We start from the raw sequence: 57,671 nt of genomic DNA on the forward strand, positions 1-57,671 counted from the left end.
ATGCACAAAAAGCTGAAAATGAAATGAAGACACATATTGAAAAAAGCTTTAAAACCATTCAAAGTGCATTAGGCGCCATTTCCAAAAGCTGACAATTGACAATGGGATAAAAAGGGTAACTGCAACGACTGCAGTTACCTTTTTTTGAAGAATTATTGTATGCTAAATGAACCAATATTATAGAAAAGAGGCGGTTTTTTTGAGTTTAGCAGGTTACAACTCCTTTGACCGGTATGTCCTCCCTCATCTTCCCTTGTTCGCCATCTGTGCTGCGGCTGTATTGATCTATGCCGGCATTCTTTATTACCGGGCGAAAGCGACCGGTATGGGCTTTGGTTTTATTATTGTTGCTGTGATTCTTGTGATCGTGGCCAATATTTACCGGTAGTTCTAACATGAAGTTGGAACTCCCGCATACGTTTTAGTATGATGGACAAAAAGGAGGGTATCCATGAGGAGCGCCAATCCTAGTTTAAAAGATTCAACGTTTACGCATCTGAAAAATCAGGGACTTAACCGCCCGATGACACTGCAGGGAACGGTGAACAAAACATTCATCCTTCTTGTGCTCATTTGTGCGACAGCCTTTTATACATGGAATCTGTATTACGACGGAAAGGAGATTCACGGGTTGCTTCTTGTTGGAGTGATCGGTTCTCTGATCGTATCCCTTTTTACGATATTCGTTCCCAGGGCGGCTCCCTTTTCGGCCCCGCTTTATGCTTTATTGGAAGGACTGGCCCTCGGCGGCATCAGTGCTATGTATGAAGACAAGTATTCAGGGATTGCCACGCAGGCGGTAGTGCTTACGTTCAGTGTGCTTTTTGCCCTTTTAATTGTCTACAAGCTGGGCTGGATCAAGGCCACCAGAAATTTCAGGGTCGGTGTCCTTTCCGCCACACTCGGTATCTTCATTGTCTATCTGGTGGATCTGGTGCTCCGCTTCTTTGGTCTTCAGGTTCCCTATCTTCATGAAACGGGCTGGCTTGGTATTCTGATCAGCCTCGTGATCGTCGGTGTAGCAGCTCTTAATCTTGTCCTGGATTTTGATTTTATCGAACGCGGTGTGAACCGGAGAGCCCCCAAATATATGGAATGGTACGCAGGCTTTGGTTTAATGATTACCCTCGTCTGGCTCTATGTTGAAATTCTCCGGCTGCTGTCCAAAATACGAAGATAAAAAGCCAGTGCCCCAAAGGGTACTGGCTTTTCTGTTATGCATTTTTGGTTAACGGAACGGTATCCTGTGCAGCTTCAACACGCTGGCGCTTGGATTTTCTGAAGTGAAGCAGTTCATAGAAAACAGGAACGATAACAAGGGTGAGGACCGTTGCACCCGTCAGTCCGCCGATTACAACTACAGCGAGCGATTTGGATACGAGGCTGCCGTCTTCCGTGTGGGAGAAGAGGAGCGGAAGCATCGCAAAAATCGTGGCAACAGCTGTCATAACAACCGGGCGGAGACGCGTGCCGCACGCTTCGATGATGGCATCTCGGATGATCATCTTTTCCTCGTTCTGCTTCACGCGGTCGATCAGCACGATCGCATTCGTAATCACAATTCCAATCAGCATAAGTCCGCCAATCAGTGCGGTTGGATCTGCCGGAACACCCGAGACCAAGAGACCAAGAACCGCACCAATGGAGGCAAGTGGAAGAGTCATCAGGATCGCAAGCGGTGCCCGGAACGTTTTAAACGTGATAACCATGATCAGATAAACGATCAGGATAGACGCAAGCATTGTCGTTCCAAGGTCCGCAAAATCACTGGATTGCTGTTCTGCCGCACCACCTTTTTCAAGGTTCATGCCTTTTGGAAGATCTAGCTTTTTGACTTTCTTGTCGATGGCAGCAGCCACAGCAGAAAGGTTATCAGGCTTTACTTCCGCGGAAATGCGGATGTATGGCTTTCCATCCTTATGCAGCTCTGTGCTTGGCTTGTTTTCTATCGTAATGTCCGCCACTTTGGACAGCGGCTGAATGCCTTGTGCTGTCTGAACAGAAAGGTCATCAAGATCCGAAGCCTTCGACGGGTTGATTCCTGCATCCAGCAGAACCGGTGTGGTTTTATCATCGAGCGTGATGGTTCCAATTGGCATTGGCTGAATGAGGGAAGCAATCTGATGCGCGGCCTGCTCGGTGTTCATTTTTTCTGTATCAACTTTAACCGTATAAACAGGGGCGGTTTTATCCTGGTTGCTTGAAACCTTCTTGACCCCTTTCACATCCTTGATTCCATTCATCAGCTCTTTGGATGTGCTTTCCAGTTCATTTTTGTCATTCCCCTGGATGTCGTACGTAATTTCAGAGGTCCCCGTGCCGGAGCCAAACATGGTTCCCGGTGAGGCGGTAATTGTTACTCCGCTTTCCTCTTTTTTCGCTTTGTTCACTTCTTTGATGAAATCGTCCGCATTCGCGTCTTCCTTCATGATGGCCGTATATTTCACGACATCCGATGAACTCACGCTGCCATATTTCGCTTCGTCTTCACTGACTCCATATTGCGTCAGCAAATACTTGTAGCCTTTCAGGTCGGCAAGCTTGCTTTCAAAGGTTTTCATTCGATCCTTGATTTCATCTGTCGGGGTATTGGATGGAAACTCCATATTCACAGCTACCATACTGGCATCTTCAGCATTTACCTCACCCTTTGGCAGGGAGACATACATGCCGACTGCGCCGACCAGCACACCAACAGCTACAATAATCGGTACATACTTATGGTTCAATGACCATTTTAACAGGTTCAAATATCGCTTCGGCTCCCCGTGTGCCGGAAGCTTCATATTTTTCAGCATGCCCTGGCTCATCAGCGGAACGACTGTTAACGCTACTAAAAGGGACGCCAGCAAGGAATAGGTGACGGTCAATCCGAACGGTAATAAAAACGCCTTCAGTGAGCCGTTGACCAGACCCATCGGCAGGAACACGGCAACGGTGATCAATGTGGAAGACGTAATCGCACGCGTAACTTCTCCTGTCGCCGCCAGTACATTTTCTTTTGTAAAGGCTTTGCCCTGGCTTCGTCTGAAAATATTTTCTACCACAACGATACTGTCATCCACCAGGCGGCCAACGGCTACCGCCACACCGCCAAGCGTCAGGATGTTTAATGTAACGCCGGACAGCCAGAGAAGAAGCAGTGTAATCGCAAGCGATAGCGGAATGGATACAATCGTTACCAGAGTAGGCTTTACTCGTCTCAGGAACACAAGGATAACGATCGTGGCAAACAATGCCCCAAGCAGCACTTCCTTCATCATGCTGTTTACTGAGTTTTCCACCATTTCACCTGTTGTAAAAATGGTTTTCGCTTTTACCCCAGGGTACTCCTTATTGATTTTGCTGACCGTATCATTGACATCATTGCCCGCTGTTACGGCACTGGCGCTGTTTTCCTTAAATACCGTGATCGCCAGGCTTTCTTTCCCGTTAATGCGCAGTACGGTATCTTCCATTTTACTTTGCTTAACGGTTGCTACGTCCTTCAAACGGACCGGCGGTGCCTTCGGATCGGCAGCCTGAACCGGTATAATTAATTTTCCCAACGCACGTACGGAAGTCAGGTTATCCGTTACATTAATCGTGCTTTTTTTGCCGTCAATGGTGGCACCGCCTGCCGTTACAGAGGCATTCTGTCCTTGCAGGACGCTCATTACACTATTGACCGGGATGTTTTTTTCTTTCAGTTTCTTTGTGTCCAGCTTTACTTCCACACGGGAAGTATTTTCTCCAAAAATGCTGGCCTGTGAAATGCTTTTCTTGCTGTCGAAAAGCGGAAGCAGCTGATTTTTCGCTTTTTCCATATTTTCTTTGTTCAGGCCGTCAGCAAACGTAAAGGAGACTTGCCCTACAGGAATCATGGACGTATTCAGCTGTGATACCTGCGGTTTCCCGACGGTTTCAGGGAATTTTAACGAGCTGACCGCATCCTGCACTTCCCGCTTTGCTTCCTTCATATCGGTTTTTGAATCAAAATTAATGGTAATTTGCGAATATCCATCACCCGTTGTTGACAGAACGGATGACTTTCCTTTTACACCGGATACTGCCTGCTCTACCGGCTCGGTCACTTTTTCTGTCATCGATCCAGCATCATATCCCTGCCCGATCGTAACCACGCTCACTTGCGGATTATCTGCTTCAGGAAGAAATTCCATCGGCAAACGAAAATAACTTACCGCTCCAATGATAAGCGCAATGATCACAAACAACGTGACCGGAGCTTTATTGCGAAAAGCCCAATTTGTAATAGACTGCATACATTTCCCACTCCCCATCTTCATTTCACCGTGTGTATCTCTTGTTGAAAAGAAACGTCTTGTTTTTCAACTCCCCCTCCTATGTATGTGAGGCAAAGGTCAGCTGTTGAGTCCTTTATACCTAGCACCCAAAGCCTCACAACCCAGTATACTTACAATCTCAGAAATTATAAACCAGAATTTGTAAATATCTTTAAAATTTTCATATTCCTATCATACGGCCCGGAAGATTCTCCAGAAATGTACTGCGGCTGTATTTCAGCTACGCCTTGAGGCTTATTTTTGTCGGGGAGTGGTTGGTTAGGGAATTTGCGGGCCGGTTTACGGGGTTTTCGGGCAAGTTTCAGCATTTCCCGGGCAACTTTGCGAAATTTCCGGGCAGGTTTGTCGAATCGCTACCCCGTCCTCCCCTATCAAACGCAAAAAAAACCATCCGGATTCATTCCGGATGGTCCCTCTTTCTTTCTACCTTATAACGCCCATTTTCGGATCGCTTGCGCTACGCCGTCTTCCACGTTGGTTCCTGTGATCCAGTCGGCTGCTTCTTTTACTGTATCCTGCGCATTGCCCATGGCTACACCAATGCCCGCCTCTGTGATCATGAGGATATCATTCAGACTATCGCCCATCGCCATCACATTATCCATCGTGATACCGAGTTCATTGCAAACACGGTTGAGCGCTTTTGCCTTTGTAACGCCGACCGCGTTGATCTCGATGTTGGTCAGGCTGGAGTTGCTGATCTCAAGCTCCTTATTAAGGGCCAGCTCCTCCAGTACCAGTTTGCGGACTTCATCATCGGCAATATTAAAACCAAATTTCAGCCATTCCATTTCGGCCGCATTTTCCGGAAAGTTCTCGCGCCAAACCTTATCGGTGGAAACGGCCCAAAACTTGGCCGAATGCTTCTTCGTCATCTCGATCAGTTTTGCAATTTCATCGTTATGAAGCGAATTCCGCTCAACCAGGTTTCCCTCTCCATCATAGATTTCACTGCCGTTTACCGTAATCAGATACGATTTTAGCTCAAGCGATTTTGCATAATCACGGCATGTAAGGAGTGATCGTCCCGTACTGAGCACCACATGTACACCTTTTTCCTGTGCCTCCCTGATCGCCAGCCGGTTTTTTGGTGAAATTTCCAGTTCATCATTCAATAACGTTCCATCCATATCCAGGGCAATCAGCTTAATCTCTTTTTGTTCCAGTTCCACTCCCATCAAAACATTCCTTTCTTCAATTTACTCTACCATCAGATTAGCATAGTTTGTCCTCTTTTTCTTTTGCTAGACGCTTTATACTCTATGATGGGTTCTTGAAAAAAATGATTTTTGTGAAGTACTGGAAACCGAAATCCTCTACTCCTTTTCAAGAGAAGCTGTGTTATCCTAATTAATAATCAGAATAATGTTTCAATAAATCAGGGAGTTGTAGCCATGGATGAACAACTAATACTGCTGGAGATGGAAATCGAGGGAATTATCAACGAATCCGGCGAAAACATCATCGTAACCGACAGCGAAGGCATCATTTTGCGGGCAGTCAAAAACAGCAAGGAGATGTACGGGATTTCTTCCGAGGAGCTTGTTGGCGCGTCCGTTAAAGAGCTAGAGCAGAAGAAAATTTTCAGTCCTTCGGTTACGCTCAGTGTGCTTCAGCAGAAAGCACCAATTACATTTATGCAAAAAACGGGGACTGGGAAAGTCATCATGACACGCGGTATTCCTCTTTTTAATGAAGATAACGAAATCATCCGGGTCATCAGCTTTTCGCATGATATGACGGAAATGGAAGACCTGAAGGAACAATATGAACAGCTGCAGCAGAAAATGATGCGCTACAAATCGGAAATTGAGCAGCTTCGTGTCAGGGGATCCGTACCGACGGATGTCATCATCAACAGCCGCCCGATGCAGACAGTTTGGGAGCTCGTCAATAAGGTAGCCCGAAGTGAAGCAACGGTGGTATTACAGGGTGAGTCGGGGGTTGGTAAAACCGTGTTTGCCAAAGCGCTTCACAGCGGAAGTGACCGCCGGGAGAAACCGATGATTGAAGTGAACTGTGGAGCCATTCCGCAAAGTCTTTTTGAGTCGGAAATGTTTGGCTACGAGCCGGGTGCTTTTACCGGTGCTAGTGCAAAAGGGAAAGTGGGATTGATTGAACTTGCGGATCAGGGAACGCTGTTTTTGGATGAAGTGGGTGAGCTTCCTCTTTCCATCCAGGTGAAGCTTCTTAAAGTTCTTCAGGAGAAGAAAATTACACGAATGGGCAGCACGAAAACCCGTACCGTTAATTTCCGCCTCGTGGCTGCGACCAACCGAAACCTTGAGGAAATGGTAAAAGCCGGCACCTTTCGTGATGATCTCTACTACCGGCTGAATGTCGTCCCAATCAGCATCCCCCCTCTCAGGGAAAGAAAAGAAGACATTCATCAGCTGACCGAAACCTTTTTAAGGGTATTTAACGAAAAGTATGGCAGTGAAAAGACCATCCATCCTTCAACACTGAAGGCGTTTTGGCAGCATGACTGGCCCGGTAATGTACGAGAGCTCGAGAACCTGATGGAACGACTTGTCGTTACCCTTGAACAAAAAATGATTCTGCCGGAATATCTTCCTTTTGTGCAAAAAAAGGAAATAGACCATGTTCCGGAATTTGATACTCCAGCATCCTCCCTCCAGGAAGCACTGGAAGCTGTGGAAAAAAGCTGGCTCCTTCGGGCAAGCCGAAACTGCAAGTCTACGTATGAAATGGCAGAATATTTGGGGTTAAGCCAGCCGACTGTGTTCAGGCGGCTAAAAAAATATGGCATTAATTCAATATTGAATCGATAATTCATAAGCGAATCGAATTTCATCGCGTTTAATTCATTTATGAATCAAACCATAGGAGGATGCCCGTCAAACCGTTTGGCACAGAACTTGCATTAGTAATCATGAAAGCGTTATTAAGTCAGAAAACTATAATTATTCAGCAAAGGGTGGTTATGATGGAAAATCAAAAATCCTATGAACAATTGGCAGAACTCGATAAAAAGCATTTCTTGCATCCGACGACCGCAATCAAACAGCAGCAAGCGAACGGTCCGGAATTTATTTTAACCAAGGGAGAAGGGGTCCGCCTTTACGACCTCAAGGGCAGAAGCTCAATTGACGGCCTCTCCTCTCTCTGGAACGTGAATATCGGCCACGGGCGGGAAGAGATTGCTCAGGTTGCATACGAACAAATGAAAACACTGGGCTACAGCTCCTGTTTCGCCACCTTCTCAAACGAACCGGCGATCAAGCTCGCGGCCAAGCTTGCAGAAATTGCACCAGGGAACCTCACCGCCACATTTTTCACCTCAGGCGGTTCGGAATCCAATGATACTGCCTATAAGCTTGCCCGCCATTACTGGATTTTAAAAGGGCAGCCGGAGCGCAAAAAAATCATTTCCCGTTCACAGTCCTACCACGGGGTGGCGATGGGAGCCACAAGTGCAACTGGCCTGAAACCGTTTCGTGATTTCACTAACTCACTGGCACCTGATTTTTGCTATGTGGACCATTTCTCGCCGCAGGCATTACGAGACAAAATTAAAGAGGAAGGCCCTGAAACCGTCGCTGCTTATATCGCAGAGCCCGTTCAGGGAGCAGGCGGCGTGCACATCGCACCCGAAGGCTATTTTAAAGAAATCCGAAGCATATGCGACGAATTTGGCATTCTTTTTATTACGGATGAAGTCATCACAGCATTCGGCCGTACCGGCAAGTATTTCGGAATCGATCATTATGATGTCGCTCCTGACATGATGTGTTTTGCTAAAGGGATTACAAGCGGCTATGCTCAGCTCGGCGGCGTCATGATCTCCGAAACGATGCACAACGACTTCATCGAACTGTCCGAAGGAACGCTGCTTCACGGCTACACGTACAGCGGACATCCGATGGCCTGTGCGGTTGCACTTAAAAATCTTGAAATCCTCGAGCGCGAAAACCTGATCGACAATGCCCTTGTGATGGGTGAAGAGTTGCTGAAAGGCTTTAAGAAAATTCAATCCGAACGTTCCGTCGTCGGAGATGTAAGGACTCTCGGCCTGATTGGTGCGGTTGAGTTCGTTAAAAATAAAGAAACAAACGAACGCTTCCCTGAACCATTGGCGCCTAAGGTGCTGGCAGAAGCCGCAAAACGCGGACTGATCGTGCGTTCCGTCGTGTTCGACAATCAGGATACCCTTGTCTTCGCACCACCATTGATTATCAATCAGCAGGAAATCAACGAGCTAATCCAAATTTTAAATGAATCCATTGAGGCGGTCGAGCGTACAGCCGTTTCTGCATCCAACTAACAGCATTGAGGAGTGATACACATGCAATCTTTCATTGAAGTAACGAACCCGGCAAACAACACAGTCGTCGCTACCGTACCAAACGGAGGATTTGATGAAGCACGAGCCGCTGCAGATGCTGCTCATGATGCCTTCAAAAGCTGGTCCAGGCGTACGGCTGAAGACCGAGGCGCCCTGCTCATGAAGTGGCACCAGCTGATCGAAGAAAACAAACAAGAACTCGGGGAATTGATGACCCGGGAACAAGGCAAACCATTGAAGGAAGCGATTGGTGAGGTAACATACGCAAACAGTTTTATCTCCTGGTACGCAGAAGAAGGGAAACGGATTTACGGTCAAACCATTCCCGCTTCCCATACCAATAAGCGGCTGCTTGTCCAAAAGCAGCCGGTCGGTGTAATTGCAGCCATCACGCCATGGAATTTCCCGGCCGCAATGATCACAAGAAAGGTGGCGCCTGCCCTTGCAGCTGGCTGCACAGCGGTCGTCAAGCCGGCTGAACAAACGCCGCTTACTGCCATCCGGCTGGCAGAGCTGGCTATTGAAGCGGGCATTCCAAAAGGCGTGCTGCAAGTGGTTACCGGTGACGCAGCCGCCATTTCCGATGCCTGGATGGAGGACACCCGCGTCCGGAAAATATCATTTACCGGCTCTACTGAAGTTGGCAAGCTACTCATGCGAAAAGCAGCAGATACTGTAAAAAAGATCTCTCTTGAGCTCGGCGGCCATGCTCCTTTTATCGTGATGGAGGACGCCAATATTGAAAAAGCCGTACAGGGACTGCTGGCTTCGAAGTACCGCAATGCCGGCCAGACGTGCGTCTGCACCAACCGTGCCTATGTACAGGAATCCATCGCAGAAGAGTTTACCGAAGCGTTTATCCAAGCGGTTTCCGCCTTGAAAGTGGGAGACGGTCTGGAAGAAGGAACCGACATAGGCCCTCTGATCGATGAAAATGCAGTCAAAAAAGTCCAAAACCATGTGCAGGATGCCATCGAAAAAGGCGGAAGCCTGGCTTGCGGAGGATCCGCCAAGGGGGATTCTCTGTTCATGGAGCCAACGGTTATTGCCAATGCCACGGATGACATGCTGTGCATGAACGAGGAAACCTTCGGACCGCTTGCTCCGATCACCACGTTTAAAACAGCAGAAGAAGCCATTGAACGGGCAAACAATACGCCATACGGCCTTGCAGCTTATCTTTATACGGAAAATTTGACTCAGGCGCTTACCCTTTCCGAAGAACTGGATTACGGCATTGTCGGTCTGAACGATGCGCTGCCGTCCGTTGCGCAGGCACCATTTGGCGGCACGAAACAGAGCGGATTGGGACGTGAAGGCGGCCACTTTGGAATTGAAGAATATTTGGAAGTGAAATATGTTTCCATTGGCTTGTAATCGCTGAGCTTCCATTCCACACAAAAAAGTCAAGGAGGCGAAAATCAATGAAAAATAAAGAAGGACTTCAGAAACAACTGAAAACAAGGCACATTACGATGATTTCCTTAGGTGGGATTATCGGAGCAGGGCTGTTCGTGGGCGCCGGTTCTGTCATCCGTTCAACAGGGCCAAGTGCTGTTCTCTCCTATGCCTTTGCCGGCTTGCTCGTCGTATTTCTGATGAGAATGCTTGGTGAAATGGCGGCACGAAATCCTGACAGCGGTTCGTTTGCCACTTATGCCCGTGAAGCCATCGGGCCTTGGGCGGGATATACCATCGGATGGCTCTACTGGTTCTTCTGGGTCATTGTTATCGCCATCGAGGCTGTGGCCGGCGGAGCGATCGTCCACGGATGGATTCCCTCCATTCCCATCTGGACGTGGAGTCTGGTCCTAACCGTTTTATTGACCTTAACAAACATCTTCTCTGTAAAATCATTTGGAGAATTTGAATATTGGTTTGCATTGATTAAAATTGTGGCCATCACCCTCTTTATGGGTCTTGGCCTGGCGATTATTTTTCACCTGTTCCCAGGCATCAAAACACCAGGTATGGAAAACCTCTTCGGCCGCGGCGGATTCTCACCAAATGGCGTAAGTTCCGTTTTCCTTGGTGTGGCTACAGTTATCTTTGCCTATTTTGGAGCCGAAATTGCCGCTATCGCTGCAGGTGAATCAGAAGATCCAAAGCAAACAATCCGCGTTGCCATCAAAAGCGTCGTGTGGCGGATTCTCATTTTCTACATTGGTTCCGTTGCCATTCTCGTTACCTTGCTGCCATGGAACTCTACGACAGCCCTTGAGAGCCCGTATGTTACCATGCTGAAGATGATCAATATCCCGGGTGCAGGATTGATCATGAACATCGTCGTATTAATTTCGGTTCTCTCTTGTTTAAACTCGGCGCTTTATACCAATTCACGGATGATCTACTCGCTTGCCCGCCGTGGAGATGCGCCAAAAGCATTTCTTAAATTAAGTAAACAGGGCGTTCCCGTCCGGGCCGTATGGGTAGGAACAGTGGTCGCCTTTATCGCAGCCATCTTTAACTTCGTTTCACCGGACAAGCTATTTCAGTTTTTGATTAACGCCTCTGGTGCCATCGCGTTAATTGTCTATCTGGCCATTGCCATTTCACACATCGTTATCCGGCGCCGGGCCGAGGCGGCTGGCGAAGATCTTGAGTTGAAAATGTGGCTCTTCCCTGCTTTATCGTATTTTGTGATTGTCAGCATCACCGTGATTCTAATATCGATGGCCTTCATTGGGTCGATGCGTTCGCAGCTTTTCCTCACCTTACTCGTTACAGCTGTAGTAATTGGCTCCTTCTTCCTTTTGAAAAAGAGAAACGCAGCAAGAACATCATATGAAGATCAGTCAGCGAATACCCTTGCGGATTAGAAGAAATCCCGCCCATAAAGTTGGGCGGGGTTTTTCTTTTTTTTTATAATATTTGAAAAGTCAGTTTATAAAAGTTTAAATCTGGTAATCTATCCTCTATAATTAATAAAAGTCTCCCGCTTGTTCAGTATGATAGAACACGGTTTATATAAAACTAATAGAGAAGAAAGGCGATAACATTGACTGAAATAACAAAAAGAAAACGAATGCAGCTTGCACTTCTTTTAGGTTCTCTTGCCCTTTTAGGCCCGTTCACCATTGATACCTACCTGCCCTCCTTTCCTACGATTGCAAAGGAATTTAACACGACCGCGTCTTTGGTGCAAATCAGTTTAACCACCTGTTTGCTTGGCCTTGGCGTGGGGCAGCTGATCATCGGCCCCATGAGTGATGTTCAGGGCCGGCGCAAACCCTTGCTTATTTTTCTGATTTTATATTTGGCGGCTTCCCTTACCTGTGCCTTTGCCCCGAATATTTATTTCTTTATCGCCAGCCGGTTTATCCAGGGCTTCTCGGCAGCAGGCGGGCTGGTCGTCTCCCGGGCCGTCGTTCGCGACCTGTACAGCGGCAAGGAACTTACCAAGTTTTTTGCTTTGTTGATGCTGGTCAACAACCTAGGGCCCATCCTTGCCCCGGTAACCGGCGGCACCATTTTAGCGTTCACCGACTGGACTGGTGTGTTTATTGTTTTGGCCTGTATCGGCTTGATCTTGTTTTTGATTGTTTCTGCCAAATTGGAAGAAACGCTGCCGAGTGAGAAGCGCACACCAAGCGATCCGCTTCAGGTTATCCGAAATTTCGGCTCGTTATTGAAAAACCGGCAGTTTCTTGGCTACGCGTTTACACAAGGCTTTATTATCGCGGGAATCTTCGCCTATGTATCCGGCACCCCGTTTGTTTATCAAAATATATACGGTGTATCTCCCCAGGTTTTCAGTATTTTATTTGGCATCAACGGATTTGCCTTAATGCTCGGGAGCCAGCTCGTCGGCCGGTTAACAGATATCATCCCGGAGACGACGTTTTTAAAAATCGGCTTACTCGTTTCCAACCTGGCAGGAGCTGTACTGCTCATTTCGGTACTGTTAAAAGCACCATTGGCCGCCGTCGTTATCCCGATTTTCTTTTTTGTCAGTTCACTTGGGATCATCGCCACGACTTCTTTTTCACTCGCGATGGATGCCCAGGGGCATATTGCCGGGAGCGCGTCCGCCTTGCTCGGTTTATTGCCGTTTATCCTCGGTTCGCTCGCCGCACCGCTTGTCGGGGTGGCCGGCGAAAATTCAGCGGTTCCGATGGGAATGGTCATTTTTTCTGCAAGTTTTCTTGCCTTCCTTTCCTATTTCGGACTGGTCAGAAAACCTTCACAGCGGATTCAGGTTCCTAAGAGTAGAGGAATTTGATTCACCCTCATTGAATTTCTTTTTGAGAAAGGAAGGGTGTTGAAATGAACTTTACACTGAACGAAGCGATCGAAGTGCTGGAGCGTACACCCCGGACAATGCAGCATTTTTTATCGGGATTATCGCCAGGCTGGCTTCACTGCCATGAAGGGGAAGGGACATGGAATGCCGTTGAAGTGGTCGACCACCTCATTGAAGGTGAGAACACCAACTGGATTCCCCGGCTGGAATGGATTCTTCAAGAGGGAGAAGGCCGGCCGTTTCCTCCGTTTGACCGGTACGCCCATATGAATGAACAAAAGGATAGCACAATCGAAAAAAAGCTGACGGACTTTACCCAGATTCGTGAAAAAAATGTTGCGAGGCTGAGAGTTTTAATGAATGATGAGGGTGATGCGCTCGAACGCACGGGTACCCATCCCGCTTTTGGCACCGTTAAAGCGAGAGAACTGATCTCCACATGGACGTTGCACGATTTGACTCATATTGCCCAGATCGTCCGGGTCATGGCTGAACGTTATCGTGCCGATGTAGGCCCGTGGGTTGAATATTTGGGGATTTTGAAGAAGTAACTAGATTTGTATGTGGTTTTGGGCCGGAAGCGCAGTCGGCAGCAAAAAAGCCTCTTTTTCGGAGGCCTTTTTCCTTATAATCTCTCATTTTCACCCCAAAATCAGGTGGCGATCATCACCCAAATGGATAATGATGCATCACTCCCAGGATTTACATACCGGTGCGGCGTCGTACTGGAAAAGTGGATGCTGTCACCTTCCTGAAGGTGAATTTCCTGATCACCCAGTATGACGATCAGCTCACCCTGAAGCACAATGCCGCACTCCTCACCAGAATGTGCAACCAGTTCGGCCTCCTTCATCTCGCCGGCCTGAATTTCCACCATAAGAAAATCCAGCTTTCCGCTGCGGTTGGGGGTCAGCTGATGGTACCTTACCTTTTCGTCCGACAGCTGAATCTTCCGGCGCTGGTTCTTCCTTACAACCAACCGATCCTCATCCACCCCTTCAAAAAGATAGGTTAGAGGAACGTTGAGGCAAGTGCATATTTTCCAAAACGTGCTCACTGTCGGGTCCACCAGTCCCCGCTCGATTTGAGACAGCAGGCTTGAGCTTAAGCCAGTTTGTGCCGCTAACGCCTGAAGTGTAAAATTACGCTGCTTTCGCAGTTCCCTAAGCCGCTCCCCTTGAATCAATGTGATTCCTCCTCCCTATCCTTCACGATAGCACGCTACACCATGCTCTTCGGTGATGGCTTCGAATGCAGGGGCTTTTAAGCAAGCTTCCATCCGGAAGGGACAGCGGTCAAAAAATCCGCACGCCTCCTCCCCCGTTTCCATTTCAGAAGGAGGAGCAAAGCTTAACACCGGCCCTTTCTCCCTAAAAATACTCGGCAGTGAGGATAAGAGAATCTTTGTGTACGGATGGCGTGGAGATTCAAACAGCTCACGGGCCGGGCCGGATTCCACAATTCGTCCCTTATACATGACTGCGATCACATCACACATGTACCGGATGACCGACATGTTGTGGGAAATGAACAGGTATGTTAAATTTCGCTCATTTTTCAGTTCCTTCAGCAGGTTAAGCACCTGTGCCTGAACCGAAACATCAAGGGCGGAAGTCGGTTCATCGAGAACGATAAAAGATGGGTCGGTAATGAGTGCCCTGGCAATGGCAATCCGCTGCCGTTGTCCGCCGCTAAACTCATGGGGATAGCGGTCAAGATGTTCAGCCTTCAGACCCACCCGCTTCATTAGCGAAGTGAGCCGTTCCCGTCCGCCTTTTTCCTTTCGCTCTCTGCTGCCAAGCGCCAAAAGCGGTTCAAGAATGATTTCTTTGACACGCATCCGCGGGTCAAGAGAAGATTGCGGATCCTGAAAAACGGTCTGAATATCACCGGGACGGGGACGCATGAATTTCTTCTTTTTCCAAAGCGGTGTGCCCTCAAAGTGAATGCTGCCCTCAGACGGCATCTCCAAACCAATCAGCATCTTACCAAGCGTACTTTTACCGGATCCCGATTCGCCCACAAGACCGACAACGCTGCCTTTTTTTACGGTAAGATTGGCATCAACGACCGCCCTCACCGATTGTTTTCCTTTATGAAACGATTTATCTACAGAATGAAAATCGATGAGTGTGTTCAATGGGTATCCCTCCTTAACCAACAGGCAGCTGAGCGGTTAGTTGATACAAGTTCCAGGGCCGGAGCGGAAACGCCGCAAATGTCCATCGCTTTCGGACATCTCGACGCAAAGGCACAGCCGGCAGGACGGTTTTGTAAATCAGGAACTTCACCCGGAATGGCCTTAAGCGGCTCTCCGGGATCCGCGAGATCAGGCAGAGCATGGAGCAATGCCTCGGTATAAGGATGCGAAGGAGCATTCAGCACCGCTTCCGTTATCCCTTCTTCCACTACTTCTCCCGCGTACATCACCATCACCCGGTCACACACATTTGACACCACGCCCAGATCATGGGTGATTAGCAGCACGGATGTGCCCCGCCTGTCATTCAGCTCTTTTATCAACTGTAAAATTTCCTTTTGAATCGTCACATCAAGTGCGGTTGTCGGCTCATCCGCGATCAAAAGGTCAGGCGGTGCGGACATCGCCAGGGCGATCACAATCCGCTGCCGCATACCGCCGCTCAGTTCAAATGGATACTTTTTGGCCACAAGTTCGGGGTCATGGATGTGAACTTCTTTTAACGCTTCGATTGCAAGCTTGCAGGCTTGCCTTTTCGATACACTCCGGTGCCGTTTGATCACTTCAGCCAGCTGATTGCCGACCTTCATTGTCGGATGCAGGGCCGTCATTGGCTCCTGAAACACCATGCCGATTTTCTTGCCCCGCAGGCTCTGCATTTCTTTTGGACCAAGCGTTAAAAGATTTTGCCCCGAATATGAGATTTCACCATTTGAAATGTTGGCATTCGAGCCAAGCAGTCCAAGGATGGATAGTGCGGTGACCGATTTTCCCGATCCTGATTCACCAACAACGCCAAGCACCTCCCCTTTTTCAATCGAAAGGCTGACATTGTTCAGTGCTCTGACTTTTCCTCTCATGCCTGTAAAATCCACGCACAGATCTTTCAGTACGAGTACCATGATGTCCCTCCTAGCGTCCGGCTTTCGGATCCAAAATATCACGGATTCCGTCACCAATTAGATTGAGCGATCCTGCAGATAAGAAAAGGAACAGGCCTGGAAAGGTCGGGTACCACCAAAAGTCCAGCAGGTACTTCCAGCCAATGCTGATCATGGCTCCCCATTCCGGTGTTGGCGGCTGGGCCCCGAGACCAAGGAAGCCAAGCGTCGCAATCATGAGAATCGCATCACCGACATCAAGCGTAGCCTGAATAACGACAGGAGAAACCGAGTTAGGCACAATGTGCTTGCCGATAATGCGCCATGGATTGATTCCAAACGACTGGGCGGACTTCACGAACAATTTTTCACGGAGCACAAGCGACTCCCCACGGGCCAGGCGGACATAGACCGGGATTTTTACAATGGCAATGGCGAGCATGGCGTTTTGCAGGCTCGGCCCTAATGCTGCCGCCAATGCCATGGCCAGAATCAGCGTTGGAAAGGCCATCACCATGTCCATGATCCGCATGATGATCACGTCAATCACACCGCCAAAGTAGCCGGAAACGGTGCCAATCAGGATTCCTATTACACTTGCCATGATAATGACCGTAATGCCGACTCCCAGAGAAATTCGTGCACCATACAAAATTCTTGTTAAAATGTCCCGGCCGACTTCATCGGTTCCAAACCAATGATGAAGAGAAGGACCCAGAAACTTTTGCGAGATATCGACCTGAGTGGGGTTATAAGGTGTGAGAATGGGAGCGATCAGCGAGCACAGAACGATCACACCCAAAATCCCCAATCCTGCCCAGGTCATCTGATTTTGTTTCAGCTTGTACCAAAACGGCCGGACCGAGGTAATCGGCTTCGGCTGGCTCGTTTCCGTTTGCAGTGGTGTTTCCATAACCGACCTCCTATCCTTTGATTTGCGGATCAAGAACATAATAGGTGAGATCCACAATCAGGTTAATGATTACATAGCCGACCGCAATCAACAGTGTAAAGCCCATCATCGCAGGAAAATCAAGATAGGCGATTGAGTCGACCACATATTTTCCCATGCCTGGCCAGCCGAAAATGGTTTCTGTCACGACCGCTCCTCCCAAAAGGGATCCAAAGGAAATGCCGACAACCGTTATAGTGGGGATGAGCGCATTCCTGAGCGCGTACCGGAAAAAGAGAAACGGTCCGTGGATTCCGTTGGCAATCGCCGTACGAATGTATTCCTGTTCCATGATTTCCAGCATGCTCGCACGCACCTGGCGGGTAATCACGGCCAGTTGTGCGTAAGAAAGCACGATGGCCGGCAGCAAAATATGATGGAGACTGCTTTTTAACGCCACCATGTCCCCACTGAGCAAGCTGTCAACGATATACAGACCGGTTATGTGTGTCGGAGGATGAATGTTCATATCCAATCGCCCGTTTGCAGGAAACCAATTTAAATAGCCATAAAAAATAAGGATGATCACAAGCCCGCTCCAAAACACGGGAGTAGAAACCCCGCCGATGGAGAAAATCCGGCTGGCATGGTCCCAGAAGCTGTTCTTTTTAACCGCCGCTAGAACACCAAGGGGGATGCCGATCGCCAAAGCAAAGATAAAGGCAATGATGGCCAGTTCCATGGTCGCCGGGAAAAAGGCTTCCAGGTCATCGATCACCGGCTTTTGCGTACGGATCGAAGTGCCAAGATCTCCGCTTAAAATGCCTTTCATGTACGTTTCATACTGAATGAAAAGAGGCTGGTCCAGCCCGAGCTGCTGCCGTACCTGCTGCAGTGTTTCCTCATTCGCACGCTGCCCCACCATCATCCGGGCAGGATCGCCCGGAATGACATGCGACAGCAAAAAGGAGATAAGGGTGACACCAAACACCACAAAAATCAGGAGTCCCAGCCGGTTAATAATCATTTTCTTCATGGTTAACACTCCGCTTTTTGGTTATTTGGACATATCTGCAAGGTTGTACATGCTCTCAAGCATCGGATTATACACAAACCCTTTCACATCTTTGCTCATAGGCATCAAGAAGTCCTTTTGGTACAGAAGAATATAAGGAGCATCATCAATCACGGTGTCCTGTGCTTCCTGATACAGCTTCTCGCGCTGTTTGGCATCATTTAAGGTAGCCGCTTTTCTCAGCTTCTGATCGACGGCATCATTTTTATAAAACGCGCGGTTTCCGGCCAGTCCGAAGTTTTTGGAATCGTACCAGTAGTTCATGAATGCATACGGATCACCAAAGTCAGGGCTCCACATGCCAAGCGCCAGATCAAACTCGCCTTTGTCCATCATTTCCCGCGAGGTCGCATACGCTACTTTTTTCAGGTTGACTTTAACGCCGATGTCCTTTAGATTGGACTGAATGGTCAGTGCTTCTGTTTCCCACCATGTTTTGTTGTCCGAATACAAAAGGTCGAGGCTGAGATTGGAAACTCCCGCTTCTTTCAGCAATGCTTTAGCTTTATCCTTGTCATACGTATACTGCTTGGCCTGGTCGTCATGGCCCCAGAGTCCTTTTGGAATCGGTCCGCGCATCTGAGTTCCGTAACCCTGCTGCACCGCATCAATCAGTTTGTCGTAATCAACGGCATAACTGAGCGCCTGGCGGACTTTTTTATTTTTCAGCGCCTCATTGCCCTTGGTCGAATTCACGTAAACATATTCAACAAGCAAGCTCGGTTCCTGAAGCAGCTTCGCGTTTTCAATCTTTTTCACCGCGTTGATCTGATCGACCGGAATACCCTCGGCGATATCAATTTCTCCTTTTTCCAGCTGAAGACGCTGTGCGGAAGGATCAGCTACGATTTTAAAATAGACTTTTTTGAAGGAAGGCTTCTTGGAGGCATATTTGTTTTGATCCAGCCTTACATACTCACCCTTTTTCCATTTGGCCAGCTTGTACGGACCGCTTCCCATCGTGGCGGTGGCCAGATAGTTTTGGCCCATGTCGCCGTTTTCTTCATGGTCCATCACTTTCGGATTGACGATGCTTCCATAGTTGGCTGCCAGTGTCGAGATAAAAGGCGGGAAATTTTCTTTGAGTGTGAAGACCACCGTCGTTGGATTCTCTGCTTTAATGTTTGAAATCACACTAAATACTTCAGATGGACCTTTGCCGATTTTTTTGAGGCGTTCAAAGCTCTTTTTGACAGCATCCGCATCAACCGCTGTCCCGTCGGCAAACTTATGTCCCTCGTTTAAATTGAACGTCCAGGTTTTCCCGTCCTTGCTCACTTTCCATTCTTTGGCCAGTCCGGGTTTGACCTTCGTGCTTCCTCCGTCATATTCCACAAGACGTTCGTAGGCCGGATATGTAAGTTTCCATGCGGAATTATCCATCGTTACAGCCGGATCGATCGTCCCCTGTTCTGCTGTTGTCGCAATGGTTAAAACATCCTTGCCGCTTGCCGCTTCTGAATGGGAGTCGGAACCTTCGCCGCCCGACGGCTTGGCGTTTGAATTCTTTACACAGGCCGATAACAACGCAACAATCAGCACGGCAATCAGCAATATACTCATTTTCTTTTTCATTGTTTTCCTCCATAACCCTTATTTTTATAAACTAAAAACAGTTATGCCGATTCTCGCTGTCTACCTTTCAATTCCGTAATACAAAATGGAGCCGCCTGTCGCGTTCGCCCACCTCTTGTTGCCATAATCGTAATGCCACCACTCTTCTGAATTGGACACAAAGCCCGCGTTTTCCATCACCTGCCGCAGCAAGCGGCGGTAGTCACGGATGGTTTTTTCCTGCGGGCTGAGACTCGCCTTTCGTTCATACCATTCCAATTGCGCTTTTTCGGTAAAATCGTCAAAGCCGGTTCCCATGTCGATCCAGCCCTGATCGTTGGCGAGCGTAAGGTCAACGGCTCCGCCGGTTAGATGGGGCGACGGCTTCATCAAGTCCCGGGTGGGAATGGCTACATATTTGGAAATTTCAATCTGCATTTCTTCTGGGGTGAGTTGTTGATCTTCGAGGTCTTTTTTAATGGTTTCATAGATGGCAAGCTGCGTTTCATAGGACCGCCAGCCGTCAAGGACGACCAGCTTCAGGCCAGGCGGCAGCTGTTCCGCCGCGTTGATGAGTTTTTCCACTGTTCCGTTTCGCAGAAAACAATCATTCTCCGAGCCGGGCAGATGGTTGTGGTAATAGAATGGATACACTTCAACCCTGAGGGACACACCCGTTAAGGAGATCAGGGGCTCTTGCTGTGGTGCAGAGGGCGTGTTTGAATCTAAGTTGTGCATTTCCGACAAATACTTCCACCCCTTTTTAATAAATTGAATATTCTTACAATATATTAAATATAATGATACTGTTTATGACAAAATATTGCAATGTGTTAAATAGAAAAAGAAGGGGAGATTATCTGACAAGCAGGGGAGGGGGCGAAGTGTGCCGGTAGTTTACATAATATGGTTTTGGCGAGTAATCATTGATTTCGGCTTGTAACCTCCACCGCTCCAAAAAGCAAAAAGGCCTCCCAAAAAGGAGGCTATTTCACTTAAAATCTATTAAATTACAGCCCAAATTCTTCTTTTATCCTTCTGGCCGTCTCTTCTGCACTCAACTTCGTATTATTCATCCGCAATGATTATGAAACAAATTTCAGATCCGTCATCTTTGCCAGCTCATACCCCACCGTCATCTTCCCGACAGCCTGCGGGCCAAACAACAACACATATTTCATAGCGGCTTTCCTCCTGATGTTTTTCTTACCTCGCATTCTTTTTTCAACTGATAAGATTTATTTTAAGGACAAGTTTACAGCTTCCAATGCATGTATGTTCGTCGTATCAAACAGAGGAACGGACGAATCCTCGGGCTTGATCAATAGGCCAATTTCTGTACAGCCTAAAATAATTCCTTGAGCACCTGATTCGATTAATCCTTGGATCACTTTTTTATATTCATCCTTTGCATATTGACGAATGTTCCCCAAACATAATTCTTCGTAAATCACCCTGTTTACCATTTCTCTTTCCGTTTCTTTTGGCACAATTACCTGTATACCTTTACTCTCCAAACGTGATTTATAAAAATCCTGCTCCATTGTGTACCTGGTGCCAAGTAAGCCAACTGAATGTAAGCCGTTCTCTATGATTCGGTCCGCTGTTGCATCTGCGATATGTAAAAGAGGAATGTTAACTGATGCTTGAATGGCATCTATCACTTTGTGCATGGTATTCGTGCAAATGACAATAAAGTCAGCTCCGCCTTTTTCTAAAGAACGTGCAGCATTACTCAACACTTCACCCGCCTTTTGCCATGCTCCTTCTGACTGATAACGTTCAATTTCTTGAAAGTCAACGCTATATAAAATGCACTTGGCCGAATGTAAGCCTCCTAATCTTCGCTTGATTTCCTCATTCATCATCCGATAATATTCAGCGGAAGATTCCCAGCTCATTCCACCAATAAGACCAATCACTTTCATTTTATCCTCTCCATAACCCGCTTCATTTTTTCCAAATATCTTCAGTACACAAAAAATCCACTCAACTACTTTCTTTTCTACTCAGATAAATCCTTTTTTACACACAAATAAAAAAACCGGACTCCATTCCAACGAGTCCGGTTTTAGAATTTCATTAAATTAATAAGTCACTGTATCCTTTATGTCCACCTCAGATTTCTTCACAATAATCGGTCGGACGAAGCGAATAACCGCAAGAGATGCAAATATGGCAAGGCCGCCGGCGAGCAGGAATGCCCCTGAGAAGGTTCCTGTCTTATCCACGATAAAACCGGTTAATGCAGGCCCGATAATACCCGCTGTATTGGCCAAAAAGTGCATGAAACCGCCAACGGAACCGACATTCTGCTGATCAACCACATCCTGAACGATTGCCCAGTAGATGGCTCCCGTCAAGTACAGGAAGAATACGGAAAGTGCTACTAAAGTTACTGCACTTACTGTTGTGGTAACCAATCCTGCAAATCCGATACATACCGCTGAAGCAAACAAGCAAGAAACAAGAACGACTTTACGTGAGAACAGAACGCCTTTTCTAGCGACTTTCTTGAACACATAATCGGATACAAATCCGCCGGCTGCAAGGCCGATAAATCCTAAGATCCATGGAATAACTGTGATCACACTCATCGATTTTACACTTAAGCCACGCTCTTCCACCAGATAGCTTGGGAACCAGGTAAGGAAGAAGAAAAGAATGTAATTGTAAGCAAAGAAAGCAAATGCAGTAAAGAGTACTGTTTTTTGTTTGAGGTAAAACGTCAACGGAATTTTCTCTTTAGGAGCAACTTCTGTTTTCATTGCAGGAGCATCGCCCATACGCTTTGCCGGCTTGTCTTTTACAAACTTGAACCAGCAGATCGCCCAAATTAATCCGATGATCATAATCAGCACAAAGGAAACTTTCCAGCTGAAGGAAATTGCGATCATACCGACGATCGGTCCCGAAATTGCCCCGCCAAGCGGGGTACCGCTGTTCGTCAATCCGATAGCAGAAGCCCGCTGGGTCGGAGGGAACCAGTTATTGACCATCTTGTTGATGGTGGCCGAAAGAGGTCCTTCCCCCATTCCGAACAGGATGCGGATAATCATCAGGCTGACGAATCCGAAAGCAAGCGCAACCGCGCCACTAAACAGGGACCAAACCACCATGGCCACAAACAGGGTCAACTTCGCGCCATAGCGGTCAGACGCCATTCCGCCCAAAAAGTTAAAAATCGCATAACCTACCGAGAAACTACTGAAGATCAAACCCATTTGTGTGGCAGAAAGTGTCAGATCATCCTGAATAAAAGGTGCTGCTATGGATAATGCTGAACGGTCCAAATAATTTATGACTCCGGCTAAAAATAATAAGATAATAACTGGAAGCCTTTCTTTTGTAAACATCTAAAAAACCCTCCCCTATACTGTGTGAATCTTCTGACTGTTGAACGCGAACCGGGGTAAACCGGTTTATTTTTACAGGGAAAAGTTATCCCTTTTTATCCTGAATGTCTTGAAATAAGAGTCGGCTCATAACGGTACATCCATTGCTCTGCCTGCTCACTGTTTTTAATCTGCTTAAAAAGAATAGTTCCGGCCTGTTTTGCCATTTCCACAGCCGGCTGAGCAATTGTCGTTACCGGCGGGGTAAAGAAGCTGGCAAAGGAAACGTCGTCTATACCGATAACGGATGTATCCCCAGGTATCGCAATATCTTTTTCCTTCATGAACTTCAATACCTCAACGAGAACGATATCGTTGCCTGCCAAAATCGCTTGCGGCGGCTCGGGCAAAGAATACAGTTCCGAAAGCACTTCTGAGATTTGGCCAACATCCGCTGTTTTAATGTACTCCTCCCGAATAGGAAGACCGCGATTTTCCATCGCTCTTTTGTATCCTTCAATCCGTTCCACCCTCGGGCTGATGTTGCGGATAATGGACGTTGTTACGATGGCAATCCTGTCCAGCCCATGTTCAACAAAACGGTCTACAGCCAGTTTGGCCGCGGCATGGTTATCGAGCATCACTGTTGATATTTCAAGGTCCTCAATCGTCCGGTCCATAAACACGATCGGAAAACGATCCTGCTTCATCTTTTCATATAAAGCCTGGTTTTCACCTGTCGGAAAAATGATGATTCCGTCTACCTGTTTGGCACGAAGCATTTCAATGTACTTCTTTTCCTTTGCCGGCTCATCATCTGCATTGCAGACAATAATGTGAAAGCCCTGTTCATGAAAATAGTCTTCGATGGCCCGGATCACCTGCGTGGAAAAGGTATGCAGGATGTTGGCGACCACCACACCCACTGTAAAGGTTGACTTCTGCTTCAGGCTGCGGGCGACGAAGTTCGGCTGGTAATTCAACTCCTGAATGGTTGCTTCGATTTTTCGTTTTGTTTTTTCACTCATATAATCGAAGCGCTGGTTTAAAAATTGTGAAACCGTGCTTTTGGAAACATTGGCATGCCTGGCTACGTCTGCAATCGTAATGGTTTTCATTGTGTCATCCCCGTCTAATTCGTCATATTTCACTAGTATAAGCGACCTGTAAGCGCTTTACAATCAGCCGGAGAAAACAGCATATCCGGTCAGACGCCGGAATATGCCATAAATCCTCCATCAACAGGGACGGTAATGCCTGTGACAAATCCAGAATACGACTCATCTGCAAGCCAAAGCAGCGTGCCGAGCAGATCTTCCGGCTTTCCAAACCTCTTCATCGGTGTGCCTGTGATGATTTTGTTCGAGCGGTCCGTATAACTGCCATCTTCCTTAAGAAGCAGGTTTCGGTTCTGTTTAGTTAAAAAAAATCCTGGTGCAATCGCATTGACCCGGAGGCCCGTTTCCGCAAAATGAACCGCCATCCACATCGTAAAGTTGTTAATGGACGCTTTTGCTGCGCTATAGGCCGGAACCTTGGTCATCGGAGAATAGGCGCTCATGGACGAAATGTTGATGATGGCAGGTGATTCTGATTTCAGCAGGTCTTTTCCGAAGACCTGGGAGGCAAGGAATGAGCCTGTAAAATTTGTTGCAAACACTCTTGAAAACCCGTTCTCATCCATATCGAAAAAGGACTTTCCTTGCCCTTCCTCTTCATAGGTTTCCACGTCCGTAATCGCGTCAGGATGATTTCCTCCTGCCCCATTGATCAGCAGATCGACAGAGCCGAACCGGCTCAGGACTTCCTCTTTTGCTTTCTCCAGAGACTCACGGTTCAGTACATCAGCAGAAACCGAAAGAGCCGTTCCGCCTGCCTTAGCAATTTCATCCACCACATCTTTACCTTTTTCCGCAGTGCGGTTCAGTACAGCCACCTTAACACCATGACGGGCAAGCTCTCGGGCCATTTCGGAGCACAGCACTCCGCTTCCGCCGGTAATTACGGCTGTTTTGCCATTGAGATTTTCATGGACCGGGATCATACTTCCACCTCTTTTTTGGCTAGAGCGACATAGGCGTCCCACAGGCCGTTCAAGTACATGATCCCGAGAGCCCGGTCGTACAGGCCATAGCCAGGACGGCATTGCTCACCCCAGATATGGCGTCCATGATCGGGACGCACATATCCGTTGTAGCCTTGCTTGTGCAATTCTTCGACCACACCCTGAACATTGATGGAACCATCCGTTGTCAGGTGGGACGTTTCCACGAAATCTCCGTTATCAAAAATCTTCACATTTCGGATATGTGAAAACGGAGCGATATTTGCATACTTACTGGCAATATCGACCATGTCATTGGCAGGATTGGCACCCATGGAACCTGTACACATTGTGATGCCGTTGGCCGGAGAATCGGAGATCGCCCGCAAGCGTTCATAGCTTTCAGCTCCTGTAATGATGCGCGGCAATCCGAAGATGGACCATGGCGGATCATCCGGATGGATGGCCATTTGAATGCCGTGTGCTTCGGCTACCGGCAAAATTTCGTCCAGGAAGATCTTCAGGTTATCCCAAAGCTTTTCTTCATCAATTTCTTTATAAGCTTCAAAAAGCTCTTTAATCTTTGCCATCTTTTCAGGCTCCCAGCCCGGAAGCGTTAGGTCTGAGGCTTCTGCCACCGTACGGATCAGCTCTTCCGGATCGAGATTTTCAACTTTTGCTTTTTCAAAAAACAAAGCCGTGGAACCATCCTCAAGTGGGCGGTACATGTCAGTCCGTGTCCAGTCGAAGACCGGCATAAAGTTGTAGCAGATGACCTTTACGCCAAATTCGGAGAGATTGCGGATCGTCTGTTTGTAATTTTCAATGTACCGATCGCGTTCACTGTTTCCGAGTTTAATGGATTCATGGACGTTCACACTTTCCACGACATCGGTATGAAAGCCATGGCTCTGAATGTACTCTACTTCTTCTTTAATCTCTTCCTTTTCCCATACTTCACCTACAGGCTTTTGGTGCAGGGCCCAAACAATTCCCTTCACGTTAGGAATCTGCTTGATATGCTCCATTGTTACGGTATCATTGTCCCGCCCGTACCATCGAAACGTAATATTCATATTACACCTCCGAATGTTGATTCATTTTCGCGATATACTCTCTGCTTAACGATACCGCTTCATCGTACCCGCCCTTCTGGAAGGCTTTTGTTAAATCACTGCCTACCCCGACAGCCACTGCACCGGCACTCAGCCAGTCGTTCATATTCTTCAATGAAATTCCGCCTGTTGGCATGATACGGACATTAGGCAGCGGACCGTTTACGGATTTAATAAATGACGGATCAAACGTATTGGCAGGGAAAAGCTTCAGCACATCGCATCCTGCTTCAAGGGCAAGCGCCATGTCGGAAATGTTCATGCACCCTGGCAGATACGGAACACTGTAGCGGTTACAAAGTGTAGCGATCTCTTTTACAAAATGGGAGCTTACGATAAATTTCGCTCCGGATAAAATGGCATGTCTTGCCGTTTCAGGATCCATTACAGAACCTGCACCCAAAAGCACATTCATGTGGCGCAGTTCTTTAAACACTTCCTCCACTTCCGGAGTGGTATAGGTCAGTTCAATCGCGGTAATTCCGCCTTCAATGGCTGCTTTTGATACCTGAATGGCTTCGTGGCTGTTTTGTCCGCGGACAACCGCAACCACTTTTGCTTCCATCAACACCTGATAAACGGAATACTTTGGCAGCATGCTTTCTCCTCCTTTAATCAAACGTAATAATCGCCTTGCGCACCTGTTCCGGATGCTCTTCAACAAACCGGAAGGCGTCTTGAACCTCATTTACCGAAAATGTATGGGTCACAAGCCCGTCATGCGTAAGCTTTCCATTATTCAATAATTCTACGACTCTCGGAAACTGGTTGGTCTGGAGTCTGGAACCGGTAATCGTTACTTCCTTTTTCGTAATCGGAAGCTGTGAGATTCCCGCTTCCTTTTCATCAAAGCCTAGAACGACCACATTTCCTGCCGGGCAAACTGCATCAACGGATAATTTAAACGTCGATGGAAGGCAAACCGCATCGATCACGACATTAACTCCCTCATTGTCAGTCCATTCCTGAACCCGCGCCAGCACATCCTCCTGCTGAACATTGACCGTTACATCTGCACCGTTTTCTTTTGCAAACGCCAGCCGCTCTCCATTCAGGTCGGTCACCATGACAGATGCGCCCTGCAGCTTTGCCATTTTCAAAATACAAATTCCAATCGGCCCTGCTCCCTGAATAAGAACTGTGTCGCCGTCTTCCACCTGGCCTCTCCAAACGGCCTGCGCGCCAATGGTATAAGGCTCAGCCATCACCGTTTCTTCCCAAGGCAGTTCCGCTGAAACGGCATGCAGCTGTTTTTCCGGCAGCACCAGATATTCCCTCATGCCTCCATCCTCATGAACACCGAAAACAGAAAGGGACAAGCAAACATTCGGCCGTCCTTTGCGGCATGCATAGCATGTTCCGCAATACGAAATTGGCTCAACCACCACGTGGTCTCCAGGCTGAAGGTGCTTAACTGACGCGCCCACTTCTTCCACCTGGCCGGTCACTTCGTGGCCAATCACACGCGGAAGCGTAGCGAGAGGGTTTGTGCCATGATAAATATGCATGTCCGATCCGCAGATACCCACCCGCTTTACTTTGACTAGAACGTCATTATCGTTTACGATGACTGGCTTTTCGATTTCCTCTGTGACAAGGTCATGCGCTTTTCGTACTTGAACCGCTTTCATTTTCTTCACCTGCTTTTCAAGAATTCATACACTGGCTCTGCAATCGTAATCCCGTTCTTTAAGTTTCTCTCCTCGTGAAGCTGTTCTATCTCTCCTGGTACATATACTCGGTCAAAGCCTGGTGCAGGTGGAACCTGCTGCAGTTCCTCCATCATTGCATCCATTTGTTCTAGAAATGCGTCTCTGTCTGTAAAAAATGATGGATTGATGGCACAGAAATAATGTCCAAGTTTTCTTTTTTGATCTAAATTTTCATACATCCGGCTGATATGCGGGCCGAACGCGGCACCTGCCAAAAGCCCTGAGAATACATCGACAATTACAGAAAGTCCGTAGCCTTTCGGGCCGCCGAAGGTTGAAAGAGAAGCGACTTGATGCGGATCAGTAGCAGGCACACCATGTTCGTCCACTCCCCATCCCTCAGGAATTTCTTTTCCTTCTTCACGCGCCTGAAGGATTTTTCCGAATGCCACGTTCGAGGTAGCCATATCCAAAATAAATGGTTTCTTCTCCTTAGCCGGTACACCATAGGCGATTGGGTTCGTTCCAAGAAAAGAGGATTTTCCTCCAAACGGAACCACAATGCTGTCAGTGTGTGTCATGGCAATGCCGATCAGTTTCTCTTCGGCTGCTTTTTGCACGAAATAACTGAGTGCTCCGCAATGGCTGCTGTTCATGGCGGTTACCATGCCCACACCATTTCTTTTCGCCATATCCATCGCATGATCCATGGCGATATCAGCAATCACATGACCGAATCCGTCGTCACCGTCCAGTACCCCGGTCACCGGTCCTGTTTCGTTAAACACAGGCTTCGCTTCCGGATTGATGCTTCCCATCTTCAGACGGTTCACATAATGCTCTGTCCGTAGCACCCCGTGTGAATTCACATTTCTGAGATCTGCATGAACAAGAACGTCCGCCACTGTTTCGGCATCCTTTTCATTCAGCCTGGCATCCACCAGCTTTTGTTTTACCAGTTCCTTCGCTTCCTGCGCTGACAATGTTGTTGTTGCCATAATTCTTCCTCCCTATCGTTTATGTTCTATCGTTCTATCGTTCTATCGTTCTACAACGGCTTCTTGGTTTACAAAAGACAACACTTCTTCAAGGAGCGGCAGTCCCTCATTATCGCCGGAAACGGTCGTAACCAGTGCACCAACCGCATTGGCGAACTCGAGCCGCTTTTCCGGCTCAAACCCATGAAGGAAGCTGTACAGGTACCCTGCATCAAAGCCGTCTCCTGCGCCTACTGTATCTACTGGTATAATGGAAAAGGCTTCTTTCCGTACCCATTGTCCATCGATGTATAGCGCCGAACCTTCTCCTCCGTCTTTGATGACCAGTTGGCTGATGGAATAGCGCTGGGCGAAATCTGCCAGTTCTTTGTCATCGTCTGTACCGATGATGCTTTTGATTTCATCGCGGCCGGTTAAAAGAATATCTACATAAGGGAACACATCATGATAGGCCGCCCTGGCGTCCTCAATGCTCCACAGCTTCAGGCGAATATTCGGATCGAAGGAAACAAGGATACCTTTTTCTTTGGCAATGGACAGTACGCGGTGTACGATATCCAGGTTCTTGCGGTCAATCGCCATGAACACACCGGTGAGATGAACAATGTGAATATCCTTGAACATCTCTCCTGTGATGTCTTCCGGTTCCATCGTCAGCACCGGTGAGTTGTAACGATAGTAAAACGTTTTGCCGGATCCGTCTTCACGGATTTCTTTTATGTTAAGTGAAGTGGGATGGCCTTCAACATAAGCCACATCGCTCATGTCCACGCCTTCTCCCTTGGCAAAATTGTAAATAACACGTCCGAATTCATCTTTTCCGAGGCGGCTGATCCATTTGGAGCGAAGGTCAAGCCTTGCACAGCCGATCGCGAAATTGAGTTCCGCTCCTCCTACTTTTCGTTCAAAATTGGCAACAAAGCGCAACGGCCCTGTTGTTGCAGGGTTCAGCGTGATCATCGCATCACCCATGGTTAAAATCCCGAACTGTTCTGGCACAATTCCTACCCCTTTCTTTTCTTTGGGCTTTTTCTCTATTCTTAGTCTTCCATGGAAGCGGTTGATTTTCGTTACAAGATGCTTGCTTTCCTAGGGCGGGCGCTGAGCCTTACCGGCGTAAACGCCTACTTTACCGGCGTAAACGCCTACTTTCTCGTCGCAAGCTCCTGCGGTAACGGCTCGAGCGCCTCCATGGTCTCATCTGTCCCGCTTTTCCCTAAGGAGTCTCGCACCTTGCACTACGATCAACTTGTCATTGAAGATTTCCCATTGCAACCAACTGTTAGAAAAGAGCCTTTTAAATACTGCAAAATGTAAGGGCTGTTTCATAGACAACTGAACTAAATCGGTTTGGTAAATCGGTTTGGTAAACCGGTTTAGTAACATCGTAAATGAAAACCCTTACAAAAGCAAGACAAAAAATTATAAAATTTTAAAAAATCTGTTTAAAATTCGACAATGGCTTTAATGACTTTGGATTCCGGCTTGAGCCAGCCATCAAAATCTGAGATCATTTCATCCAGGCTTGAGCGGTGGGTAATGTATGGCTTTAGATCAACTTCCCCGCTTTTTACTGTATTCAGCACCTTATCAAAATCTTCCCGTGTGGCATTCCGGCTGCCCATCAGGGTCAGTTCCTTTTTATGAAAATCAGGATCTGAGAACGTTAGGTCACTCTTAACTAACCCTACATATACAAGGGTTCCGCCATGCGCCGCATAATCAAACGCACCCATCATGGAACGTGCGTTGCCTGTTGCATCGAGAACAACGGTCGGAAGTTCGCCGTTTGTCAACTCCATCAGTTTTTCGATCGGCTGATCTGCTGCATTTACAATCCCATCAACATCGGCCCACTTTTGGCAAAAGTTTAACCGCTCGGCATCTAGATCCATGGCAAAAACCCGGGCACCTTCCGCTTTGGCAAACGCCATAACGCCAAGACCGATTGGCCCTGCCCCGATTACGAGTACATTCTCACCTTCTCTCAACCGGGAGCGTCTTACCGCATGCGCGCCAATGCTTAAAGGCTCGATCATGGCTGCCTCATCCAGGCTTAGGCCCTCCGTTTTGATCAGATGATCGACTGGAACAGCCATCCATTCTCTCATTCCGCCATCCGCATGGACACCAAGCACCTTCATATCTGTGCAGCAGTTGGTTTTTCCGTTTCTGCAGGCCACACATGTTCCGCATTCCAGATAAGGAATAATGCTTACCTGATCGCCCTCCTTATAGCCAAATGGATTGGCGCCTATGGATTCAATGACACCGGATAGCTCATGTCCAAGAATGCGGGGATAGGTAAAATACGGCTGGTTCCCGCTGAATGCGTGCAGATCCGTGCCGCAGATGCCAACCCGGCGAATCCTTATCAATGCCTCTCCTTCCATGGGCACAGGTTTTTCCACCTCAATTTGTTTAAATGCATTTGGTTCTTCGCAAATGATTCCCTTCATATCTAACCCACTCCTTTCTTTTGCTTACAGTGTTACACCTGACTTAAAGATGGAAATTTCTCTGAAGTCATTCTTTTCGTTATTTACTTGTTCACCGCTTGCCACTTTGATGACATAGTGAAGAAAATCCTTTGTCACTTCTTCGCTCGAAACATCGTCGTCAAGCAGCGTTCCGGCGTTGTAATCAATCCAGTGAGGCTTTGTTTCAAACAATTGAGTATTGGTTGAAATCTTCATGGTTGGGACAAATGTCCCAAACGGCGTTCCACGACCTGTTGTGAAAAGAACCATATGACATCCCGCGGCAGCCAAAGCGGTCGAAGCAATCAGGTCATTGCCCGGTGCACTCAGCAAGTTTAATCCATTGCTCTTTAATACTTCTGCATATTTCAGCACATCTACAACGGTAGAAGTACCCGCTTTTTGGGTGCATCCAAGCGACTTGTCCTCCAATGTCGTGATGCCGCCTGCCTTATTGCCTGGAGATGGATTCTCGTAGACCGGCTGATCATGTTGAAGAAAATAGTTTTTAAAATCATTTACCAGATGCTCGATTTTGTGGAAGACTTCTTCGTTCTGCGCCCGTTCCATCAAAAGTTTTTCTGCACCGAACATTTCCGGCACCTCGGTTAAAACGGTCGTACCTCCCTGAGAAACCAGATAGTCTGAAAACCTTCCAAGAAGCGGATTGGCTGTAATGCCGGAAAAGCCGTCCGATCCACCGCACTTCAAGCCGATCTTCAATTCTGAAACCGGAACCTCTTCGCGCCGGTCTCCCTCTGCTGCCGCATGGATTTCTTTGACTAGGTCCACCCCAGCTTCAATTTCATCGGAAACTTCCTGTGACACCAAAAATTTGATGCGGTTTTCGTTGATTGGTCCAAGTGCTTCTTTAAAGGCGGGCAGTTCATTGTTTTCGCAGCCAAGGCCAAGCACAAGGATTCCGCCGGCATTTGGATGGTTCACCGCGTCAATTAGAATCTGCCTTGTATTTTCATGGTCGTCCCCAAGCTGGGAGCAGCCGTAGCTGTGCTTCAATACAAGCACGTTATCAAAAGGCGCGATGTCCCCGACTTCCTTTTCAAACCGTTTGATGATTTTTTCCGCAATGCCGTTGACGCATCCTACGGTCGGAACAATCCAAAGCTCATTCCGGATACCCACTTTGCCATTTTCCCGGCGGTATCCTTCAAACGTCAGATTTTCTTCTGTATAAGCGAGCTGCGCTTTTTTCGGATGGTACTCATACTCCTCAGTACCAGACAGGTTGGTTTTCGTGTTGTGGGTATGCACCCACTCTCCCGCTTTCACAGACTCGGTCACATGGCCGATAGGATAACCATATTTGACCACATCGCTGTTAGCAGGAAGATCGGTAATCGCCACCTTATGGCCCCTGCCCACATCGCTCTTTAACACCACTTCTTGTCCTCCTGTAGAGAGCACCTCTCCCTCTTTCAAATCGCGGAGAGCCAAAATGACATTATCGTTTTCATGGATTTGCAAATAGTCCTTCATGATACCGCTCCTTTATTTGGTGAAGGCAGCATTGACTTCGAGAACTGCAGCCTTAATCCCTTTATCTTCAAAGACTTTCAAATGCTCGGCGACCGCTGTGGTCAGCCCGGAAATGGACGAAAGATCTCTTCCCCACCACTGCTCTTTGGAAAGGATGTCCTGAACGAAAGCAGTCAGCTGCAATTCTTTGCTGTCGACTTTCTGCCAAAGCTCCTTAAACTCTTCTATAATTTCAGAACTGTCATCCAGCGGAATGTCTTCCTCTCCTCTTTTTCCTTTATAGAAGTACAGGAGAGCGCTGAGCGAGAAAGTGAGGCGTTGGGGAAGCTTCTGTTTCTTTTCCACGTAATCCACCAGGGTAGGCACATTCCGCGCATTGAATTTCGAAATGGCATTAAGTGCAAGTGAGCTTAAAAAGTGGTGAATGTACGGATTTCTAAAGCGCTCCAGAACATCCTGGGCATAAGCTTTCATCTCTTCCTCGCTGTACTTCATCGCCGGGATCATTTCTTCTGCAATCATCTCTTTAATGAATGCTCCGGTCACTTCATCATTCACCGACTGTGACACCGTATCCAATCCGTACAAATAGCACACAGGAAGCATGGCTGTATGGGCACCGTTTAAAATTCGCACCTTGCGTTCACGATAGGCGGTAAGGTCATCCACGATAAAGCTGTTCAAGCCTGCTTTTTCAAATGGAAGCTCATTCTTCAGCCACTCTGGCCCCTCAATCACAAAAAGATAATATTGCTCTGATACCACCATCAGTTCATCACGGTATCCCAGTTCTGCTTCTTTTTCATCGCCTGAGTCCTTTGGATAACCCGGTACAATCCGGTCTACAAGGCTCGAACAAAAGGTGTTGGCCTCGTGGAGCCATTCCACAAACCCTTGTTCCAGGTTCCAATGCTCGGCATACTGCAGTACGACTTTTTTCAGCTCCGGTCCATTGTTCTCGATCAATTCGCACGGAATCATTACACAGCCCTTGGAAGAATCCCCGCTGAACGCCTGAAACCGGTGATAAAGAAAAGCGGTCAATTTCGCCGGAAAACCCTCCTGAGGACGATCTTCTAATCTAGCATTCTCGTTAAACCGGATGCCGGCTTCCGTTGTGTTGGAGATAACAAACCGCAGCTCTTCGCTTTCAGCCAGCTGCAGATATTGATCATAATCTTGATCCAGGTTGATGCCGCGGCTGATGGAATCTACTACGAGGTGTTCATTGACTTCCTGTCCCTCTTTGGTTCCTTGAAGATAAAGGGTAAAAAGGCCGTCCTGATGATTCAGGCGCTCAATTTTCCCTGAACCTCTCGGCTGGACAACGACAACGCTGCCATTAAAGCCTGCTTTTTCGTTCATCTCCTGAATCTGCCAATCTGCAAACGCTCTCAAAAAGTTGCCTTCTCCAAATTGCAGCACCTTTTCGGGATAACGGTTTGTAACCCCGGCCATGGTTCGATTTAATGTTTCCAATCCAACCCCTCCTATTGTCTTTTTGCACACGTGAACAATGCATTTGAAAAAAAGGCCCGTTTTGGTTTAAACGGGTTCTAATACTTGAGAAAAACTTCTGTAAAGAATCTTCATTGATACATTGATTGTAGTGCAAGGTGCGAGACTCCTCGAAAATAAATATGACATTTTCTTCGTGCGATGTATCGCTTTCGAAGCGTTCCTTGTCCTGCAGGAAATACGGGACAGGTGAGACTAGGTAGGCGTTTACGCCGGTCACAGGCTCACCGCCCGCCCTGCGGAAAGCGAGCATCCTGGAACGGAAATCAACCTCTTCCAGAAACTTTTATCCCCTTGCATCCTCTTTCAGATCCTTTACAGAGTCCCTGACGATCAGTGATGTGTTTTCGAACAGCTTGACACCTTGCCCAGGGACCTGGCTGATGGTGGCCAATAGACGCTTTGCCCCTTCGATGCTGATTTTTTCAACCGGACGTTTTACGGTAGTGAGCCTTGGTGTTGTGTATTGGGCGAAGCCGATATCATCGAAGCCGACGATGGACATATCATCAGGAACCTTCAGACCTCTGGCAAATACCGCATTCATCGCCCCGATGGCCATGTCATCATTGGAACAGAACACTGCCGTTGGAGGACGGTCCAGGTTCAGCAATTGATTCATCGCGTTGTACCCGCTCTGCATATCGTAATGGCCCTCCACCTGATACTCCTTATGAATCAAAAGCTCATTTTCAATGAGGGCGGCCATATACCCTTCCTTGCGCGCCTGTGCCGATTTGAACCCTCTTTTCCCCTCAATTAGAGCAATGTCTTTGTGTCCATTGGTAATTAAATGTTCAACTGCCTGCCGGGCTCCCACCTGGTCATTGGAGAGCAAGTTGATCAGGCCTTGTTCCTGTATCTCCCGGTTCAAGACAATAAGAGGAATCCTTTTCTGCATAACATGATAGATGAAGGTGTTGTCGGCCTCACTCTGGCTCATTAAAATGATGCCGTCAAACCTCATATTATTAATGGAAGAAAAGTCATCGTAATCATCGATTCCCCGCACGAACAGATTGAATTCCTGCCCGATCACACTGTTTACCCCTTTGATGGTATCCGCCAGGAAGATCGGTGATGTTCCGTTTGTGATGCTTGTGAAAAAAAGGCCGATTGTATGCGACTTCTGCATCACAAGGTTCTTGGCATTGTAGTTGGGTGTATAGTTGAGCTGGGAAGCGATTTCAAGAATCCTCCGCTTGGTCGGTTCCTTAATGTAAGGACTATTATTAAGCGCTCTTGACACCGTTGTATGAGAAACATTCGCCAGTTTAGCAATATCTTTTATCGTTACCATACTTGTTTCATCCTTTTGCCATAGTCCTTAATCTGCAATCTTTGTTTATAGTTTAACACTCAGGCTCCCTCAGCTAAACCTGCATGTACCCCGTTTTCAAAAAACTTTAACTTCCTTGGTGAAGTTCACTTAGTATATTGTTGGCCCTCTATGCTGAGCAGGGAATCTTTTTTTGCTTATACGTTTACTTCACTCGCTTGAAACTGAAAATAGTCCTTCGCGTTGTTGTAGGAAATGCCCTGGACAATGCTGCCGAGCAATTCGATATCCTCCGGCACTTCCCCGTCTTCCACCCATTCACCGATCAGATTACAGACAATTCTTCTGAAGTATTCATGGCGTGTATACGATAGAAAACTTCTGGAATCAGTAAGCATTCCTATAAATCGGCTAAACAAGCCCACGTTGGACAGCGCTTTCATCTGTGCAAGCATTCCGTCCTTCGTATCATTGAACCACCACGCGGTTCCATGCTGAATCTTCCCTGGTGTTACACCATCCTGGAAACTATTAATCATGCTTGCGATCACATAGTTATCATTCGGATTTAAGGAATAAAGAATCGTTTTTGGCAGCTTGTTGTTCGCATCAAGCGAGTCAAGCAGCTGAACAAGTGGCTTTGCGATTCCTTCATCGTTCATTGAATCATAACCGGTATCCGGTCCAATGGTTTTAAACATTCTGCTGTTATTATTACGCAAGGCGTTAATATGGAATTGCATGGCCCAGTCCAGCTCTGCATACAATTCTCCCAAAAAGCGGAGCGTATACGATTTATATTTGGTTTCGTCCTGACGGGATACAGTACCTCCAGAAAGACGGTTTGCAAAAATCTGCGCGACTACCTCTTTGCTTGCTTTTTCAAAGCCCATGGAATCGATGGCGTGATCTGAAACACGTCCGCCTAAAGAGTGGAAGAAACGGACTCTGGATTCAAGGGCTTCAAGAAAATCATCGAAATTCTCAATGCTGCGTTCAGCAGCTTCTGCAAGCTTTTCCACCCATGGAAGATACGTATCTCTATTTATCTCTAAGCCTTTGTCCGGACGGAACCCTGGCAGGACACTTACTGGAAAGTCGGCTTCATCTTTCAAAAGTGCGTGATACTCAAGTGAATCTGTCGGGTCATCGGTTGTGCAAATTACTTTTACATTGGATTTCACGATCAAGTCTCTTGCTCCAAATGATCCGCTGCTCAGCAGCTCATTTGTTTTCTCCCAAATTTGCGGCGCACTTTTTTCATTTAGAATGTCATAGATTCCAAAAAAGCGCTGAAGCTCAAGGTGTGTCCAGTTGTAAAGCGGGTTTCCGATCGCCATTGGAACGGTTTTGGACCAAGCCAGAAATTTCTCGTAATCTGGTGCATCTCCGGTTACGTATTCTTCCGAGATGCCGTTTTCTCTCATGACGCGCCACTTGTAATGGTCACCTGAGAGCCAGGCTTCGGTGATATTTTTAAAGGTTTTGTTTTCATAGATTTCCTTCGGACTTAAATGACAGTGATAGTCGATAATTGGCATTTCACGTGCATAATCGTGGTACAAAGTAACTGCGATATCATTCTTGAGCAAAAAATTCTCATCCATAAACTTTGCCATTCTTCCACCGACTTTCTTAATTTTCTAAAATGTTAACGCTAACAATACAGAGTTCTGAAAAACGGCTTTCCCGATGAGAATTCATCACAAAAAAACCGCTTTCAAAAATGTTCATATGTTCACGTTAACAATTTTTCTTGTTGTTAATTGTACAACTTCACTTTTCCAAACACAATACCTTTTTAGAAATTTTATGACGCCTTGCCTTTAACCAGCGCCGAGCAAGTTTGCCTGAAAACAAGAACCGGTCGTTCAATAATGCCAAACAGAGACAGCGCGATCGCGTAATTGGCGAACACGACTTGTTCATTTTTCATAACGATATGGCGGGTCTCATTCGGTTCGCCCCTGAAGTGGAAGACGCGTGCCTTTTCGTCAAGATCAAAATACAGATACACTCCCATTCGGCGATCGTGCACATGCGCAGGCATCGTGTTCCACATGTTATTTGGCTCAAGCAAAGTCATTCCCATCATAAGCTGGCAGCTTTGGATACCGTTTTCGTGGATGTACTTGTAGATGGTACGCTTATTGGATTCGCTGTCGGCATCAATAAAAAAAGGCCCGCTTTTCGGGCCCTTTTCGGTACGGATCATTTTCTGGGTCTGGATCAGGAGTTTTTGTCGTGATTGTGAAAGTCGAGAACAGCGATTACAAACATTCCAAAGCTGAGCATTAACGAGATGACTTCAAATGTGTTCATCAGCATCGTCCTCCTTTACCTTCATTGTCCCCGGGGCCAAACTTGTCCTATACGCGAAATTAGAAAATTTTTATTAAAAAGAAAAAAGGCCCTGAACAGGCCTTTTTTGAATCAGGAAACCGGTACATCTCCTGCTGCAATTTCTTTTTCCCCATTTCTGTCACCGATTTTACCATAAAACTCTACTTTGCCATTGATTCCTCTTTTCGTTTGATAATTGTTTACTAAAATCACGGCAACTGGGCAAAGCAGGGCTGTTGTGATCGTGGATATCGATATTTGGGCAGTTGCGACAGCCACGAGGTCCTGATATACCTGTGCTTGGGATGCGGTCATCAAACCTGATCCGCTGGCCACTGTTGCAGCTGCAGCGATAGCAGCAGGTGTAGCTGCGGCATTACCAGCTGTGGAGGCTTCCGCCCAAGGAGCAATTTTGCTTTTTTCCCGGAACAGCTTGAATACAAGCGCCCCCATTCCACCAGTAAAAATGATCGTCATTAAGGCCAATACTAGGCCGGCACCTACCACTTCGGGGTTAAAGAAGTTGGATAAATTCATGCCTGTTCCCAGAGCAAAGGCGAAAAACGGAATAACCAGATATTCACCTGCTGCCAAAAACGAACGAATCTCTTTGTCCAGGTTTCCCAGAAGCATACCAATTAAAATCGGCAACAGCACGGCAATAAAAGCTATGAACGGGAAATTCGCCCCCATCATTCCCAGCGCCATCAGTGTGAAAAAAGGACCATCATTCAAGGATAGAACGGCAGTCGCTCCTACATCCGACCGGTTGCCATATTGTCCGGTGAGGGCAGCAAACATTCCACCATTACCATTGGTCATAGCCGCGATAATGGCCATGGTGGATAAGCCCAAAAAGCCGTGCACCGGATCTGATAGTAAGCCCCAAAGCACTCCGATAATAACGCCTGTTGCATATTTTGAGGAGGTCAACAGTACTCCTTTTTTCAGTGCCCTGCCACCAACCCTTAAATTCATCTGACTTCCGGCACAAAACAGAAACAGAGCACACAGAGTGAGTGCACCATCTTTAAAAAGTGCCTGGGAAAAGCCACCGATTCGTAAAAGCTCATAATTCCCATCTTCTGTCGCAGCTACACCAATATCTTTTAGGAAGTTCATGATGAAAGGGATATGCAATTGATCGATTGTGTTAATTAAAGCACCGGCGAGTAAAGGAATGACCATAAGTCCACCAGGGACTTTTTCAATCGATTGTTTAATATTCATAGCTTTACCTCCTCATTTCTCTTCCGATTATCAGTAAACGCTTACAAACGGTTATTTAAAATGTGGGGCCAATCCGCCAAATGCCAAAATCATGCTGTTTCAGAATTTCTGACTTAGTTAGTTTCCCATTGGCTGTTCGTTCAATTTCGTTAAGAATACGCTCGCCAACCGACTCGAGATTTTCCGTACCCTCGATAATTGTTCCAGCATTCACATCCATGTTTTCTCTCATTTTTTCAAACATGGACGTATTGGTTGCGATTTTAATAACTGGAGCGATGGGTGAACCCGTTGGTGTTCCTCGCCCGCTTGTAAATAAAACAATTTGAGCACCGCCCGCTACCATTCCAGTTAACTGTTCAATGTCATGGCCTGGCGTATCCATCCAAACTAGCCCTTTCTCAGAAGGACGTTCGGCATAGTCGATTAGCTCCTGTAGTGGCCGTGTACCTGCTTTCGCTGCAGCTCCCAATGACTTTTCCTCCAGCGTAGTCAACCCGCCTTTCCGGTTACCAGGACTCGGATTTCCAGTTCGGATGTCGACACCCATGTGTATCGCACGGCTCTCCATTGCTTCAATGACCTGGTATACCTTTTGCGCCACCCGGTCATTTACCGCACGATCTGCCAACAGATGCTCTGCGCCAATCAATTCTGTTGTTTCTGCCAAAATGGCTGTGCCACCCCGGTCGACAACCCTATCACTCACATAGCCTACAGCAGGATTGGCAGATAGACCAGAGCAGGCATCCGAACCTCCACATTCTGTAGCAACGATTAACTCACTCATGTCAAATGGTTCCTTTACCAGCGCAGAGGCATCCTGTACCATTTGTGCCGCAATCTTTGACGCTTCAGCCGTTGCAGCAAGAGTCCCACCATGATCCTGAATGGACACAAGTTCAACCGGCTTTCCGCACTTGGCAATTTCATCAGCGACACTTTTTCCCTGGTGGGTTTCACAACCAAGTCCCATCACGATAACACCATACACATTCGGATTGGTCCCCATTCCCACATAAGTGCGGAAGGTTTGGTCATAATCGACTCCCACCTGAGCACAGCCATGCTGATGGATAAACGATACTGTGCCTTGCACGAGTTCGGTCACATTTTTAGCTGCTTGCGTGGCACACACAATCGTTGGCAAAATCAACACATGATTCCGGATTCCAACTCTCCCGTCCGGACGCCTATATCCCCAAAGCAGATTCTGTTCCATGGGTTATATCTCCCCTTCCTCTTTTTCCATCGACATTATGAATATGAACGTGTTCGCCCGCCTCAATGGTTTTTACGGCTACACCAATGACTTCGCCGTATTTGACCACATCGCTCCCCTCTGGAATGCAGACGACGGCAAACTTGTGCCCAAATTCGATGGTGTCTTTCACTGTTACTTCCATTATTTGCTGATTACACCTCACACTTACCAAGCTGTTGACGGGAATGTCTGTCAGGGCGGTAGAGACATTGTCATTGGGCTGCATCATGACATTTCGAAAATATGTGCTCATCATTAACCTCCTTTGTAAACGCTTTCCTTTTGGTGCGAAAAATTAATTTAAGCGTTAAAGTCAGTCTAGTTGTATGTAATAAAAAGTAATGACAGATTATAGATCGTATAATAATATATCATTATACGATCTATCCTAATACACGATATGTAATTGCGCAATATATTTTTAGAAAATTTTGATAAAATTAAATAGAGTACTAGGGCCTTTTATCTGTCATCAACGATTTAACCCTAAAGTGTCAGGAGGAAATGTTATGGTTATGCAATTGGAGAAACAATCGGTCGTAAGCCAAATACGTGAATACATTAAAGGTGAAATTCTGGATCAACGATTAAAACCTGGTGAAAAGGTAACAATCAATCAAATTGCAGGAGAATTAAGCTGCAGCATTGTTCCGGTTCGTGAGGCATTATCCAGTCTCTATGCTGAAGGTCTGGTGGACTTCACTCCATACCGGGGATATATTGTGACTCCTCTTCTTGATCAAAAAGCCTTTAAACAATTGTACGAAACACGAAAAATCCTTGAATTAAATGCAATGGAATTAGCAGTGGAACACATTACAGAGGATGCTATCCTTCAATTGGAAAGCATTTTAGAAGAAAGCCAGATTACCATTCCCGATCTGCCTGTTTACACACAATTTCGTCCGTTTATTGATGCAGATGAAAAGTTTCATATTTATTTATTTGAAATAGCGGGTAACCCTTATCTTTTGCAAGCCTGGAAGGGATTAAATATTCATCTTCATAATTGCCGTCTATACCATCCAAAAGGGCAGGTTGATGTTAAAGAAGGAACAGAAGAACACCGTCAAATTATTGCTGCGTTAAAAAACAGGGATGTGGAGCAAGTTCTGCAGGCTATGCAAAAACATTTAGAAGGTTCATACAGCCGGCTGGCGTTATAGTGGACTGTAAAAAACAAGAGGACAGGCTCCTCTTGTTTTTTTGTGGAGTGAATTCGACAAAGTTGCCCGGAAATTCGCCAAAGGAGCCCGCAAACTCATGAAACTTGCCCGGAAAAGCCAGAAAGTTACCCGCAAATCTCTCAAGCCTGCCTGCACCCAAAAAACTCGCCCGAATCCCGAGCTGCCACCTTCTTCCTAAAAGCACAAAAAAAGGCCCTCAACAGGCCTTTTTCTTACTTCTTTTTCATAATAGCCATAGTGCAGCGGGACACGCACACTAATTTCCTGGCTTCATCAGTAATTTTAATGTCCCAGACCATAGAGGTCCTGCCCTTATGTAGCGGTGTTGCGGTAGCTGTTACGAGTCCATCCTTTTTGCCGCGGAGGTGGTTGGCGTTGATCTCCATTCCGACGGCCATCTCGGTGTTTTCATCAATAAAATGATAGGTTCCCATGCTCGCGATGGTTTCTGCCAACGCTACGGATGCTCCGCCATGCAGCAGTCCAAACGGCTGGTGTGTCGCCGAATGGACCGGCATGGTCGCGACCGCCTTCTCATCGGAAAGTTCAACAATCTCGATGCCTAGAGCACCAAGCATCGTGTCTTTCAAATCTTTCATTTCCACTTCACTCATCCCCTCTCTGTTCCCATACCATCAGCATACCTCTCAGAAGCAAGAAAAGGAAGAAATCGCTTTCAATATAGCTAGTTTTTTAACAGAGGGGTCTCTAATTTCTTGATCCAATCCTTTGGGCACTCACATTAAAGATCTGTCGGGGCATTCTCTTTTTTTGCTGCAGGAGAAGTACCTGACCCGCCAGTATATCGACGGCTATTTCAAAAGCCTTGGCCTTCAGATCAAACCGGCCGTTGAACTGTCGGACATGCATTCGCTTCTTCATATGACCATATTGAACAGGGCATCACCATTTTGCCCAAGTCCTATTTGAACACCGTTGACACCCGGAAAACACGCCAAATCCCCATCATTCCTTCCATTCCGCTGAAAGAAGTTGGAATCGTATACCGGAAACAAAAATTCATGAGTTCCACCATTAAAGAATTCATAGAACACATGCTGCAAAGCTATCAATCGGTATAAAAAAAACGGCCACTCTGCCAAAAATACACAGAGTGGCTGTTTCCTTTCCATTCAATTAAACAATTGTTTAACGGTTCTTCCCTGCTTCCACTGCTTTCTCCAGGGTTTCAATCGGGCTATTTTTCGTTGACTTGATCTCATAAACCACGTTTCCTTTTTGCCACCGAACGGTCGTCACTCCGGAGTCTTTAAATCCATTAACTATCACAATCCCTTTATCTTTTGGGGCCGGCAGATAGTGAGTTTCCAAATAGGCAACCATCTTCTTGGAAAACCCTAACCCATCGACATTTTTATCTATTGCATATTGGGGATCGGATGGATAATTCACCTGGATCAGCCAGCGCCCTTCATTCCATGAAAGATATTGATGACCCGCCGCCCCCTCAGCAAAAGCTTTAATATCATGCCCCAGATCCACATTCGTCTGCTCCATTTTTTCGTAGCCCTTTATCGCTTCTGCAGCTTCCTCGTTGGTTTTATAGGTTGTTTTGTTAACATCCTGGTCATGGACATCGCGTGATGAAGGTTTATCGTTGTTGTCCTCAGTGCTGTTATTTGCTTCGGCTGAAGGATCATTATCGCTTGAGGAGTCTCTTTCTTGATTCGCTTTGGAATCATTTGTTGCACCTTTCTCTTCCTTTGTAGACTGCGGCTTGCCGGAGGAGTTATCTTTGGATGCCGTATTTCCGAAATTGCACCCGGCTAGCATGAATACGGTCAATAGTATGGCTGCTGCCAAAAAACGAAACTTCATTTGATGAACCCACCCTTGTAAGGATTTGTATATTTTGTCTTCCCCTCCTTATGAAGGCAAAACATAAAAGAACTTATGAGGGCATATAGAAAAAAATAACTTATCAATTCACATTTCTAATGTTAACCTTTAATTATATAAAGTTTACATTAATAAAGAAAGGAAGACATGCTATGGACCAATCCACACGTTTGCGCACGACCATCATCTGCGCCTTGTTTGTGGCGATGACAGCGATTTTGGCGCAAATTGAAATCCCGCTTCCCCTTGTGCCCATCAGTGGACAGACGCTTGCTGTCGGAATCACCGCTACCATTTTGGGTAGCCGTTTTGGTGCACTGACCATGATCGGCTATATGGCCGTTGGGGCTGCAGGAGTACCTGTTTTTGCCGAAGCAAAAAGCGGCTTAAGCGTCATTATCGGACCAACCGGAGGCTACATCATCGGATTTATCTTTGCCGCATTCATTACAGGCCTCCTCCTTGAAAAAACGTCTTTTACTCTTACAAACGCCATGATGGCCAACACTGCCGGAATGGTAATCACGCTTTTATTCGGTGTCATCCAGCTCAAATTTGTGGTCGACCTCAGTTGGACCAAGGCATTGGCGGCTGGGGCTTATCCGTTTATCGTAGTCGGGCTGATCAAAGCGTTCCTCGCCAGCTGGATCGGCATTACCGTTCGTTCCCGGTTGGAAAAAGCACGGCTGCTGCCGAACGGCCGAGTGAAGAAAGCTGTGTAATAGACAAAGAAAAACCGGGAAGGGCAATCTCCTCCCGGTTTTTGGCTTGTAGTTAAGCTTTTCTAATTCCTTAAGAAAACCTGCGATAGCTATTACAATACCAATGATACCTCCTAAATTCTGCAATATAAAAATCCCCATCTCGTAAATACCGAATGAGAAATCCTCCACCAAAAATGATGACCTTGCCGACACCGAAAAATAGTAACCAATTCTTCAAATGCCTTCCCCCATTATTTTCTCATCTTCTGCAGTTCATTCACCGTTACAAACCGGTAACCCTTTTTACTTAAAGCATCGAGTGTTTTCTCCACCGACTTCAGTTCATTCCCTGTCTTATTATACATCGGGTGAAAAAGAATGATGGAACCGGGCTTCGCATTTTTCACAATATAATTCACCTTGTCTTCCACCGAGGTGTAATAGGTGTCCGGCTCTAGGCTCCACGTGATGGTGTCCATGTGAAATTTATTTGCGTAATAAGGCAGTCCGATGAGCTTTTTGCCGTTCGGTGGACGGAGATCAATCTCTCCCTTGTAGCCGGTCTGGCGGATCAAAGCATTTGTCTTTTTCAGTTCCTGCTTGATAAAAGAAGGTGACTTGAAGATCATCCGTTTGTGGGAAAATGTATGGTTGCCGATCTGGTGGCCAGCTTCTACCAGCTTCTTGCCTTCCGACATATTCTTCTCCAGCTCATTTCCGATCAGAAAAAACGTTCCTTTTGCATGATACTTTTTAAGAACAGGAAGAAGGGCATCCACATTTCCCGTTGGTCCGTCATCAAAAGTCACGGCGACCACCTTTTCCTTTGTGTCGACATGGCTTGTCAGCCCACCAAACACCTGAAAGTTCCGAGCATTCATGAGTTTATAGATCCCAAACAATACAAGAAAAAGGAAGAAAAGGACTGATAATGTAATGACCATTCTTTTTATCATAAAACCTCCATACCAGGAATAATAAATAAGGTTAAGGCCGGCTTGCTAGGTCTTTACTTCTATTTAGGTTGACCTTAATCACTTACTATAATAATATCATGGTATATAATGGCTATTTTTGTGAAATTTTGATTCATTTTGTATTAAATTTAAAACGGGGGAAAAAGATGGAGTTAGGGAAAATATTGGGAAAAAAGGTGAACAATCGAGCAATGCTTACAGATGGTTATTGTACTTTTAATGGCACTAAAAGTATAAATAATCAAAAGAAAAAGCTTCACCAAAAATACTATGTGTATAACCAGGAAACTGGAAAAGTAGTGAAACTGATTGAACACAAACCGTTGACCGTATTACAAACAATGAGTTTACGCAAGATTCGCACCAAACAAGGAAAGTTTGTTCACGAGAGAATTGTTTTTTATGTAGATTCCAAGCAAAACCTTGCTTTTCTTAAGACAAGGCAGAATCATTTTGAAAAATACATTGATAAGATTGAGAAAACACCGGCGATTCGAGGCACTGTTCTCTTATTTTTGTATCATTTTTTGTTTTTCGGGATTATGCGCTTTAAGAATAACTCGTTTAATGAAACTCATTTATCCTTTGGCTATGATAAAAGTGTTAATGTAAAGGTTCAGTTTTTCTTTCCGAAAAAAATCAGGGAACGATTTGCTTTTAACACAGGAAAACTTACACTGCTTTTTCATACCTATTGGTGCTGGGTTCCCGTTAAACTAATCTATCAGCACTATTTAGAAACGAGTTCTATTAATATACCTGTCTATATTAAAATTGATCACAACGACAACAATTATTGGTACAACCTGAAATCCGCTTCAAAACATGGCTATAATAAAAAACACTATTTATACAATACCACCTCGACCCGCTTAAAGAAAATGAACAGTGAATTATTCGTAAGAAAGTCAATCACTGGACAATATGTCATTGTGGTCACCAGTATTATGAGCAAATGGATTGCGGTGAAAGAAATGTTTGCGTATCTGCTACATTTCATAATGTTAAATAAAGAAAAGTACGATATCTATTTCGAAAAGTTCAGTATGGGGGCCTCAGAATCCGCTTTTGAGCTTTTTAAGTATGCTTATCAAAAGGGGGATGTTTGCGTTTACATCCTTGATAAGGATCATGTTCAATTTCAAGAGCTCAAACAAAAATACGGTAAACGCATTGTGGCTAAAAATAGTTTTCTTTCTTTTCTCTATATCTTTTTGGCAAGAAGCTTTCTCTCTTCAGATCTAGTCAGTCACATCCAAAGAAGGCTGTATGATAATGACAACCAGATAAAAAGAAAGGTTCTTAAGACAAACAAAAAAGTAATGCTTCAGCACGGCCCGAGTATGGCGACCAATGTTTTTGAAAGAGGATACTTTAACCGAAAAGTACCAATTGCCCCGGATTATATTCTGGTCAACTCTAATTTTGAGAGAGATTTATTTTTAAAGAATACGACTTATACTGAAAAAGAAATCATGGTCACAGGACTTCCAAACCTGGATTTATATGTGCAAGAACAAACGAACACAAAGACTGACATTACCTTTATGCTGACGTGGCGTCCATGGGACCTTACCGGAAGTATCGAACCAGGCAGCTATTTAGATCGCTATTTGTCTTTCCTGGAGCTGATCCGAAAGGAACCCTTTTATCAAGATAAAAAGGTCAATGTCGTTCTCCATCCAAAATCAAAAATCATTCTGCAGGAACAGTTTCCCGACATTTATAAACAATATGAATCATACTTTTTTGTCGGAGATATTAAAGATGCCCTGCTCCGCAGTAAGGTTGTCATTTCAGATTACTCTTCCATCACCTTTTATGCATTTGCAGGCGGAAGCAATGTAATCTTTTACTGGGAAGACAAAGAGTTGGCGGAGAAGGAATATGGTTCACCTAATATTCTACAAAAAGAGATCGCATTTGGTGATATTACCGAAAAATTTAATGAGCTGCATTCTCAAATTTCAGAAAACTACGCACGGCCACAATTATCTTTTCATATTGCTCAATATGCCAAATTGATAGAATGTACAGATGGAGAAAATACAAAAAACACATATGAATACATTCATCACCATATTTTTAATAGCCCTCCCGTCGTACAAGATGTAGAATTAACTTCTGAAAATTCGTTTTCAGCTTAAATTTAAAACAAGAGCTGAATAATAAGTGTTTACATTGAAAGCAGGGTGGAAAACGAGCCGTTTTTCCACCCTGCTTTTTCGCTGTTCTTTTTAGAAAATAGCCCTATGGATACCTGCTACTTTCAGTGTTTTTTAGACTACTCGCATGTCACTTTAATTTTGTAAACTATCTGAACAAGTTGGTCTTTGCCAGCTCGATCAGTTCGTCTCCTTTTCCGTTCAACACGGTTTTGAGCATCCACAGTGTAAAGCCGTGCGCCTGCTCGAACTCGATTTTCGGCGGAAGGGCAAGCTCCTGGCGGTTGACCACAACATCCAGAAGTACCGGACCGTTATGATTAAACGATTGTTTAACCGCATCCTCCATGTCACCTGGATCCTCGACACGAATGCCTTTAATGCCCATTCCTTCAGCTATTGAGGCATAATTGAATTGCCCAAGTGAAGTCCCGGTCTCCAGATATCCGGCTGCCTTCATCTCCAATTCCACAAAGCTTAATGAAGTGTTATTGAAGACCACCACTTTGACAGGCAACTTATGAACCTTCAGGGTGAGAAGATCCCCCATAAGCATGGCCAGTCCACCGTCTCCTGATAAGGAGATAACCTGTGCATCCCTTCTTGACACTTGGGCGCCAATGGCTTGCGGCAAGGCATTGGCCATCGTTCCATGGTTGAAGGAACCAAGCAGACGGCGTCCCTCACTCATTTGAAGGTAACGGGCAGCCCATAACGTCGGCGTTCCTACATCACATGTAAAAATCGCGTTTTCCGAAGCATAGTCACTAACGACCTTGGTTAGATATTGAGGGTGGATTGGCCCCTTCCCTTTTTTACCAGTTGCCATCTTATCAAGATCTTTGCGCACCTTGGCGTAGTCTTTGACGTGCTTATCCAGATGGCCGGTATCTTTCTTCACCTTCAATAACGGAAGCAGTGCCTCAATTGTATGCTTCACGTCGCCAACCAGCCCATAGCTGAGCGCGGCTCTTCGTCCAAGGTGTTCCCCACGGATGTCGATCTGAAGGATATCCGCTTTTTCAGGGAAAAACTGACGGTATGGAAAGTCGGTTCCGAGCATGAGCAGCACGTCGCACTCCATCATGGCGTGATAGCCTGAGGCATATCCTATGAGCCCGGTCAGACCAACCGAATATGGATTGTCGTACTCCAGATGTTCCTTCCCTCTAAGCGCAATAACCATCGGTGATTTCAGGGCATCACAGAGGGCGATGACCTCCGTATGCGCGCCTGCACACCCTGCACCGGCAAGAATGGTCACTTTTTTTCCTTTATTTAAATAACCCGCCAGCTTTTCAAGTTCTTCATCCGATGGGCGCACGACTGGCTTGGTCACATGAATCACCTGCGGAGGTACCGTTTCTTCATCATGAAGTGAAGCCACATCTCCTGGCAAAATGATGACGGATACCCCCTCCTGGCTAATGGCGTGCTGCATGGCCATCGTGACCATGCGCGGCATCTGCTCAGGACGTGTCAGCACCTCACAATAATGGCTGCAATCCCGGAATAAAAGCTCCGGACGGGTTTGCTGAAAGTATTGCCCGCCAAGCTCGTTACTTGGAATATGAGCCGCAATGGCCAGAACCGGTATCCGGTTACGGTGGCAATCATAAAGCCCGTTGATCAAATGCAGGTTCCCCGGACCGCTGCTCCCTGCACAAACTGCGATACTGTTGCTTAACATGGCATCTGATCCGGCTGCAAAGGCAGCAACTTCCTCATGGCGGACCGAAATCCATTCAATTTTTCCAGAACGACGGATGGAGTCCAGCACAGCGTTCAATGAATCTCCCACAATTCCGTATATCCGTTCAATACCGGCACTTCTCAACGACTCGACCAACAGATCAGCAACTGTTCTCTTCATAAGCACACTCCTTTTTTGAATACTGTCACGAATAGTACAAATACTTCCATATTATCCCTTGGGCGGCAGAGAATATGCAGTTATTTTCCGTACAAACCACCTTGGAGAGACACTACCCAAACAAATTAAAACGGAAACCTTTGTCTGAGGCGTCCAGAGACAGAACAGAAGCATCGGAACAACTGTTTTACTCACGGTTTCGTGCGGATTACTCACGGATTTTTTTGTCTTACTCTCCGTTCTCCTCCAATTACTCACGGAAATCAGGTCATTACTCACCATTTTTTAACAATTACTCACCATACCAATCATTTTCATAAAAAAAGATGACGCAGAGATTCCGCGTCATCCAATTCGTTTTATTTAGCTTTTCACGGCGCCAACTTTTTCTTTAAAACTGAGCTTTCCAAGCTCCGCAGCCGGCATCTGCCCCTCATTAAAAGGTTTCAGGCGGACGGCAAACTGAAAATCCCCCGTGTGCAGCTGATATTTATTCAATACATCCGGGCCGCAGCTGGCAGACCCAAGCCCATGCTGCTGAAAATCCAGATGCAGCACAATATGATTTTCTTTTACTAACTCATGCGTATGCTTGGCGGCCTCTAGCGTTTCCACCGAATAACGTGAAGCACCGAAATCGATCACGGGTATTCCTCCTGCAAACAAGCCAGTGCCATAATGATTGGTAAACGACGCCCAGCGGACTTCGTGCCGGTTGCCGTTTTCCTGTGGCAGCACGTATGGTGTGTAAAGCCCATTTACATTGGTACTCCAGACTCCAATTCGTCCAGCTTGCTTGCTGTCAATGTAGGATTCTCCTGGTCCGCGGCCATACCACTTCACCTGATCCAATTCGTTCGGCAGCTCAAGCTGCAGTCCGATTCTTGGGAGTGTGGCCGGATGGTTCCCTTCAGGCCGGCCCTCTGCTTTTAAAACCACATCGCCGCTTCCATAAATCTCGTACGTTAGCGTTGCAGAAATCCCCCAGCTTAGCTTAGCCGGTGCAATCCGGTACTTTGCCTCAATTACAACGCTCTTATCATCAGCAGAAACCTCATATGTGAAAGAGAGTAACCTCTGCTGCAGTTGATTCACGCCGAATTCCACCCACTGGTCATAGGAAGATACCGCCTTCCATCCCGAATTTGACAAAGAATCATTGTCAATCGACGCCCTCCAGAAGTTTAGCTTTGGTCCTTTTTCCAGCACCGAAGACCCTTCATGTGTCCATGATTCCATCCGTCCATTCAATTTGTTGAACACGGCCTCAAATGCCTGGCCTTTTACGTGCACTTTATGTGGCTCTTCCACTGTTTCCAAATCAGGCATAACACGTCTGTCCATTACCGCAGCTTCTGACTGAACAGGAAGCTTGAACTGGGACCAGGCGACCTCATGGCTCGCTTTTGCCCAAGCAGTATCAGAGATCAAGGTAAACGAAAGGTTCAGCCAGTAATCTGTTCCAGACTGAATGACAACCGGAAGAGCATATGGAACAGCTAACTCTTTCGTTTCACCTGCTTGAATATCCTCCAGTAACTCGACTCCACTACTCATTCGTTTGCCACCGGCTTCAATGGACCAGTTTAACTGCAAGTGATCAAGTGAAAGAAAATCATAACGGTTAAGAATGGAAACTTTTCCGTTTTTTAAATCCCGTGCTTCCACGAAAACCGGCTCTATGACTTTTTTGTACTCGGCCAATGCAGGTGATGGTGTATGATCAGGCATAACCAGTCCGTCGATCACGAAATTCCCGTCATGTGGTTGCTTACCAAAGTCTCCTCCATAGGCAAAGTATTCTTCACCATTTGCTGTGTGTTGGCGAATGCCGTGATCAAGCCACTCCCAGACAAAACCGCCCTGCAGGCGGGGATAGTTATAGAAGGTTTCCCAATATTCCTTTAATCCGCCTGGCCCATTTCCCATCGCATGCGCATATTCACATAAAATATGGGGTTTTTCCAAATCGGTCCGGCTCCCCAATTGGTCCATGATCTCAACTGCGGTATACATGGTGGTAAACACATCAGAGGCAACGGGTTCGCGTTTCGGGTTGTTGTCATCCTTGACCATGATTTCCCGTACTTCTCCCTCATAATGAACGAGACGCGAAGGATCTCGTTGTTTGGCCCATTCTGCCATCGCCACATGGTTCTGGCCGAATCCAGACTCATTTCCAAGCGACCACATAATAATGGAAGGATGATTTTTATCCCGTTCGACCATGCGGCGCATCCGGTCCATATACGCTTCCTGCCAGTCCGGATCCTCACTGAGCTGGTGCATATTATCAGTAAATACAAAGCCATGGCATTCAAGATCAGCTTCATCTATCACATATAATCCATACTCATCACACAGGTCATAAAATTTCGGATCGTTTGGATAATGAGAGGTTCTCACGGCATTGATGTTATGAGTCTTCATCAACCTCACATCTTCGATCATCCATTCCAGCGGAACCGCACGTCCAAAATCAGGATGATGGTCGTGCCGGTTAACCCCTTTCAGCTTGATCGGTACTCCGTTAACAAGGAATAATCCGTCCTTTAGTTCAACACTGCGGAATCCTGTTCTGGCTGCTAGTTCTTCGATCGTATTTCCTTGATCATCTTTAAGCGTAAGAAGAAGGTGATACAAATACGGTGATTCTGCTGACCATTTTTCAGGATTCATTACGGGCATCGACAGCGTTAGCCGTGCTTTATCGAAAGGATCAACTGAGATTTCCTCTCTTTTATCAACACCATTTACCGCTTTAAAATCCCTGTCCAATAACGATACTTCTACGTGGTAGCCCTTACATTTTTTCGAATGATGATTATGCACGTCCACATCCAAATGAAGAACAGCGTCCTGATAGTTTTCAACCAACTCTGTTCGGATAAAATAGTCGTTCACATGAACCCGTGGCTGTGCAATCAAAGACACATCCCTGAAAATCCCGCTCAGCCACCACATATCCTGATCCTCTATGTAACTCGCTTCAGACCATTGATAGACTTGTACCGCCAGGGTGTTTTTACCTTCTCTGATGAGAGAAGTGATATCGAATTCCGAAGGCAAACGGCTCCCCTGGCTGTACCCTGCTTCCTCGCCATTCACCCACACGTGAAAACTGCTGTCCACACCTTCAAAACGGAGAAGGATGTTTTGCTCTTGCCAGCCATCCGGTACATAAAATTCCCGTCTGTAGGAACCCGTAGGATTCTCATCGGGAATATAGGGTGGATCTACAGGAAACGGATATTGGACATTCGTATAATGAGGATGGCCATAACCGTTCATTTGCCAGTTGGAAGGCACCGGGATCTCATCCCAGTTCTCAACATTGAAGTCATCCCTTTGAAAACCAACAGGTGCCAGTGCCGGCTGATCTGCATAATAAAATTTCCACATTCCATTCAGCAGCTTAAACCTGGAGGATCTTCCTTTTTGATAAGATAGGGCAGATACTTTGTCTTCATAGGAGACAAAGCAAGAGCGTTCCGGCTCCCGGTTCCTTTCTAGCACCAGAAGGTTTTCCCAATCATTTTTTGTGTTCATTTTCTTCACTCCTTTCTTCAGTTTTCAGTGTAACGTTTTCTATAACCTTCCTCTTATTCCTGCCTTATTGCTTTAAATCGAAGAAGTAAAAAAAGATGGCACATATTTGTACCATCTTTCTCCCTCTTACACCAACAACTGAAACAAGGTTTTGTCCTGATTGACATTTTGATAGGCAAATCCTTTGCGGTTCATCCGCTCAATCAGCTCCGGATAGTCCTCTTTGTGCTTCAGCTCGATGCCGACCAGGGCAGGCCCGCTTTCTTTGTTGTTTTTCTTCGTATATTCAAATCGGTTAATGTCATCATCCGGTCCGAGCACTTCATCCAGAAATTCACGAAGAGCACCGGCCCGCTGTGGAAAATGAACAATGAAATAATGCTGCAAGCCTTCATAGATCATGGAACGTTCCTTGATTTCCTGCATGCGGCCGATGTCGTTGTTTCCTCCGCTCACAACACAAACGACGGTTTTGCCTTTGATCTCCCCGGCATACTCGTCCAGTGCAGCAAGTGCAAGCGATCCGGTTGGTTCAGCCACGATTGCATTCTTGTTATAAAGCGATAAAAGCGTGGAACAAACTTTTCCTTCAGGTACAACCACGATATCGTCCAAGATCTGCTGGCAGATTTCATACGTGATCTCCCCTACATTTTTTACAGCAGCACCGTCCACAAACGGATCAATACGGTCGAGGCATACATGTTTTCCCTTAAGCATGCATTCGTTCATCGCTGCCGCCCCAGCAGGTTCCGCCCCAATGACCTTCGTTTGCGGAGATACGCTTTTCATGAATGTGCCCATTCCAGCTGCCAGTCCACCGCCGCCAATCGGGACAAACATGTAATCGATGTTATCATCACAGTCATTCAGGATTTCCACTGCGACCGTCCCTTGCCCGGCAATTACGTCCTCATTGTCATAAGGATGGATAAACGTCCGGTTTTCCTCGCGGCTGCTGGCAATCGCTTGCTCGTAGGCATCGTCAAACGTGTCACCTGTGAGCACTACTTCAACGTGTTCGCCGCCGAAGAACTTGACCTGGTTCACTTTTTGCTTTGGCGTAGTGGTCGGCATAAAGATCTTGCCATTGCTTTGCAAGAGGTGGCAGGAATAGGCAACCCCCTGTGCATGATTCCCGGCACTGGCACAAGCGATACCGTTGGCGAGCTCCTGCGGGCTAAGCTTCTTGATCCGGTTATACGCCCCGCGGATCTTGAAGGAGCGGACCACCTGCAAGTCCTCCCGTTTCAAATATAATTTACAGTCATACTGTGCGGACAATAAAGGATTATATTGCAAAGGGGTATGAAGGACCACATCCTTGATGCGCTGATTGGCGATCATTATGTCTTCTACCAGCACCGTTCTTTGTTTTTGCTGTACCTGTTCCATGTTCCTCTTCCTTTCCCGTTCGTTTTTTTACTATAAAAAGACTCATGTTTTTTACCCAATAAATTTTCACAAATAAAAAACCCATATTTTTTACAAATAAAAAACCCATATTTTTTACAAATAAAAAACCCATCCCTTTTTAGGGACGAGTTTGGCTCGCGTTACCACCCTAGTTCCAGAGCGAAAACAGGCTCCGGCTCTTAGTCAACCGACATTTTAACGGAAACTACCGACAAAGCTTACTTTATCGTTCAGCTTTGCTTCTCAGAGATGATTTTCAGATAATGTTTGTTCACCGGCTCCCACCCATCCCGGCTCTCTTTGGAACAAAAATATTATCCTACTGTTCTCGTCATTGAATTTTCTGATCAATTTTAAAATTAAGGTTAACAGCTTCAAAATGACAAGTCAATAAGTTTATTATAAATTTTGAATATTCTTTAAATGTAAGCGTAATCATTTTATTGTATGTACTGGCCTTTTGTTTAGAACGGACAAATTGAATCAAACCATATAAAAAGCCGCTCACAAAATGAGCGGCTTGTTCAATTATATTCTTTTTGCGCCAATATAGCGCGGATGCCAGTAGCTGTTGCTTGTTGTTGTAATGGAGACTCCGTGGGAGGTAGCGGCCTGAATCATTTTTCCGCTTCCCATATACATGGCAACATGCGTAGGGCGTGAAGCTCTGTTGGGTGCGAAAAACATAAGATCGCCAACCTTTAGAGATTTCACTTTTGTTCCTTTATTATACATTTCAGCTGCAGTACGGGGCAGCGTCTTTCCTGATTTGCTATATGAGTATTTTACTAGTCCGGAGCAGTCGAACCCTCTTGGAGACATGCCTCCCCAAAGATAGCGGACGCCCAAATTGGACTTAGCGACAGAAATGGCTTTTGTATGGTATGTAGTCGAAGCAGCTTCACTCTTGGATGGTGATACTAGGAATGTAGTAAAAATAGCGGCAAGCAACAATAATGCTAGAAGATTCTTTTTTAACATTGAGTTGTGTTCCTCCTGTTGTTTTCTACCTGTCTAACTATATAGCACTTAGGTAACAGGAATATAGCACCACCATTACATTTATATTACAAAATAAAGCAGGATTATCCAACGTTCGCTAAATTCTTTAAAAATATCTCCGACGTTTTTACTAGAATGACAAAAAAGCTGCCGTTTGGCAGCTTTTTTCAATGCGTCTATAGAATTTGTTACACCATCTGCGTCTGCAGCAGCTGATAATAATCTCCTTCACCGGCAACCAGTGCTTCATGGGAGCCTTCTTCCTGAATTTGTCCGTCTTTGACGACAATGATTTTATCGGCATTGCGAATGGTGGATAAACGGTGGGCGATGATAATAGTTGTACGGTCTTTGGACAACTCATCGAGCGCCGCCTGGATCGCACGCTCGGTCTTCGTATCCAGTGCCGATGTAGCCTCATCCAGAATCAAGATCGCCGGGTCTTTCAGAAACATCCGGGCGATGGAAATGCGCTGCTTTTGCCCGCCCGACAGCTTCACGCCGCGCTCGCCGATCGTTGTTTCAAGCCCTTCCGGCAGACTCTCGATGAGTTCTTCCAGCTGAGCGCTTCGGATGGCGTTCCACAGCACCTCTTCACTCGCTTCAAAGTCACCATACATAATATTGTCCCGAATCGTTCCGTCAAAAAGATAAATATCCTGCTGGACGATGCCGATCTGGCCGCGCAACGATTGCAATGTCAGGTCACGCACATCCATGCCGTCGATGGTAATCTTTCCTTCAGTAATATCATAAAAACGAGGAATCAAAGAGCACAGCGTCGTTTTTCCGCCGCCGGATGGCCCTACCAGAGCCAGCGTTTCCCCGGCCCGAACACGGAACGAAATATTTTCAAGCACAGACTGGTCCTCTTCATAATCAAAGCTTACATTTTCAAATGCAATGTCACCACGTACATGGGCAATCTCAATCGCATCTTCCTTATCCTTAATGGAAGGCTCCATATCCAATACTTCAAGGTACCGCCTGAACCCTGCATACCCTTTTGGCAGCAGCTCGAGAATTTGGTTGATGTGCTTGATCGGTGCGATGAAGACGTTAGAGAGCATAACAAACGCGACAAACTCTCCGTAGGTCATCTGGTCGTTGATAACAAACCAGGAACCACAGCCGAGAACCAACAATAAGATGATCTTCATAAGGGCGAAGTTGATGGAGCTGCTCCACGCCATGATTTTGTAGGCAACCAGCTTGGCAATGCGAAAGCCGGCATTTGTGCCTTTAAACAAGTTAATTTCATGCTCTTCTTTTGTAAAAGACTGCACGATACGGATTCCGCCGATGTTGTTTTCAATCCGGGCATTGTAGCCTGCAATCTTTTCATACATCGTATGGAACGCTTTGGACATTTTTTTGCTGTAAATGAGAGAAACAAAAATGATGATCGGAATCGCGACAGCAAGAATTAAAGCCAGCTGCCAGTTGATGTTAAACATAATGGCAAAGGAACCGACGATCGTCATCATCGCGATGAACAAATCCTCCGGACCGTGGTGAGCCACTTCGCCGATGTCCATTAAGTCATTCGTCAAACCGGATACGAGATGGCCGGTTTTATTGTTGTCAAAAAACGAAAAGGACTGTCTTTGCAGCTTGGCAAACAAATCTCTGCGAAGATCCGTTTCAATGCCCACCCCAAGCCGGTGGCCGAAGTAGGTGACCACATAGTTCATGAACGTGCTCAAGATAAAAACAAACAGCAAAATGATACAAGCAATCGAAATCCAGCGCCAGTTACTTGTTGGCAGCAAGTCGTCAATCACACGGTTCATGGCAACAGGAAACGCAAGCTCCAGCAGAGCAACGAAAACCGCACAGCTGAAGTCCAGAATAAACAGCCCTTTATAAGGTTTATAATATGAGGCGAAACGTTTAATCGTATCGATGGATGCCCCCTCCTTCTTGTTAAAATGTGAATCTCCAAAAAAATGAGAAGGAGAAACTTCGTAATCTATTAACATCCTATCCTAATTGAGAATAATAATCAATTAAAATTACATAAATAGGGAGAAAAAAAGCACCTTTCAAAAAGGTGCTCATGCAATGGTGACCACTTCATGCTCCTTTGCCGACTGATAGGCAGCATCCACAATTTTGGTGGCCGCCACTCCGTCCCAGGCATTCGCAAGCTCGGTCTGTTGATTTCCAATGGTTTCTACAAAGGCATTCATCATATACAAGTATTCAAAGTCACCGTAATCGTGGTGAAGGGTCTTCGTATTGTTGTATTGAGTCACCTTCTGTGCGTAGGCCCGTAAATCGACCGACCCTTGCGTTCCAGTAGCCCGGAGTTCTATTCCTCCCCATGTCGGGAAGCCCTCCGGCCGTGACCAGCTTGGGTCGATATCGGCAATGATGCCGTTATTAAACTCCAGCTGGACATGTCCCACATCGTCAATCGTAATGCACGGAACCAAAAAGGAATCGGCTTCTGCATATACTTTTGAAACTTCCGCTCCGGTCAGCCATCTCATCAAATCAGCGAGATGCACGATATGATCCATCAGTGCGCCCCCGCCTGAAAGCTTTTTATCAATAAACCAGCCTTTCGGGCATTGCCCCGGATTTACCCCATGAAAAGCGAGCACCTCCCCAATTTGCTTTTGCTCAATCACTCGTTTCATTTCCATGGCCGGAGTATTGAATCTCAATGGAAAAGCGGTAGCCAATACCACGTCCTGTTCCACAGCTTTTTTCGCCATCCGCT

At 46.4% G+C, this 57,671-nt stretch carries 49 protein-coding genes, 2 pseudogenes and 1 other annotated feature (2 of these 52 cut by a window edge); of the genes and pseudogenes, 13 read left to right on the forward strand and 38 right to left on the reverse strand.

Going from position 1 to position 57,671, the window contains the following annotated elements:
- From AS030_RS20370 to AS030_RS20380, 3 genes are all read left to right on the forward strand, one after another.
- Positions 1-92 carry the 3' end of a GntR family transcriptional regulator gene (locus AS030_RS20370; protein ID WP_061975167.1) on the forward strand. It extends 574 nt beyond the left edge of the window, so 92 of the gene's 666 nt are visible here — the last part of the coding sequence; its start codon lies beyond the left edge, outside the window; it ends in the stop codon at positions 90-92.
- 107 nt (positions 93-199) lie between these two features.
- Entirely contained in the window at positions 200-388 is a 189-nt protein-coding gene (locus tag AS030_RS20375; RefSeq protein WP_061975169.1) for a hypothetical protein, read from the forward strand.
- 63 nt (positions 389-451) lie between these two features.
- Entirely contained in the window at positions 452-1,180 is a 729-nt protein-coding gene (locus tag AS030_RS20380; RefSeq protein WP_061975171.1) for a Bax inhibitor-1/YccA family protein, read from the forward strand.
- A 34-nt stretch (positions 1,181-1,214) separates the two neighbouring features.
- Here the strand turns inward: AS030_RS20380 and AS030_RS20385 are convergent, their stop codons facing one another.
- Both AS030_RS20385 and AS030_RS20390 read right to left on the reverse strand, forming a co-directional pair.
- Positions 1,215-4,262: an efflux RND transporter permease subunit gene (locus tag AS030_RS20385; protein WP_061975173.1), complete on the reverse strand. Its 3,048-nt coding sequence runs from the start codon at positions 4,260-4,262 to the stop codon at positions 1,215-1,217.
- 470 nt (positions 4,263-4,732) lie between these two features.
- Positions 4,733-5,482, reverse strand: coding sequence for a Cof-type HAD-IIB family hydrolase (locus tag AS030_RS20390; protein WP_061975175.1), 750 nt, complete (start codon positions 5,480-5,482; stop codon positions 4,733-4,735).
- Between the two features lie 216 nt (positions 5,483-5,698).
- Between AS030_RS20390 and AS030_RS20395 the strand changes: the two genes are divergently transcribed.
- The 6 genes from AS030_RS20395 to AS030_RS20420 all read left to right on the forward strand — a co-directional run bounded on the left by AS030_RS20395 (position 5,699) and on the right by AS030_RS20420 (position 13,404).
- Positions 5,699-7,096: a sigma-54 interaction domain-containing protein gene (locus AS030_RS20395; protein ID WP_061975177.1), complete on the forward strand. Its 1,398-nt coding sequence runs from the start codon at positions 5,699-5,701 to the stop codon at positions 7,094-7,096.
- A 152-nt stretch (positions 7,097-7,248) separates the two neighbouring features.
- Complete coding sequence (locus AS030_RS20400) at positions 7,249-8,589, forward strand: aminotransferase family protein (RefSeq protein ID WP_061975389.1); 1,341 nt, start codon at positions 7,249-7,251, stop codon at positions 8,587-8,589.
- Positions 8,590-8,610: 21 nt separating this feature from the next.
- On the forward strand, positions 8,611-9,987 hold the full coding sequence (locus AS030_RS20405) for an NAD-dependent succinate-semialdehyde dehydrogenase (protein ID WP_061975179.1): 1,377 nt from the start codon (positions 8,611-8,613) through the stop codon (positions 9,985-9,987).
- 47 nt (positions 9,988-10,034) lie between these two features.
- Complete coding sequence (locus AS030_RS20410) at positions 10,035-11,429, forward strand: amino acid permease (RefSeq protein WP_061975181.1); 1,395 nt, start codon at positions 10,035-10,037, stop codon at positions 11,427-11,429.
- 179 nt (positions 11,430-11,608) lie between these two features.
- Positions 11,609-12,832 carry a Bcr/CflA family multidrug efflux MFS transporter gene (locus AS030_RS20415; RefSeq protein WP_240482434.1) on the forward strand — a complete coding sequence of 408 codons (1,224 nt, stop codon included), beginning with the start codon at positions 11,609-11,611 and terminating at the stop codon, positions 12,830-12,832.
- Positions 12,833-12,876: 44 nt separating this feature from the next.
- Positions 12,877-13,404 carry a DinB family protein gene (locus tag AS030_RS20420; protein WP_061975183.1) on the forward strand — a complete coding sequence of 176 codons (528 nt, stop codon included), beginning with the start codon at positions 12,877-12,879 and terminating at the stop codon, positions 13,402-13,404.
- Between the two features lie 101 nt (positions 13,405-13,505).
- Here AS030_RS20420 and AS030_RS20425 read toward each other — a convergent pair whose 3' ends face one another.
- The 27 genes and pseudogenes from AS030_RS20425 to AS030_RS20545 all read right to left on the reverse strand — a co-directional run bounded on the left by AS030_RS20425 (position 13,506) and on the right by AS030_RS20545 (position 40,466).
- Positions 13,506-14,039: a cupin domain-containing protein gene (locus AS030_RS20425; RefSeq protein WP_061975184.1), complete on the reverse strand. Its 534-nt coding sequence runs from the start codon at positions 14,037-14,039 to the stop codon at positions 13,506-13,508.
- A gap of 15 nt (positions 14,040-14,054) precedes the next feature.
- Positions 14,055-14,993, reverse strand: coding sequence for an oligopeptide/dipeptide ABC transporter ATP-binding protein (locus AS030_RS20430; RefSeq protein ID WP_074440627.1), 939 nt, complete (start codon positions 14,991-14,993; stop codon positions 14,055-14,057).
- The gene (locus AS030_RS20435; RefSeq protein WP_061975186.1) at positions 14,990-15,955 is read right to left on the reverse strand and encodes an ABC transporter ATP-binding protein; all 966 of its coding nucleotides are present in this window, start codon (positions 15,953-15,955) and stop codon (positions 14,990-14,992) included. Before AS030_RS20435 ends, AS030_RS20430 begins: the two co-directional genes overlap by 4 nt.
- 10 nt (positions 15,956-15,965) lie before the next feature.
- Positions 15,966-16,847, reverse strand: coding sequence for an ABC transporter permease (locus AS030_RS20440; protein WP_061975188.1), 882 nt, complete (start codon positions 16,845-16,847; stop codon positions 15,966-15,968).
- A gap of 10 nt (positions 16,848-16,857) precedes the next feature.
- Positions 16,858-17,862 carry an ABC transporter permease gene (locus AS030_RS20445; RefSeq protein ID WP_061975190.1) on the reverse strand — a complete coding sequence of 335 codons (1,005 nt, stop codon included), beginning with the start codon at positions 17,860-17,862 and terminating at the stop codon, positions 16,858-16,860.
- 21 nt (positions 17,863-17,883) lie between these two features.
- On the reverse strand, positions 17,884-19,476 hold the full coding sequence (locus AS030_RS20450; protein ID WP_061975192.1) for an ABC transporter substrate-binding protein: 1,593 nt from the start codon (positions 19,474-19,476) through the stop codon (positions 17,884-17,886).
- Positions 19,477-19,536: 60 nt separating this feature from the next.
- Entirely contained in the window at positions 19,537-20,193 is a 657-nt protein-coding gene (locus tag AS030_RS20455; RefSeq protein WP_074440634.1) for a M15 family metallopeptidase, read from the reverse strand.
- 343 nt (positions 20,194-20,536) lie between these two features.
- A pseudogene (locus AS030_RS24730) lies at positions 20,537-20,636 on the reverse strand (shikimate kinase); the annotation flags it as partial.
- 57 nt (positions 20,637-20,693) lie between these two features.
- Positions 20,694-21,383, reverse strand: a complete 690-nt coding sequence (locus AS030_RS20460; protein WP_061975196.1) for an aspartate/glutamate racemase family protein — start codon at positions 21,381-21,383, stop codon at positions 20,694-20,696.
- A gap of 159 nt (positions 21,384-21,542) precedes the next feature.
- Positions 21,543-22,811, reverse strand: coding sequence for an MFS transporter (locus tag AS030_RS20465; RefSeq protein WP_061975199.1), 1,269 nt, complete (start codon positions 22,809-22,811; stop codon positions 21,543-21,545).
- Positions 22,812-22,906: 95 nt separating this feature from the next.
- On the reverse strand, positions 22,907-23,908 hold the full coding sequence (locus tag AS030_RS20470) for a substrate-binding domain-containing protein (protein ID WP_061975201.1): 1,002 nt from the start codon (positions 23,906-23,908) through the stop codon (positions 22,907-22,909).
- A gap of 89 nt (positions 23,909-23,997) precedes the next feature.
- The gene (locus AS030_RS20475; RefSeq protein ID WP_061975203.1) at positions 23,998-24,834 is read right to left on the reverse strand and encodes an SDR family oxidoreductase; all 837 of its coding nucleotides are present in this window, start codon (positions 24,832-24,834) and stop codon (positions 23,998-24,000) included.
- Positions 24,831-25,910 carry a mannonate dehydratase gene (gene uxuA, locus AS030_RS20480; protein ID WP_061975205.1) on the reverse strand — a complete coding sequence of 360 codons (1,080 nt, stop codon included), beginning with the start codon at positions 25,908-25,910 and terminating at the stop codon, positions 24,831-24,833. The genes AS030_RS20475 and uxuA overlap by 4 nt, the downstream gene beginning before the upstream one ends.
- 1 nt (position 25,911) lies before the next feature.
- Entirely contained in the window at positions 25,912-26,547 is a 636-nt protein-coding gene (locus AS030_RS20485; protein ID WP_061975207.1) for a bifunctional 2-keto-4-hydroxyglutarate aldolase/2-keto-3-deoxy-6-phosphogluconate aldolase, read from the reverse strand.
- 13 nt (positions 26,548-26,560) lie between these two features.
- The gene (locus tag AS030_RS20490) at positions 26,561-27,580 is read right to left on the reverse strand and encodes a zinc-binding alcohol dehydrogenase family protein (protein WP_061975209.1); all 1,020 of its coding nucleotides are present in this window, start codon (positions 27,578-27,580) and stop codon (positions 26,561-26,563) included.
- 5 nt (positions 27,581-27,585) lie between these two features.
- Positions 27,586-28,599, reverse strand: coding sequence for an ureidoglycolate dehydrogenase (gene allD / locus AS030_RS20495; protein ID WP_061975211.1), 1,014 nt, complete (start codon positions 28,597-28,599; stop codon positions 27,586-27,588).
- Between the two features lie 42 nt (positions 28,600-28,641).
- Positions 28,642-29,571 (reverse strand): sugar kinase, encoded by a 930-nt coding sequence (locus AS030_RS20500; RefSeq protein ID WP_061975394.1) that lies wholly within the window; start codon positions 29,569-29,571, stop codon positions 28,642-28,644.
- A 473-nt stretch (positions 29,572-30,044) separates the two neighbouring features.
- Positions 30,045-31,058, reverse strand: coding sequence for a zinc-binding alcohol dehydrogenase family protein (locus AS030_RS20505; protein ID WP_061975213.1), 1,014 nt, complete (start codon positions 31,056-31,058; stop codon positions 30,045-30,047).
- A gap of 24 nt (positions 31,059-31,082) precedes the next feature.
- Entirely contained in the window at positions 31,083-32,576 is a 1,494-nt protein-coding gene (locus tag AS030_RS24430) for a UxaA family hydrolase (protein WP_061975215.1), read from the reverse strand.
- A 12-nt stretch (positions 32,577-32,588) separates the two neighbouring features.
- Positions 32,589-34,055, reverse strand: a complete 1,467-nt coding sequence (locus AS030_RS24435; RefSeq protein ID WP_074440628.1) for a tagaturonate reductase — start codon at positions 34,053-34,055, stop codon at positions 32,589-32,591.
- Between the two features lie 325 nt (positions 34,056-34,380).
- The gene (locus tag AS030_RS20520; protein WP_061975217.1) at positions 34,381-35,394 is read right to left on the reverse strand and encodes a LacI family DNA-binding transcriptional regulator; all 1,014 of its coding nucleotides are present in this window, start codon (positions 35,392-35,394) and stop codon (positions 34,381-34,383) included.
- 176 nt (positions 35,395-35,570) lie between these two features.
- Positions 35,571-36,992, reverse strand: coding sequence for a glucuronate isomerase (gene uxaC / locus AS030_RS20525; protein ID WP_061975219.1), 1,422 nt, complete (start codon positions 36,990-36,992; stop codon positions 35,571-35,573).
- A 290-nt stretch (positions 36,993-37,282) separates the two neighbouring features.
- Positions 37,283-37,537 (reverse strand): annotated as a pseudogene (locus AS030_RS24440) (5-deoxy-glucuronate isomerase); the annotation flags it as partial.
- Positions 37,538-37,602: 65 nt separating this feature from the next.
- On the reverse strand, positions 37,603-37,695 hold the full coding sequence (locus AS030_RS24445; protein WP_240482436.1) for a putative holin-like toxin: 93 nt from the start codon (positions 37,693-37,695) through the stop codon (positions 37,603-37,605).
- A gap of 111 nt (positions 37,696-37,806) precedes the next feature.
- Positions 37,807-38,946: a 2-keto-3-deoxygluconate permease gene (locus AS030_RS20535; protein WP_061975223.1), complete on the reverse strand. Its 1,140-nt coding sequence runs from the start codon at positions 38,944-38,946 to the stop codon at positions 37,807-37,809.
- Positions 38,947-39,001: 55 nt separating this feature from the next.
- Positions 39,002-40,168 (reverse strand): UxaA family hydrolase, encoded by a 1,167-nt coding sequence (locus tag AS030_RS20540; RefSeq protein WP_061975225.1) that lies wholly within the window; start codon positions 40,166-40,168, stop codon positions 39,002-39,004.
- Complete coding sequence (locus AS030_RS20545; RefSeq protein WP_338082343.1) at positions 40,140-40,466, reverse strand: UxaA family hydrolase; 327 nt, start codon at positions 40,464-40,466, stop codon at positions 40,140-40,142. The genes AS030_RS20540 and AS030_RS20545 overlap by 29 nt, the downstream gene beginning before the upstream one ends.
- Positions 40,467-40,719: 253 nt before the next feature.
- Here AS030_RS20545 and AS030_RS20550 point away from each other — a divergent pair, with 253 nt between their 5' ends.
- Positions 40,720-41,376, forward strand: coding sequence for a GntR family transcriptional regulator (locus tag AS030_RS20550; protein ID WP_061975229.1), 657 nt, complete (start codon positions 40,720-40,722; stop codon positions 41,374-41,376).
- A gap of 233 nt (positions 41,377-41,609) precedes the next feature.
- Here the strand turns inward: AS030_RS20550 and AS030_RS20555 are convergent, their stop codons facing one another.
- On the reverse strand, positions 41,610-41,996 hold the full coding sequence (locus tag AS030_RS20555) for a hotdog fold thioesterase (protein ID WP_420889664.1): 387 nt from the start codon (positions 41,994-41,996) through the stop codon (positions 41,610-41,612).
- Positions 41,997-42,308: 312 nt separating this feature from the next.
- Here AS030_RS20555 and AS030_RS23825 point away from each other — a divergent pair, with 312 nt between their 5' ends.
- On the forward strand, positions 42,309-42,479 hold the full coding sequence (locus tag AS030_RS23825; protein ID WP_156412599.1) for a type 2 periplasmic-binding domain-containing protein: 171 nt from the start codon (positions 42,309-42,311) through the stop codon (positions 42,477-42,479).
- Positions 42,480-42,546: 67 nt separating this feature from the next.
- Here AS030_RS23825 and AS030_RS20565 read toward each other — a convergent pair whose 3' ends face one another.
- Positions 42,547-43,236, reverse strand: a complete 690-nt coding sequence (locus AS030_RS20565; protein WP_061975235.1) for a hypothetical protein — start codon at positions 43,234-43,236, stop codon at positions 42,547-42,549.
- A gap of 173 nt (positions 43,237-43,409) precedes the next feature.
- On the opposite strand from AS030_RS20565, the gene AS030_RS20570 reads away from it, so the two are divergent.
- Positions 43,410-43,979: a biotin transporter BioY gene (locus AS030_RS20570; RefSeq protein WP_061975237.1), complete on the forward strand. Its 570-nt coding sequence runs from the start codon at positions 43,410-43,412 to the stop codon at positions 43,977-43,979.
- Positions 43,980-44,212: 233 nt separating this feature from the next.
- Here AS030_RS20570 and AS030_RS20575 read toward each other — a convergent pair whose 3' ends face one another.
- The gene (locus AS030_RS20575) at positions 44,213-44,917 is read right to left on the reverse strand and encodes a polysaccharide deacetylase family protein (RefSeq protein WP_061975239.1); all 705 of its coding nucleotides are present in this window, start codon (positions 44,915-44,917) and stop codon (positions 44,213-44,215) included.
- 167 nt (positions 44,918-45,084) lie between these two features.
- Between AS030_RS20575 and AS030_RS20580 the strand changes: the two genes are divergently transcribed.
- Positions 45,085-47,085 (forward strand): CDP-glycerol glycerophosphotransferase family protein, encoded by a 2,001-nt coding sequence (locus AS030_RS20580; protein ID WP_061975241.1) that lies wholly within the window; start codon positions 45,085-45,087, stop codon positions 47,083-47,085.
- Positions 47,086-47,251: 166 nt separating this feature from the next.
- Here the strand turns inward: AS030_RS20580 and poxB are convergent, their stop codons facing one another.
- From poxB to AS030_RS20610, 6 genes are all read right to left on the reverse strand, one after another.
- Positions 47,252-48,976: a ubiquinone-dependent pyruvate dehydrogenase gene (poxB, locus tag AS030_RS20585; RefSeq protein ID WP_061975243.1), complete on the reverse strand. Its 1,725-nt coding sequence runs from the start codon at positions 48,974-48,976 to the stop codon at positions 47,252-47,254.
- Positions 48,977-49,339: 363 nt separating this feature from the next.
- Entirely contained in the window at positions 49,340-52,525 is a 3,186-nt protein-coding gene (gene lacZ, locus AS030_RS20590; RefSeq protein WP_061975245.1) for a beta-galactosidase, LacZ type, read from the reverse strand.
- Between the two features lie 126 nt (positions 52,526-52,651).
- The gene (gene ilvA, locus AS030_RS20595; RefSeq protein WP_061975248.1) at positions 52,652-53,920 is read right to left on the reverse strand and encodes a threonine ammonia-lyase IlvA; all 1,269 of its coding nucleotides are present in this window, start codon (positions 53,918-53,920) and stop codon (positions 52,652-52,654) included.
- Positions 53,921-54,058: 138 nt separating this feature from the next.
- Positions 54,059-54,285 (reverse strand) — a binding site (T-box leader).
- A 184-nt stretch (positions 54,286-54,469) separates the two neighbouring features.
- Positions 54,470-54,922 (reverse strand): C40 family peptidase, encoded by a 453-nt coding sequence (locus AS030_RS20600; protein WP_061975249.1) that lies wholly within the window; start codon positions 54,920-54,922, stop codon positions 54,470-54,472.
- Positions 54,923-55,131: 209 nt separating this feature from the next.
- Complete coding sequence (locus AS030_RS20605) at positions 55,132-56,925, reverse strand: ABC transporter ATP-binding protein (RefSeq protein ID WP_082635919.1); 1,794 nt, start codon at positions 56,923-56,925, stop codon at positions 55,132-55,134.
- A gap of 75 nt (positions 56,926-57,000) precedes the next feature.
- A protein-coding gene (locus AS030_RS20610; RefSeq protein WP_061975250.1) for a Gfo/Idh/MocA family protein crosses the window boundary here: on the reverse strand, positions 57,001-57,671 show its 3' portion. 301 nt of this gene lie beyond the right edge of the window; the window shows 671 of its 972 coding nt (coding positions 302-972); the start codon falls outside the window, past its right edge; its stop codon occupies positions 57,001-57,003.

It is taken from the genome of Fictibacillus enclensis, assembly GCF_001457035.1.
Taxonomy (GTDB): Bacteria; Bacillota; Bacilli; order Bacillales; family Fictibacillaceae; genus Fictibacillus_C; species Fictibacillus_C enclensis.

Coding starts and splice junctions, on each gene's coding strand:
- AS030_RS20380 (WP_061975171.1), top strand. CDS start 452: ATGAGGAGCGCCAATCCTAGTTTAAAAGATTCAACGTTTACGCATCTG.
- AS030_RS20385 (WP_061975173.1), bottom strand. CDS start 4,262: ATGCAGTCTATTACAAATTGGGCTTTTCGCAATAAAGCTCCGGTCACG.
- AS030_RS20390 (WP_061975175.1), bottom strand. CDS start 5,482: ATGGGAGTGGAACTGGAACAAAAAGAGATTAAGCTGATTGCCCTGGAT.
- AS030_RS20395 (WP_061975177.1), top strand. CDS start 5,699: ATGGATGAACAACTAATACTGCTGGAGATGGAAATCGAGGGAATTATC.
- AS030_RS20400 (WP_061975389.1), top strand. CDS start 7,249: ATGATGGAAAATCAAAAATCCTATGAACAATTGGCAGAACTCGATAAA.
- AS030_RS20405 (WP_061975179.1), top strand. CDS start 8,611: ATGCAATCTTTCATTGAAGTAACGAACCCGGCAAACAACACAGTCGTC.
- AS030_RS20410 (WP_061975181.1), top strand. CDS start 10,035: ATGAAAAATAAAGAAGGACTTCAGAAACAACTGAAAACAAGGCACATT.
- AS030_RS20420 (WP_061975183.1), top strand. CDS start 12,877: ATGAACTTTACACTGAACGAAGCGATCGAAGTGCTGGAGCGTACACCC.
- AS030_RS20435 (WP_061975186.1), bottom strand. CDS start 15,955: ATGGTACTCGTACTGAAAGATCTGTGCGTGGATTTTACAGGCATGAGA.
- AS030_RS20440 (WP_061975188.1), bottom strand. CDS start 16,847: ATGGAAACACCACTGCAAACGGAAACGAGCCAGCCGAAGCCGATTACC.
- AS030_RS20445 (WP_061975190.1), bottom strand. CDS start 17,862: ATGAAGAAAATGATTATTAACCGGCTGGGACTCCTGATTTTTGTGGTG.
- AS030_RS20450 (WP_061975192.1), bottom strand. CDS start 19,476: ATGAAAAAGAAAATGAGTATATTGCTGATTGCCGTGCTGATTGTTGCG.
- AS030_RS20455 (WP_074440634.1), bottom strand. CDS start 20,193: ATGCACAACTTAGATTCAAACACGCCCTCTGCACCACAGCAAGAGCCC.
- AS030_RS20460 (WP_061975196.1), bottom strand. CDS start 21,383: ATGAAAGTGATTGGTCTTATTGGTGGAATGAGCTGGGAATCTTCCGCT.
- AS030_RS20465 (WP_061975199.1), bottom strand. CDS start 22,811: ATGTTTACAAAAGAAAGGCTTCCAGTTATTATCTTATTATTTTTAGCC.
- AS030_RS20470 (WP_061975201.1), bottom strand. CDS start 23,908: ATGAAAACCATTACGATTGCAGACGTAGCCAGGCATGCCAATGTTTCC.
- AS030_RS20475 (WP_061975203.1), bottom strand. CDS start 24,834: ATGATCCCGGTCCATGAAAATCTCAATGGCAAAACAGCCGTAATTACC.
- uxuA (WP_061975205.1), bottom strand. CDS start 25,910: ATGAATATTACGTTTCGATGGTACGGGCGGGACAATGATACCGTAACA.
- AS030_RS20485 (WP_061975207.1), bottom strand. CDS start 26,547: ATGCTGCCAAAGTATTCCGTTTATCAGGTGTTGATGGAAGCAAAAGTG.
- AS030_RS20490 (WP_061975209.1), bottom strand. CDS start 27,580: ATGAAAGCGGTTCAAGTACGAAAAGCGCATGACCTTGTCACAGAGGAA.
- allD (WP_061975211.1), bottom strand. CDS start 28,599: ATGGCAACAACAACATTGTCAGCGCAGGAAGCGAAGGAACTGGTAAAA.
- AS030_RS20500 (WP_061975394.1), bottom strand. CDS start 29,571: ATGGGTGATGCGATGATCACGCTGAACCCTGCAACAACAGGGCCGTTG.
- AS030_RS20505 (WP_061975213.1), bottom strand. CDS start 31,058: ATGAAGGGAATCATTTGCGAAGAACCAAATGCATTTAAACAAATTGAG.
- AS030_RS24430 (WP_061975215.1), bottom strand. CDS start 32,576: ATGAAGGACTATTTGCAAATCCATGAAAACGATAATGTCATTTTGGCT.
- AS030_RS20520 (WP_061975217.1), bottom strand. CDS start 35,394: ATGGTAACGATAAAAGATATTGCTAAACTGGCGAATGTTTCTCATACA.
- uxaC (WP_061975219.1), bottom strand. CDS start 36,992: ATGGCAAAGTTTATGGATGAGAATTTTTTGCTCAAGAATGATATCGCA.
- AS030_RS24445 (WP_240482436.1), bottom strand. CDS start 37,695: ATGAACACATTTGAAGTCATCTCGTTAATGCTCAGCTTTGGAATGTTT.
- AS030_RS20535 (WP_061975223.1), bottom strand. CDS start 38,946: ATGAATATTAAACAATCGATTGAAAAAGTCCCTGGTGGACTTATGGTC.
- AS030_RS20540 (WP_061975225.1), bottom strand. CDS start 40,168: ATGGAACAGAATCTGCTTTGGGGATATAGGCGTCCGGACGGGAGAGTT.
- AS030_RS20545 (WP_338082343.1), bottom strand. CDS start 40,466: ATGATGAGCACATATTTTCGAAATGTCATGATGCAGCCCAATGACAAT.
- AS030_RS20550 (WP_061975229.1), top strand. CDS start 40,720: ATGGTTATGCAATTGGAGAAACAATCGGTCGTAAGCCAAATACGTGAA.
- AS030_RS20555 (WP_420889664.1), bottom strand. CDS start 41,996: ATGAAAGATTTGAAAGACACGATGCTTGGTGCTCTAGGCATCGAGATT.
- AS030_RS20565 (WP_061975235.1), bottom strand. CDS start 43,236: ATGAAGTTTCGTTTTTTGGCAGCAGCCATACTATTGACCGTATTCATG.
- AS030_RS20570 (WP_061975237.1), top strand. CDS start 43,410: ATGGACCAATCCACACGTTTGCGCACGACCATCATCTGCGCCTTGTTT.
- AS030_RS20575 (WP_061975239.1), bottom strand. CDS start 44,917: ATGATAAAAAGAATGGTCATTACATTATCAGTCCTTTTCTTCCTTTTT.
- AS030_RS20580 (WP_061975241.1), top strand. CDS start 45,085: ATGGAGTTAGGGAAAATATTGGGAAAAAAGGTGAACAATCGAGCAATG.
- poxB (WP_061975243.1), bottom strand. CDS start 48,976: ATGAAGAGAACAGTTGCTGATCTGTTGGTCGAGTCGTTGAGAAGTGCC.
- lacZ (WP_061975245.1), bottom strand. CDS start 52,525: ATGAACACAAAAAATGATTGGGAAAACCTTCTGGTGCTAGAAAGGAAC.
- ilvA (WP_061975248.1), bottom strand. CDS start 53,920: ATGGAACAGGTACAGCAAAAACAAAGAACGGTGCTGGTAGAAGACATA.
- AS030_RS20600 (WP_061975249.1), bottom strand. CDS start 54,922: ATGTTAAAAAAGAATCTTCTAGCATTATTGTTGCTTGCCGCTATTTTT.
- AS030_RS20605 (WP_082635919.1), bottom strand. CDS start 56,925: ATGTTAATAGATTACGAAGTTTCTCCTTCTCATTTTTTTGGAGATTCA.